Consider the following 57671-nt stretch of genomic DNA (forward strand, 5'->3'; position numbering starts at 1 on the left):
GATGTACTTCATTTTCAAATTCATTTTACATCCCCCTTTGTATCTATCCCTAAAATTTCGACAAAAGTCTCATAAAACCTTGTTCCTTGTAGTAATGAGCAAAAAAAATGAGGCCGATTTCTCGGCCCCCCAGCTTATTGGCATAAAACAGGAGATTTGGTTTGGACATAACCAGTTCGTACTTTTATTATATTTTATTTTTTCTGAATTTTAAATACATTAAACACCTATTTATATTGAGAAAGTTTTTTGCTTGCATAAAATTAAAGATTTTAAGAAATGATACAAATGGAGGTGTATACATATGGAACCAATGCTATGTCCAAGTTGTAAAACGAACCGTACTCGCTTTAATATTCTTGAGCAACAAGTAAAACCAGTCAAAATAAATCCACAAACTGGTCAAGTGGAAGAAGAATACACAAATGAAACGATGAATGCTTTTCATATGGCCTATCAAGGACCTACATACCGTGTCCAATGTGCTGTATGCGGACTTGTTGAAAACCCTGAACAATTTATTAAACCTGCGCAAAATCAGTCTTTCTAATAAAAACATGATTATCCCTTGTAGAAATAGATTTTTCTATAAGGGATTTTTTCGTTTTATACTTTAATAAAAAACGTGTTTCTTCCTTATTATAAGTTACACCCCACATCTTTTTAGTCATCTTTTATTTTTTGATCCTCAATATGAATCTTTTTTCTTCATTTATTATTTTCAGGTTAAATTGCGGCTTTGATATTGTTAATTTTATGCCTTCATATAGATTTTTATTATATAAAAAAGAGTGAGCAAAAATACGATTATATAGAAACAAAAGAAGTTGATTCCCATATTAATTACCTCTTTACAAAATCAACTTCTTTTAAACTCCACTTTTTATTATAATATTTCACTTTTTAATTTCTTGATTTTCCAAGAAAGTCTTATAAAGAAGTACATCCACATACCACCTGTAAGACCGGTCATAACTTTCGCCCACATTGGCACTCTTGATTCCATCGAGCTTAAAAACAGATTATACATTGATGGTAATAAACTTGCTGATATAATAACAAGGAATAACAATAATTCATTTAGTTTTTGTATCCTCGTCTCCTTTTCTGAGTAAATATCAGGCAATTCATTTACTTCTTCTACTTCTTTACAAAAATAATTCCATCTTGTGAAACTTGTTACGCGTTTCCAACCTGACATTTCGTATATTTCGAAATATTCTTGTTGTTGTTCTTTCGAATCTCTATAAACCAATCTAAAATCAGCTTTGTACATTACATCTTTTGGCTCCGTTTTCTGAAACGTATACATTAAATTATATTTTTGTAATGCCCAACCTTGCTGATGCATCTTTCGTAAAAAAGCTTCTTCTTTTTCTAAATTCCATGCCATAAAAAATTTGAATACCCTTTTTGTCTCCATCTTCCATTCACTCCCCTAATATACTATTCCCATTCCTTACAGATCGTTGCAACCTGTTATACTCTAGCTCTAACACTTCTTTACCAAGTGGCGTTAACTCATAGCACTTCTTTCTGTCTGTAGAGGCAACTTCAACAATTAACTTCTCTTTTAGTAATTTCGTCGTATTTCCATATAAAGTACCAGGGCCGAGCTTTACTTCCCCATTTGTCATCTCTTCTACTATTTGCATAATTCCGTAGCCATGCAACGGCTTCACGAGTGACAATAATATGTAATATGTCGCCTCAGTTAACGGAATATATTTTTGCGCCTTCGCATTCATTATAACTACCTCCGATACATCGATATATGATATATCGACTCACGATATATCATATATCGATATTGTATAATTATATTCCAAAATATGCAAGAGTAATTTAATAATTAAATATCCATTTCTTTGAATTAAAAAATCATACCAATTTTCTGAATAATTTGTTAAAATATAGAAATATTAGCTCTTTTATAATGAAAGGAATGGTACATATGATAAATAAATTGAAAGAAAACATCGGATCTGTGTTTGTTGGTAAAGAAAATGTTATTGATCTACTGCTCGTTTCACTTCTTGCTGATGGACATGTACTACTCGAAGACGTGCCTGGTACTGGGAAAACGTTACTGGCGAAAACCATTTCAAAAAGTATTGGTGGTAGTTTTTCTCGCGTTCAATTTACCCCTGATGTACTTCCAAGTGATGTAACAGGTATTGAATACTTCAACCCAAAAACAAGCGAATTCGAATTAAGAATTGGACCAGTTATGACAAACATTTTGCTAGCAGATGAAATTAACCGTGCAATGCCGAGAACGCAGTCGAGTTTGTTAGAAGCGATGGAAGAACGACAAGTGACGCTGGAGAAGCAGTCAACTCCTCTTCCGAAACCGTTCTTTGTTATTGCGACGCAAAACCCAATTGAATCACAAGGGACTTTCCCTCTTCCAGATGCACAGCTTGATCGCTTTTTAATGACGATTTCAATCGGTCATCCAACTCCTAAAGATGAGTTACAAATGATGCGACGTTTTCGGAACGATTTACCATTAGAAAGTGTCACATCTGTCATCTCATTAGAAGATATTTTAGAAGCTCAAAAACGAGTAAAAGAAATATTTGTTTCGGAACCGTTAGAACATTACATTATTAAACTTGCTCATGCTACAAGAAATCATGATTATATCGCTAACGGTGTAAGCCCACGTGCCACATTAGCTTTAGTACGTGCTGTTCAAGCTTTAGCCTTTTTACACGGGAGAGAATATTGCACACCAGAAGATATACAATTGTTAGTTCCTTCTGTTTGGAATCACCGTATCGTCTTATCAATGGAAGGTGCCCTGCGTACGACAAAGAATGATATTATGCAAAGTATTTTAAAAGAAGTTGACGTACCTGTGGAGATTGAACAAGCATGAATGGACAGCGTGTTGTAACTGTGCCTTTATTTTTTCAACTCCATATTATTCAACTAACCGTTCCAATCGCATTACTTTTCACATTCTTTTTCCCGCAACGAATGCTTATGTTTCTCTTTTTCTTCTATTATTTATTTGCGATTTTTATTTATAAATATGTCGCTTTCATAGAGAAGAAGTTTCAAATCATAAATGAGAAACAAACTACACGGATTTTTCCTGAGGAATCTGGACAGTTTTTTATTCATTTAAAAAATGGAGCCAGCATACCAATCGTTAATGGTGTTTGTTACTTTCATTTAAATTCGTCCCTTATACCGCATAAAGAGCAAGGCATTGAACAAATATCAAAAACGTTATTCTCTTTCCCATTTTCACAACTTGCACATTCGGCACAAAAATGGGGGTTAACATTAACCGCCACGAAGCGTGGCGTGTTTCAAATTGAACAATTTGAATGTGTATTAAAAGATCCATTTCATCTATTAACTGTACATTTACCTGTTTTTGATAAATTAAGGACTGAAATTATTGTGTATCCTTCTCCTAAAGAAGTAGCAGGTTTGCAAGAACTTCAGCAACTTTTGAATGGATCTTATCGAACGAATTTTTCTTTTTACAATGATGAAACATCTATTATCGGTGTAAAGCGATATGAGCGTGAGTCTTTCCGCTCTATTCATTGGAAGGCATCTGCTAAAATGCAACAATTACAGGCGAAGCAATATGAACCTGTAAAAAATTATAGTTGGACGATTTGTCTTTCTTTAGCTGCCGATCGTGGATTTGGTTGGAAAGATAATGTAGAAGAACTTATTTCATATGCAACATACATTTTCCAGTATGCAACGAAGCACCACATTCCGTTTGAATTGTTTATTAGTGTATTAGCAGAAGGCGGTGCATTACATGTACCGTTAAATGAAGGACAAACACAATATGCAAAAGCTTTAGAAGAATTAGCCCGTATTTCAGATGATAGTACGTTACTTCCGAAACAAGGATTCCTTCATTATGTAAAGAGAAAAAGAGAACGATCGTCTACAATGATATACATTGGTTTACAAAGAAATGAACTCCCTCTTCTCTCGCAGCCAACGTTTCTCATTACTAGTGAAGGGATGGTGGAACCAGTTGAAAACTTGGCTATATCACATTCATGATTTCATTCTGCTCCTTCTGCTTTCATTATTAACAGAAAGAGATGAACTAATTAGTATTGCAATATTTTTAACAACAGGCTATATTGGAGTATTTCTTATTCATAAATTTATGCAGAAAAAAACAACAGGATTTGTAATACTTTTAGTTCTTCAAATCGTTCTTTTCTCTTTATTTTTACCTTTTTCTCTATTTGGCACAATCATATTACCACTATTTTTCTTTATCGTACATGTGGTCGGACCTGGATATCCAGTTCAAAAATCTTTAGGTGGTATTGTATGGTTTGTCGTTTCAGCTATATTTTATGCACCCTTTCCACCGTTGTGGAAACTATTAATGTTAGCCTTGCATCTTATGATTACATTTTGGTTAACCGGGGCCAATCGCAAACAACAACTATTACGTTTTTCTTCTATCATTACGATTGGCTTAATGAGTATATTAATTGTTCAAGTATTTCCTTTCATTCGACTTATTTTTGGTTTTATAACGGAAGTAGTCGCATTAGGCTTCGGCTATGCTTTAATGCCATTAATTAAAGCAGCGGAATTAAAAGATACTGAAGATGTTTGGGCAAATAAAGGACATCTCTTAAAACCAAAAATTGAAGACGGAAAAAAAATTCCTGATTTTGATCCAATACTCATAAATAGCACTACAATAATAGTCTGTACAGCTATCGCTATTTACGTCGTTTGGAAAATAGTAAAAAAACGAAAACATTTAAGTTTACCAAATATGCCCGCCTTCGAATCTACTATCATTACTGATAAAGAAGGAATGAGCCAAAATCGTTTTAAACGAAATAAACCGCCACATAACGAAATTCGGAAGGAAATTTTTAAGCTAGAGAGTAAGTTAACCCCTCCTTTAAATAGAAAACGGGGAGAAACTGTTGAGGCTTGGCTAGAAAGAATAAACGATGAAGAAGATGTAAATATTCAAAGTGATATTATTATAGATACTTATAATACGGTGCGTTATTCAAATAGTGCAAACACTGTACTTCTACATGAATTTAAGGAAGAGATTCATAAGCTTTATGCATATCAAAAAAGTTTGAAGAAACGAAAGAAATAACGTAACAAAAAGACTCCTATATTCATAGGAGTCTTTTTGTACTTCTACGTTGCTTTTTAAATGGAAGCATTCTTCCCTGCTTCAATTTCTAATGACTCTTCATGCCACCAAAGTGTTTCTTCAGGGTCTTCTTTAGCGATTTGGTGTGCTTCTTTTTTCGTTTCTACTGTAGGATATGAACCTTTTAGCGCACGCCCTGAAGTTGTAACGAATAGTACACTAAATACAACTAATCCAATAATACTTACACCTGCTAAATAAAATGCCGGTGCGAGCGGGTTACCAGTTGCATGAACTAAGTATGAACATACAAGCGGTGTTGTTCCACCGAATATCGATACAGAAATATTAAATGAGATCGAAAGCGCTCGATAACGTACATCAGTGAAAAAGAGTGATGGTAATAATGAAGGTAATGTTCCTTCATATACACTTAAGAAGAAACCTAGTACGAAAATACCTGCAAATATAGCTGCAATATGTCCGTTACCTATTAGTAAAAATGCTGGAATTGCAAATACAGTTAAACCAAGTAAACCAATTTGCACAACGCGTTTATTACCAATTTTATCACTTAATTTACCGAAATATAGTGCTAGTGGAATCATAAGTGCCATCGTAATAGAAATAATTAATAAGCCTGTTGTTTCTTCGACTTTAAGTACTTGAGTTAGATAAGAAGGAATATACGAAAGAATCATATAATTTGTAATATTAAAGAAGGCGACAATTACTGTGCTTAATAAGAAGTCTTTTTTGTGATATTTAATAATATCCATGAATGAAAATTGTTCATTGTCTTCAGATTCCTCTTGTGCTTTTTCCATCTCTTCAAAGATTGGAGATTCATCTAGATGACGGCGTAAGTATAAACCGACCAAACCAATTGGTGCAGCTATTAAGAACGGAATACGCCATCCCCAGCTGAGCATTTGCTCATCTGTTAACAATAACGTCAAAATGGTAACAATTACCGATGCAGCAATGTAACCTGAGAGTGTTCCAATTTCAAGACCACTACCGAGTATACCACGCTTTTTATCTGGAGAAGATTCTGCGATATAAACCATTGCTCCTGAATATTCGCCGCCTGTAGAGAAGCCTTGAATCATTCGGGCAACTAAAAGTAGTATTGGTGCCCATACACCAATTTGTTCATAGGTTGGTAGTAATGCGATGAATAATGTAGAAAGTGCCATTAAAATAATAGTAGTACTTAACACGATTTTTCGGCCGTACTTATCTCCTATTCTACCAAAGAATACACCTCCGATTGGTCGAACGAGGAAGGCTGCTGCAAATGTACCGAATGTAAGTACAAGTTGCAATCCACTATTATCAACACCAGAGAAGAATAATTGACTTAAAATTACCGCTAAATACGCGTATAATCCGAAGTCAAACCACTCCATTGCGTTCCCTATACCAGTAGCAATTACTGCTTTCCTGGCTTGTTTAGGATTAACAATATTAACGTCTTGAGGTTCAAAATTTAAATCATTATTTTGTTGCATATAATAAAACAGCTCCTTATTTAATTTAACTTCTTTAAGCACACCTTCTCTTATTGAATAAAATTAATTCGAAGCACTTAAGGAAAAGCAACGTCTCCTTATCTGTTATTATTATTTCACATAATTAATTATTTGTCCAATTAAATGCTCTTTTTATATAAAATTAAACCCTGTTTAACTTGTTATAGAATGACGTTCAGCTTATATAACACATACCTTTACACTACAAATGAAATTTTAATTTATTTATATCTATACGTTTCTGTAATTGCTTCCTTTAACCTAGAAATTAGTAACTTTTACTAAAGATTTGCATATATTTAAAAAGTGAACTCATTAGCTCGAATTTTGTCTTATTACATTCAAATATAGTATTATTATAGATTTAAAGGAGGGTGTTTTATGTTGGAAATAATACTTTTACTTGCTACTATTTCTTTTCTCTTCATTATTTCTGGATTTTTCATTACCTTAAAACAATATAAAGAAATAAAAAATATAAAGACTATATTAACTACCAAAAAAGAAAATGAGAAAACTACATCCGAAAACTCAATCCCTATGCAATTAGACCTGAGCGTTCTCAATAATTTACTGGCTTCTGGAATAAATAAAGGTACTAATTCAGGTAATGAAAATTCTAAGTCTGAGAAAACTAAATAGTCGTTACGTATTTAATAAAATATATATCTCCTATTTTATCTAATCTTATTAATAACTACCTCTGATTAAAAAGGAGACTACTTATGTGTAAAAATCCGATTTCTATTATTATTCGTATACAGCATAACATAAAAGTTTTACCTGAAATTTTGAAAGCCTGTGAACAACTACACCCTTTAGAAATCATCCTTACTATTAACGGATATATCGATGATTCCATTGATATTGCACAATCTTACAATTGTAAAATTATCACATTAGAAGAACCGTCAGAATTAAATAATTGTTATGTAATTGGTGCCACAAAAGCAAAGGGTAAGTACCTCTTATTTTTAGATGCAAATTACATTATCCAATCTTCCTTACTTACACAATTTCTTCAACCATTACTAGACGAATCAGCTGACATAGTATTAAACAATTTAGATGACTTTTTTTATCAAAAGCAAAAGCCAACTATAGAAATGATTTGGCAGCAGGTTACGAATCATTTTTTTCATCGTCCAGATTTACATGTTAACTCACTATTATTTCCTCCCTATGCAATAACAAAAGAGATTCTTGATGCAATTACTCCAGAAAGTTTATTAAATCCGATATTGGCACAAATGAAAATTATTAAAAATAAATTTCGCATTAGCAATCATTTTAAAATTTCTATACCGCAAATTCCCTCCTTCCCCTCAAAACAACTCATTCGTTATCACCTAGAAGCAATTGAAAATTGGGTAAATATATTACAAAATTCAAGAGGAAACTATACTGATAATAATCGAAGGCGAGATATTATTTTAGAACTTCAAAACGGCGAACAAAGAGCTATACCCAAAATAATTACAGGTAAAAAGTTTTATTCAAATACTTATGGAAATAAACAATTATCCATCATTATCCCTGTTCAAAATGAAGAAAAAACGATAGAATCTATCATTTTTGAGGTGCAGAAATTAAAACCTTTAGAAATCATCATTATTGTTAATGGATCAACAGATAAAACAGAGGAATTGGCGAAGAATTGCGGTGCAACAGTTATTACTTACAAAGAAGCACTCGGCATTGATACCGGACGTGCCGTTGGTGCATATTTTGCAAAAGGTGATATATTATTATTTATTGATGGTGATTTCTTAATTCCTAGTTCTGATTTATTACCATTTGTACAATCTGTTCAAAATGGAACCGATTTAGCTTTAAATAAATTAGAGCACTACTACATGTATCGTGTTCCTTATACTATCGTAACTGCATGTAAGCATGTTGTTAATTTAGCATGTAATCGAAAAGATTTAGGTATGGGCTCCACAACTGCTGTCCCTCATGCTTTTAGTCGAAAATGCATTGATACAATTGGGTTTGATTCTCTTCTTTCACCAACCTTAAGTCAAGTTAAAACAATTTTAGCAGGATTGCATGTACAAAATGTTCATTCTATCGACGTTGACAAGATAAATCGAGTTCGACCAGAAAAACACTTCTCGCAGGAAGGCTACCTTTCATTAGCAACGCAACAAATCATTGGTGATCATATAGAAGCAATTTCTTACCTCATTGAACAAAAAAGAAACACTGAATACTTTTAATTGTATATTCTTACCACCAAATAATATATGAATTCATTTTAAATATATAGCAAAATAAAAAAAGATGGTTGTAACCATCTTTTTTATTTTTACATTAGATCAAAAGAAAAGTAGCAGGCAGGCTTTTCATTTCTGTATCTTTCTTAAGAAGTTTGAAAATAGAGGCTTGTTAATGAAGAGTCAACACTTAAATCATCTTTTAGTGCAATTGAGAAACATGCAACTAATGGTAAAGTAATAACAATTGATCCACTAGGACTAATTACAATAGTAGGACTTGTCCCACATGTGCCTCCACAATCGACTACTGCATCAATTCCACTACCAGGGGTAATTGTAATTTTAAGACACACATCTAAACAAACATTATTCGTAGTACATGCCATAACTCTCCCTCCTTTCTTTTAACAATATATGCAGTTAATTAAATTCGGACACGACTCTCTTACTAAGTCTTATAAATTAGATGTTATTTTATTATTAACTGCATAGAAAATTAACGTTTTATTAAACTATCTAAATCAACTAAAAAACTCAAATCATCCTTTACTGAAATAGAAACACATGCAATAAACGGTATTACATTAAAATTAGATAAACATTCATCATTGCACCTTACGAATATTTCTGCCCCACCATTTGGATTGACTTTAGTTTCTAAAGAAATATGAAAACAACTTTTATTGATGCAAGACAAGATATTCCCTCCTTTCTTATATCTAATATCAATTTATCCAAAAATAAAAATACCGTTACAACTTTATTTACTCTTTACCTTCCATACTTAAAATAAAAAAGATAAAAGCTTCTTCATATATATAAAGAAGCCTTTACCTTTTAGTTACTTGTTCATTTACTATCAGTCAGTGAAACATGCTCTTCACTTGTACCTGAGCTAAAAATAATAAAAATTTTTGATTTTAGTTTCATTGCAATACTAAATATTGTCAAGTTGCATAAATGAAATGTTTAAGTTACTCATTCAATAGACAAATTTACCTTTTAAAATAAATCTTTAAAATCCTTATTCTTCAATAAATATGAAAGTCCTTCTAAATGATCCCCAGTAATTCTCAATACAGCTGGTGGATGTCCTATCGTCGCAAAATGCTCTTGTGGCCGAATACGATTTGGTTTCATTACATCTACAAAATGGACACATTCGACTTTATACCCTTCTAATATTGCCTTTACTTGTGCAACACACGCTGTGTGAAGAGTGTCCCAGCCAATTCCCTCTAAACATTTTCTACTAATAGCATGGGGAACAGCAATTGTAGATCCTACCCCTAAATCTTTACGGTTACAAGCAATATTCAACATATATTTATATAAACTTACAATATATAGAGGAAATCTAAGATTTAAATTTAAATCATTTAAAACCATATCAACACCATCCGCAACAGCTTGCGTTAACGGATGAAGATCTTTTGCTGGAATAGCAAAATCAGCATCAATAAAGAGAAGTATATCTCCTGTCGCTTCTTGTGCACCGATTGCCCGACCTATATCATGCCCTAATCTTTCTTCATAAACAATTACTGTTGCCCCTGATTGCTTAGCAATTGCTTCTGTTTGATCTGTTGACCCATTAATGACAACAATTATTTCTTTCGGTTCAATTTTTCTTGCCTCAAGAATAACTTCTTTAATCGTTGATTCTTCATTTTGTGCTGGTATAATAATTGATAACTGTTTTCCATTATAAATAGAGGAATTCATTCCCCATCCTTTATGGAAACGTGAATAATTCTTTTGGTTTTTTAACTGCTCTATAATTTCTCTTTTTCTTCCTCCATCTGTATAATTACCTCTATCATCTTTTCGTTGTAACCAACTCTCCAAAGCTTTTATATTTTCTTTAATCTCATATACTTCTAATTTAGTTAATCCATTTTTATAGAAAGAGGTTTTGTTTGCAGGCATATTATTCAAGGAGGTGTTAGTGATGGCTGACGAGGATTGTAGTCGCCACCCTTTCTCAATAAGAGTTACTTGGGACAGAATAGGATTCTGCAAGATATCATATCCAATGTCTTCAATTGCTTTTTTAGTAATAGCATATGGCATAGATAACATCGAATCATATTTTAAATCCATACGCCCCAATACATCGTTTACTATTTTTCTATACACCATAGCAATGCTTGGCCATTCTACTCTCATCTTTTCAAAACAAAACGAGTCTATATTATTTAAAATTACATCCTGTTCCTTTTTTAGTAGCGGTTCTATAAATCGTTCTAATTCTACCGAAAAAATAACATCTTCTCCATTTAAAAATAAGACTACATCACCATTGGCGACTTTTGCCCCATGAACTGGTGCTTTCCATTTACTTTTCTCCTCAATCACAACAACGTTATTTTCAACAAATGTTGGTATAGATTGTATCGCACTCATTCTATCATCAGCTACAATAATAATTTCTAGTGGTTTTATATGCTGCACTTTATTTAAAATTTGATTCAATTTTGATTTTTCTTCTCCTAAAACTATAACAACTGATAGGTCCACTTCTTTTTGTTCTTCTTTTACAGTCTGATTAGGTTTTACTTTTTTTATATATTCAATTGTTTCACTCTTCCCTACAGCTGCATGCCCTGCTTTTTTATCAAAATATAAGTCAATTATAATTTGATTTACTTCCGTGTCTTTATCAAGTTGCTCTAATTCGGAAATAAATGGTAGCAAATGATTTTGCACATCAAATTCACACGCGAAATTTTGCAAAAAATAAATATTCGGTACATATTTAATGTGATTAAAAAATTTCACAACATTAATTCTTTCGCCAAATTTCTCTTCAACTTCTTCTCTTGATAAATTTGGATAAGACAAATCGAAAACTAGATTTATTGGTACAGGTATCCATTTTAATAAATTTGTTTGAGGATTATTAATGAAAGCTGTGGAGCCCTTAACGAATCCAGCTAAAATTAAAGACATAAATCCTCCCCCAGAGCTGCCATAAAACAACACATTTTTCGAATCAACTTTTAACTTTACAAATACTATTTCTAAAATATTTGCTATATCTTGTAAATAAAATCTATTTAACTCTCCCTGTCCCCAACCTAAAGATAATTTTCCAAGATATAACGTAGGGTCATTATAATATATAACAGTATCTTCAAATTCATCCATCCAAGAATGTCGATGAAAAATAGGTGGACCAATTGGCTGTTCTTGAAACCCACCTGCTCCGGATCCAAAAACAATAGTGTTAGAAGCATCGGGCTTAATACGAATTAAAAATTCATACGTTACTTTATCCCAATCAACCTTGAGTATAAATGGTTCTGTAATTTGAAAATCCATTTGCCATAATTGTTCATATGAAATGTTAATTATTTTATACTGGTCTAACAGTTTAATCACCCTTTCCATCCATTTCAAGTTGTTCTATCAAGTAAGAGAGAGCTTCAACGTGATCACCAATGATTCTTAATACTGCCGGAGGATGCCCATTGTGACTTACATTCTCCATTAAACGAATTCTATTCGGTTTTACAACATCAACGTAATGTACACATTCTACTCTATACCCTTGTAATATTGCTTTTACTTGTGCAAGACTAGGGCATAGTAAGCTTTCCCAGCCTATTGCATCTAAACATGATCTACTCATAGCATGTGGAATTGCTACTAATGAGCCATTGCTTAATTCTGGACGATTATATGCTAAATTAAGCATATATTTTACGACGTCTACAACATAAAACGGAGGGTGTAACATCGGATTCAAATCATTTAATGCTATGTCTACACCAGCTGAAACTGCTTTTGTAAAATGATGCAAATTACTTCCTGAAACACTAAAATCACCATCAATAAATAAAAGAATATCTCCTGTAGCTTCAAGCGCTCCAATAGCACGTCCAACATTATGACCAAGTCGTTCGTTATATTCAATAATAGTAACACCAAGTCTTTTAGCAATATTAGCCGTTTGATCTGTCGAACCATTTACAACGACGATGATTTCTAGTGGTTCTATTTTTCTCGCCTCAAGTATTACTTGTTCTATAGTCTCTTCTTCATTTTGTACTGGTATAATGACAGAAAGTTGCTTCCCATCATAAATTGAAGAATGCATTCCCCACCCTTGATGATAGGAAGGGTATCGCTTACATTCACCTAGTTTTTGAACAATATCTCTTCTTTTTCCTGCATCAGTAAACCCTACTCTTCTTCCTTTTTTCTCTATCCATTTAGCTATACCGCGTAAATATCTTTCTACTTTCTCTTTTTCATTTTTGGATAACTCTTTTTTTATTAAATATCCTCCTTCCTCTATAGTCTCATCTTTAGATAACGTATTGATTGCATATTGATCGTTAATCCGCCACCCTTGATTCACAATCTTCATATGAGATAGAACGATATCTTCCATATAATTAAAGCCGATATTTTCCACTACTTCTTTCGTAAGCGCATATGGTAACGAAAGTATTGAATTGCTTTTTAAATCTGGTCGACTTAAAATTTCATTTAACATTTTTCTCCATACAATATCCATATTTGGACATTTACCTATTTCTATCAATTTATCTATTTTATTTAAAACTACATCGGCTTGATTTGTAACAATTGGCTCAATAAATCTCTGCATTTCATTTGTGGATAACGAAAAATTGCCATCTAAAAATAATAAAACTTCTCCTTTTGCTGCCTTTATACAAGCTCCATATCCATCATAATGCTTATTATATTTGTCCATAAAAACAATATGACATTTATGTTTCTTTGCTATTTCATACAAATTACTTCTATCGTTAGGAACGAAAATTATAATTTCAAGAGGATTTAGCTTCCATATAGATTGAATTGACTCTTCTAATATTTGCTCTCTTTCACTGTACAAAATAATAACCGTTAACGATTTCATTACACGCCCCCTTTACACATCATGTGACATAAAATATTAAGTATTACCATTTCCTATGAATTTGCTACTTTATTAACATATTCAAAAGTGAATTATACTGTGTGAAAACAAACGTCTATTTTTAAAAATATAATTCTGCACTTACCTCCTTTCTCTTATCCTTGTTTGTTACAACTCTCACCATAAAAAACAAAAAAAGTCCTAATTTCTTTAGGACTTTTTTAAATAAATTTATCAATATTATTAATTTTATATACTACCTTTTTCCATGTTATACCGCGATCTTTTGTAGTAAATATTTCTTTTTTATTACACGCCCAACCTTTACGCCGATTAAAAAAATGCAAACAAAATACATTTTTTAACAATGGATTACTTGATACTTTAATCCATTTTGCTCCTTTTTTTATTATTTGATACACACTTCCATTTTCACTATTTATAACCCAGCCATAATAGGAACTAAAAAACGAAACAGCCACTTTACTAGTATTTATTGTTTTATTTGAAATATGCCACGAATTCCCCTTATCAAATGAGTAATTCATTAAAAATACATCATCATTCTTTTTAGTTGGTATTACTAATAAGTTATTTTTATAGATTGCTTTATAAGCCATAGCAGTCCCATTGTTAATTCCTTCAATACTTGGAATATCTTTTGTAGGATGCCAACTTTCCCCACCATTTATTGTTTTAAATACCGTTGATGTTTCATAATGTTTTTGTAATGAAATAAACCCAATTAGATCGTTTATAAATGTTATCCCTGAAATACTATCACTAATACTTATATTTTTTATTACTTTCCAAACTTTCCCTTTCGTTTTCAAATAGTATAAATTATGTTCAAATTTATTTGATGCAAGCTTTCTAGATAATACAATCCATATACTATCCATATTCGTAGCATGCAATTGTACTTGAACATCAGTCGATTTCTCCCAATCTTCTTCAACCGGTAAAATAAACTCACTCCACCTTTCTCCTCTATTAACTGTATAAAATATAGCTGGCAATAAATCGTCATTCTTTTTTGTTAAACCATATGCCCAAGAGCTTCGAGCGTTTATTGGATACCCAAATAATACAATTGAATTAAGAGGATTGACAATATCCCATTCTACTCCTCTATTTTGAGTATATAAGATAGCCTGCTTTTTATTTGTATATTGAATACTAGCCCAACCATATTTATCCGTTCTCATTTGTAAAGAAGTAAATTGAATATCATTATTTTCCAATATATCACCTCATTCTTATTATTTATATATTCGTATGCTATTATTTTCAAAACGTTCTATCATTAGTTATTTAAACCACCCGCTTTATCTACTATCTTTATACTTACTTTCCCTTTTCTTCACCACTCAAATATAACGAAATTCCTTCTATTTTTCCGTTATCATATAAAAACGACTGTATTTTACAAAATTCAACTATAAAAAATGCACCCCAATTGTAAACTATCCCCAACAATTAGAGTGCACTTTATATAAAATATAGCTTTAATTTTTAAGCACTTACTACAGCAGCAACTTTATCTAAACAAATAATAAACTGATTCATAAATGCGTCAATTTCCTCTTTCGTAATAATATACGGCGGAAGTAATCGAATAATATTCCCTTTTGTTACATCGACTAACATTCCTTTATTCATTAGCTCAACCTGTAATTTCTTCACATTTTCATTCGTATCATTCAGACTAATTCCAAACATCATGCCAGCATGACGCACTTCCTGTATATAATAAGAATTTTCTTTCTGAATGTCTTGCAGTTTGCCATTCAAATATAGTGACGTTTCATAAGCTTCTTGCATTAACCCATCATCAAGTAATGTATTTAATACCGTTAAACCTAAAGCTGTTCCCATTGATGAATGAGCAAACGTTGTCCCGTGATCTCCTGGTGAAAATACATCACATAACTTTTCACCTACAATAATCCCTCCTAGCGGTATCCCGCCTCCTGCTCCTTTACCAATTTGAATAATGTCCGGTGTGATATTAAGATTTTGATAAGCAAATAGTTTTCCCGTTCGACCCATACCACTTTGAACTTCATCAACGACAAGAAGTACATTATATTTTTCACATAAATTTTGAACACCATGCAAATATTTACTTGATAAAGGATAAATTCCCCCACTGCCTAAAACAGGCTCTAGCATAATCGCAATTGGTTTTTCTTTAATAATGGTCTCCTCTAATTGGTCTATATTCTCACGCTCTACTTCGTATACAGGAATAGATGTTTTAGGGAAATTTTGATATACCTTTTCTTGTCTCGTAAAATGTAGTGCCCCTAACGTCCTCCCGTGAAAACTATCTTTTAACACAACTACTCCGTCACGCTCTTCATTCGCAATAGATCTATATTTATCAATTAATTTTAATGTCGTTTCTGTCGCTTCCGTACCAGAGTTTGTAAAAAAGACTTTTCCGCTTTTTAAAGTACACTCTACTAATTTCTTTGCATACTCAATTGCAACTGGGTTTAAGAAATGAAACGGTAAATGCAACGATTTCACAACTTGCTCCATTGTCGTTTGTACAATTTTAGGATGATTGTATCCTAGTACATTTACTCCTACGCCAGAAAATAAATCTAAATACTCTTTACCATCTACATCATATAGTTTACATCCTTCTCCTCTTTCCATTGCAACCTCTGTCCGACAATATGTAGACATCATATATTCTTTATCTAATTGAAACCAATCCGACATGTTAAATTCCTCCTAGTTATTTTTCCTTTTTTAACGTTTATTCTCTATATAATCGTTTATAAATTAAGTTTTAAGATTGAAATTTTAATAGTGGTTTTCTTCCACATTTTTTATTAAAACGTGTGCTTTCTCTTCCCGATATTCATTTTTCCATAATTTCTTCTATTTCAACAGGTCCACTACATATGTGTTTTTTTCATCTAGCGGTATGTTACTGCTTTGAACTTTGTATGTCATACATAATCGAGACTATAAAATCATATTTAGTAACAATCGACGAAAAAATTTGGAGGCTATATCGATGAATGAAAAATATGATAAACATAGGAAAGAATTATTAGAAGAAGACTTTAATAAACATCGAGAACTTACTGAACCAGCTAAATTTCACTCTCAAACAGTTGGTTCACGTGGACCTGTACTAGAGCAAGATAGTGTACTGCATGAGTCATTACAACAATTTATTCATGAAAAAATTTTAGAAAGACCTGTTCATGTAAAAGGATTTGGTGCGTTCGGTTATTTTCAAACGATATATTCGATGTCTGAACATACTAAATTAAGTTTTTTACAAAATTCTAATGAGAAAGTTCCTGTTATGGTTCGATTTTCGTTAGCTGTTAGTACGAAAGGAACACCGGATACTGCTAGAAATGTACGCGGTTTTTCCACAAAATTTTATTCAAAAGAAGGCATTTTTGACCTTTTATGTAATCACATTCCTGTTTTTTCTGTCCGTGATCCAATGCGTTTCCCTGAAACGATTCAAGCATTATTGCCTTCACCTAAAAATAACTTAATAGACCCTAATAGATTTTGGAGTTTTGTCGCTAAAGCACCTGAATCTATTCATTTTGTTGTCCGTTTATACTCTAATAATGGTACGGCCAAAAGTCTTCGCCACATTCCAGGACATAGTGTTAATACATATGTATGGAGAAATGCGGAAGGTAATCGAAAGTATGTAAAGTATCATTGGTACCCGTTTGAAGGTGTACAGTACATTACTAGTAAAGAAGCAATTAAACTAGCTGCCGAAAATCCTGATTATAGCGGGAAAGATTTATATGATGCAATTGAAAATGGTAAACCAGTGGAGTATGGTTTATACGTCCAGCTCATGGATCCGAAAGATGAAGCGCATCTTTCTTATGATCCTTTAGATGACACAAAAGTATGGGATGAACAGACGTATCCTCTCATACCAGTCGGGAAAATGGTATTAAATAAAAATCCTGAAAATTTTATGGAACAAGTAGAAAAAGTCGCCTTCTCTCCTTCTAATTTGCTAGAAGGCGCTGAGTTATCAGATGATAAAATGCTGCAAGGGCGCGCTAACATTTACAGTGATTCACAAAGAAGAAGAATTGGTCCCGAATTTCGCAAATTAACGATTAACCAGCAGCAAGATTGGACACCTGCTAATCAAATTACAACCGGTGAAGGAAGGTACGTTGAAGGTAAACTTGAAAGAACTTCTATAACGAAACAGGATGACTTTACGCAGGCTGGTGAATTTTATACGAAGTTACAGCCAATAGAAAAAGAACATCTCGCTGAAAACTTAGCTAGTGATTTGAAAGTTATATCCGATGATATTAGGGAGATCGTTTTGGGGTATTTCAATCAAGTATCAACTGATTTGAAAACAAGCATTGAGACAAAAATGAAAGAGCATTAAGAAGATTAAAACATGCTTTACGAATGAGAATTCAAATCTATATTAATTATTTTCTTGTCAAAATCCAATGAGGTTATTTAATTTGAAAATATAAAGCCAACATATCCCTGTTCTATAATTAGAACAGGGATATGTTGGCTTAGTTTAATGTTTAACATTACATACTTTATTTCGCTAAAAAATGCGATAAGTAGCCTTTCAAAACAAACTATAGTAAACTATTTTACTTGTACCGTATAATTCCCTGTTCCACCACCATACTTATATACACTTAAGTAATATTTCCCTGGCTTTGCATTATAATTTCCAAGCAATTTGTTTCCATCACGTTTTGTTGCATAAGCTACATAATTATTTAAATCTGATTCAGAATATAATACCCAGTTCAGTCCAAGATTTTGTTCGTTCGTAACAGAAATTTGTAAATCTTTTTGATCCTTTACATCAATAACAAATTTATCCCCCTGATCTTGATCGCTCAAGGTTCCTCTTAACAAAATATTCAAAGATAGTGGGTTTGCTGTTTCAAATGAATTATTTGGTTCTTTTTCTACAGCCGTACCTTCTTCCGTATTCACTCCGCTAAACACAACATCATATTCAAATTGCCCAGCATTATTTACACGGTAATTTACGTCAATGTTTTATATCCAGTCCACTCTTTTCCTGAAAGACGTTTCAACATATCATTTGTTGCTTCATTCATCACTTTCCAGTCCTCAACTTCTCCTTTAGCCACACTTCCTGTATATGTTCCCTGTAGTGTAAATGTATTAAAGAATTGTGATTTATTCTTTGTTACTTTCACATCTTTTAATTTCGCTTCATTCGTAATATCTGAAGTAACGTCCGAAAGCGATTTTGGATCATGTTGAGTTAAATATTCATCTGATACTTGTGGAATCGTATACTTATCGCGATTATCAATAAGCATTTGCATATAAGATTGATATTCTTCATTTAACTTATTATCTTTGCTTAATGTAGCACGGTATGCATCGTAACTTGAAACATCATTTGCGCGAATTAAATCATGTACTTTATCGAACATTTCTGGGCGCTTATTATACATATATGATTGCAGCGCAAACGAATAATTATAAAAATCCCACGTTCCATATTTCGCATTTAACGTTTGTGATGCTGTATAACGTTTTGCAGGATCATTAGATAGCCCGCCAATTATACTTTTTCGCGGTACTACACTATCTAATCGAGTTGCACCTGCAAAGAACTCTGCATTCCCTTCTTCAAACCATGTTAAACGTTCATTTTGATACATTTCCCCTTGGCCCCATAATCCCTGAACTTCGTACCTTCCCTGTAAGTAGTGCGTAAATTCATGGCGGAACAATTCTTCCAGACTATAAATACTTTGCTCTGGTGTACGTTCATATGTAAAGAAAGTTCCTGTCCCTTCAATATAAATCCCACCATTATTCGTTTCATATCCGTACAGTTGACGATTAAATTGATACTCATCTGGGCTATTATAAATAACCATCGTTAACACATCATCAGCATGTCCACTTTCAAGTGGTTTATCGCTACCAACTGTACGATAAAATTGAGAACGCACCTCTTTTGCCGCCCAGTATAGACGTTTAATTTTCTCTTCGCTAACTTTATCCCCAGCTTTAAAGACAATTGCTCCATCATCAAACGTATACGTTTTCGGTAAATATTTCTTTTTACCTTCTTCTCGAATTTGATCTAAATTTACAGTTTTTCCATTCGCATCTATTCCTCCATAATTTGTAGTAATTTGTTCTGCCGCAACAAAGTATTGCTCTCCTAAATATGGGTAAATTCGCATTGCATCTGTAACAACTTGTTGTCCTTTTGTCGGCGTGCTATGAAGCTTGCCCAATCGGCCAGCATAATAAATTCCATTATTAATTAACCATCCGTTTTTATTTGTTACTGTACCAAGTAGTGCAAAACGATTTACTTCATTAATAAAGTTATCGATATTCCGAAACCACATCGTATCTTTTGGCTCTTTTCCAGTCGTGTACATATCCGTCTGAATATCAAAGTCAATTCCCTTCATCAACTCATATATAGCGTCTCCTTTTGTTCGGTCTTCAATGAAAGTTGCAAGATTATCGTTATATTGTTTAAAAATTTCACCTGCATATAAAACCGTTTCAACATCTGCTGATGCATTTCCAATTAATTTTCCATATGATGCAATTATTTTATTTTGTTCTGATGTACCAAGTTTGAAATTTGGATTTTTTGCAATTGTTTTTAAAGCTGGTAAACACTTATCATGGTAGCTACGCTCATTTAGTTTGCTTAATTCATCATGGTAAAAACCTAAATAAAATGCTGCACGTAGAGCTTCTACTAATGTTTCAATCCCTTTTGAATCATCTTTCGTATAAGCTTGTCCTTGTTCTGCTAGTTTATTAATAATTGCTTGCATTCGGCTATCATCTTGATAGAATTTAAGACTATCACTATTAAACTGAAATAATTCCGGAATTTGATACCATTTAATTGTCACAAGAAGATCAGTTAATTGTTTATTATTTAATTGATTTAACTCAGCCATTGAATACTTTTTTTCTTCAGCTAACGGTTTAATATTATCGGTTGGTGCTAGTGGACGCTGTGATAAATCCGCTAATTTTAACCGTTTTGTAAAAGATGCATTTTCTTGTACTTTTGAAGGGTGCGCCAATTCATCAACAGATTTCTGTATTCCTACCGGCTCCATTTGTAATACGTTCTTCACATTTTGCTCTTTTGTCTCTGCTTGAATTTGCAAACCATTACATGTTATTGTCACTAATCCAACACCAAGAATCCACTTAGAAATTTTCGAATATTTAACCATCCCATTGCCCCCTAATAATTTAAAAGAAAATTCAGAATTTTGAAATCAAAAAACCACTTATTTGTATGTATTTACAGTTCCGCTATAAATACAACTATGATTAATAATGCAATAGTAGCTTGTTTTATACTATTACGAGTACAGATTCCTTACATACAATCTCCCTTCCTTACATGTAATACAAGCAAAAACCGTGCCAATCATATTTCTTATGAATAGCCAACATTCTTTTATAAATACTGTAGAATAAAATATACATAGGTGGTTCGGCAATGTATAAATCATTTGACACAAAATCTAATGTTTATGAAGAACAAATTCATTGAATATTATAAGTTCATTAGCCAGTAAATAATCCCCAATTATTAAATCTCTCAAAAAAAGGTAAACAAACATATTCCATAAAGCTAATATGTTCGTTTACCTTTTTCTATTTCACATCAACAGCAAAATATCGTTGAATAAAAACAGTATGAATAAGTATTTTGTTATTCATTTCTCTTTTTCATATAATCTTTTTCACATTGCAACAGCTTGAATTTCACTTTTTTCCCTTTCTTCTTTTTCGTTTTTATAACGAGCCATTCCCCTTTTTCAACGTCTAGTTTTAGGCGTTTCATTACATTGATATTATCTTTTTCTTTATAAAGTAAAAATGCTTCTTGCGCCCTCACAAATAAGCTGGGCTGTTCGCTAAATCCACCACTATCATAAATTTTAGTTAGCGAATTATAATAAGAATCATTTTCCTTTCCGCCATACATCAAATGAGCAGCCTCCAGATCTCTTTTACTTACTTCCCAAAAACTATGTTCATCAATATTTAAATTAAATGTGGATTTAATGTCCTGTATTATATTCTTCACATGCTTTTCATCTCTAACTTTTCTTTCTTCGAGACAATGCGAAGATAATTCTGGTGCATCTGATTGGGAATGTACAACGTGTTGTATCGATACACACAGAATAAATACGCTTAAAATGTAAAATATTTTTTTCATATTTACATATCACCTCAAATGATTTAGATACTATATCATTTGAGGCTTACAATATTCTTATGCTAATAATGAGAAAGATCCTATAAAATTTTTATAGGATCTTTCCTTTTAATATTGCTTTATCAAATTCACGGGCGGGGCAACTACCTTACTACTTTTCACATCATATAATCCTATAGGTGTTACTCGTATAAAAGGCAAGTGCGTCGCAGAAAAGAATAAAATTGTAAATGCTGGATCATCATACGCGTAGCCACGCTCTTGTAGTAATTTCACCATCTGTTTCTCTTCCTGTATTAATTCACTCATTTTTAAATTAGACATAATCCCGAGCAATGGTAATGCTATTTCGTGTAACACTTCATTGTTTTCTGCTACGACCATTCCACCACCGAGCTCTTTTACTCTACGAAAAGCTGTAAGCATATCTTCTTTACTTTTTCCAATGAGAATCATATCACCTGTGCCGGAATAAGAACTAGCAAGACCACTTAATTCTTTCGCAAAACCTTTTACAACTGTATTTACTCGCCAAGTACCATCACGAGCAATCATCATGAGGAAGCATTCATCATGATCTGTGGATAATTCATCACAGTCTATATTGATTTCACTAGTATATGGTTTTGTAATAACGTTATTTAATAAGTGTATCCCCGTTTTATTAGAGAAAATCATATCCTCTTTTTCTATTGACCAATCTAATGATAATGAAGTTACTTTATATTTACTCCAGTCTATATGTAATGCTTCATGCGTATTTACACCGTCACGCTTCACCCATTTCCCCTTTGCAAGGACACTAATTGGTACTGGGTTTTCTTTACTTTCTAAAATATTGATATTAGCAATTCTACCTGTCGCAATCGAACCATGTACATGTTCCATATTATAATAGCGAGCAATATTATAACTTGCCATATGGTATGCATCTATTACTGGCACTCCTTGTTTTATCGCGGTAGAAATCATTACGTTTGTCATTCCATTTTCATAAAACGAAGGATGTGAGCCGTCTGTTGTAAAAAAGAATCTATCAAACTGCTTTACGCCTAGTTCCAACAATTCTTTCAGTAAAACTTCTAAATCTGGGCGGATTGAAGAATTTCTTAGGGAAACAGTGTAACCTTGCATAAGACGAGTGAAAACTTCCTGCCCTGTCATCGCTTCATGATCACAATCTGTACCTAACAGTTTTAACTTCGCTAAAGTCGTTTCAGATGCACCCGGAAAATGTCCTTCTACTTTCTTTTGCAATCGCTTCGTTTCCTGCACCCAAGTTAACATTTCATCATCGCCATGTAATAGTTTTGGCCATGCTGTTAGCTCGCCGCCTTGAAGAACCGCTTCATGCTGCAGCCACTCTATTATTTCTTCACGATTAAACAAAGATTCTCCGTTTTGCAATTCAGTCTGTCCATCAAAACGGCACCACCAATACATACTTGCTGGAATCTTATTGAATTCATCTAATAAACGAAATGCTTCTTCACGCTTTAATGTGAAAAATAAAGTTAAATTATCATTAATAAAAGTTGTTGTCCCAAACTGCATCGCATGATTCGCTAGCGTCTCTGGGTTATACAACTGATACGGATGTGCATGTGGTTCTATGTAACCGGGTACGACATACTTTCCTTCGCAATCAACAACTTCACACTCCGTTAATTGCTCTGGCAGCTGCTCCCCTACGTATACAATTCGATCATTATATATCCAAATATTCGCTGTCATCCACTCGCGCATATAAGAATTTAAATATGTTGCATTCTTTAAAAATATGTGTGTGCTTCTCTTACCATCTAGTACTTCAACATGTTCTCGTAATTGTTTATTACTCCATTTATAATGATTTTTCCCCATTGTATTCAACTCCAAATCAACTCATAATTATTTTGATTAAAACGAGTAATATTTAACTAACTAAAGTATTTTCCATTCATAACTCCCCTATTGGTGCCCCTATACCCTTCATTATATGTAAAAATTTAAAAAATAACAATTTTCAGAACTATATACATACCTCTTTTATCCAAAATAAAAAGAATGTCATGTAACTGACATCCTTTTTTATTTTGTCGTAAGCATTAAGATTGATTTTCACTTTGGAATACACTTGATGTCATATCATAAATGCAACTACTGTCCATAGTTGCGAACTTAAAAAAGCACCTCTTTTAAATACAACTATAACAAAATTCTATTCATTTTCTTTTCATCTATTTATTAAATTCAATTTGCATCATTTTATTTAACTGTGGAACAATATCGACCCCACCTATTGAGTTAAGACTGATAGCTAATGTATGTTTGCCTCCAATTACTCCCCCAGCAAAAGTTGCAAATCCAGGAATTCCTCCTCCATGCCCCCAAACTGAAACACCGTTTGGAAGTTTAGTCTCATAGATTCCAAGACCGTATGCGTCACCAACCCCTTTGCCTTCTATAGGAACTGTAGTAAGCATTTCTTTTAGCTCGCGTTCCTTCAGTAACTTACCACCAAGTAAAGATGAAAAGAACTTATTTAAGTCATCCGCATTAGAAATCATATCTCCAGCTGCATTAGCTAAACTCGGATTATAATACGTAATATCTTTGAACTCGCCTGTCCCTTCCATTTTCACATATCCACGAGCATGATTCTTTCCTGGGATGACGGGTGAATTTCCTGGTAAAAACGTATTTGATAGATCCAAAGGTTCAATAATTCGCTTTTCGATTTCTTCCGCATAACTATTTCCAGTTATTTTTTCAATAAGCATTCCTAGTATTACGTATCCTGTGTTTGAATACAACCAATCTTTACCCGGCGAGAAATCTGGAGGCAGCGAAAGGCCTATTTTCACTATTTCTTCTGCTGTATACGTTTTTTTCGAATTCATTATGTCCGCGTCTTTTGACTTTAAGTATTCAGCGATACCACTCGTATGATTCAAAAGTTGTCGTATCGTAATTTGATTACCATCATACCCATTTCCTTGCACGAGACCTGGTAGCCACTTTTCAATTGGATCGTTAAGTTGTAAGCGATTTTCTCCTACTAATTGAAGCACAGTCGTCGCAGTAAACGTCTTCGTCACACTACCAATCCGAAAGCGATAATTCGAATTCACCGGTTTCTTTGTACTTAAGTCCGCCACGCCAGCAGTAAAACTACTAGTTTTTCCGTTGTTAGACGCCTTAGCTAATATTCCTACAGCACCAAGCTGTACTGTTTCCTGCATTACTTGTTTCCAGCCATTACGATTCTTTTGATCATGTACTTGTGACGAACTAGAAATATTTTGAGCTGACTCTGCAGTCACAGTAAAACCAGGTGTGAATAGAACAGTACCCGCTAATAAAACTGCAAAACTTGCTAACTTAATTGAATTACATTTTTTCATAAGGCTTTCTCTCCTCCATTAATATCGGATTGATTCAAGCTATACGTTCATCCTATATGATAAATCTCTCTTTTTTCTTATCCATTCCTTACGAAATACTTACGTTTAAATTTAAATATGGTAAACTGAGGAAGAGTTATGCATGCAAATAAAAAGAGAACATGTTTTCATTTTTTATGTAAACATGTTCTCTTAAACATTTAAAATTCTATATCAACTTTTCATCCTATTCTTTACACAACTAATTTATATTCCTTTTTACCAGCCCGCACTAGCATTCATACCATTTCCAATAATAGAAAGTAATAGCGGCCATAATACTGGTCCTAGTGTAAGAAATATATTTAGAAGTATGAGCATTCTATATCCAACGGTGAAATTGTGATTTTTACGATTAACAAATACTAAACTGATTAATGATATTATAGTTGTTAAAAATAATACTAACATTAGCAACCAATACCACACCATTAAACTAAGACTCCACGGTGTTAATAGCTCATGTATGATACAAAATGAGATTCCTAATACAGCAAAACTAAAACTAGTCACCGATGTTTTTATAAGCCATTTATTTATTTTTTTATCGTATGTATTTTTACAATATAAATCTATTAAAGTATATAAAGATAAATATGCCATTAATACACCTATCCAAGACAATAACCAGTCTCCGTCTCCTTTGAATAATACGTACAGTAACCAACACATACCTACTGCTGAAAAAACAAAGGAAATAAGTATGCTTTTTAATACCGATTTCATTACATTTTCACACCCTTAAAAAATCAAAAATTAATTATAATTTATAAAAATTAAGTATAGGTTAACATGTAATGAAGTATAAGTAAATAAAGTTAATTTTGTTTACCTATTTGAAGACGGTTTCATATAAGAAAATAATTCATGTTAATCAAATTTAAGTATAAAAATAGAAAAGGTGGATATTTATGTATCCACCTTCCCGTCTCCCTCTACCCACTTCATTATTTCTTCCACATCTAAATCCGTATACGTCTTTTCACCATAACGAACAGACTCATATAACGAGATAATATCCCTTGTTCTACAAATTCTTTTTAACCATTGTTGTATCGTTTCATAGGACCTTCTCTGTTCATGAAATGGTAATGTTCTTTCCCATTCAACTAACGTTTTTCTTATCTTATCTGTCGGTAACGGCCGTTCTAACTGATGAATGACTTTTTCATTCTTTATGCTTCTTACCGCAGTTTGCTTTGTGATCGATTCTTTCTCCTGTACTATTTCTGTTCTCGTCAATTTGTTCCTAATATACTTGCAGATGGCATATATAATTAATATTGCGATTATCACATAAAAAACTATAGTAATCCATACATTTGAAAGAACAGAAAGCACGTCACTCCATAGACTTTCTCTTTCGAAAGGTTGAAATTTTTTACCCGTTTTCGTTCTTATACCCGTATCTTTTACTTCTTCATATTCATCTTCATCTATTTTGGAATCATCAAAATTTTCACCTATACTAGTAAAGTCATAATTTCTTTCCGATATTGTCTTAGTCTTACTGAAAAAACGCTCTTTTACTATGTCTTGTACATACACAATACCTTGTGATAACGTTATCGCACTAATCGCAAAGAAAAGTATGATTAAAGTTCTCACACTCCATAACTTCACTTTCATATGTCGCTTTTTATTCACCATGACATAAGCCCCTTCTTATTCTTTCATTACAATCCATTTATTCGTTCTACTGTATTTCTTTGGTGAAGTACCAATAATTAAAGGAACCGCATCCAGTTCCTTTCGACGAAAGCCTGCTGTGTAAAAGTAAGAAGAAGATATAGGCGTATCTTGGTCTGATATCGAGGCAAGTATCCTTAATACATTTTGCAAATGTTTCCGATTATCCCCATTTTTTATATGTAGCAAACCGTTATCTTTTACACTATTGATCCATACTTCAAACGAACAGTTTTGCATAAGAAGTTGTTTGCATATACCTGCTGTTAATTCAATTAGTTCCTCTATATCATTTCGCAAAGAAACACCACTTTTATTTTGCAAGTTGAGATAAATCGCGTATTTATCACATTGTGTTCGCTCATACTTTTTCGCAATTATTGTCCCTGTTTTCGCTGTTGCACTCCAGTGGATGGAACGAAAATCTTCATTTTCATAAGACTTTACTCCCATTACTTTCGTTTCATCATATAAGGGTGAAGACATCGCTTTTCGAAATCCTCGTGACCATTCTTGTAATTCAGGAACTTGTATTTTCGGAACAGCTGGTAAGACTAAATAAGAGGGCGTATCAACTTGTTTATATGTTATATGGTTCGTTATAAATCCAAAGAGATCAGTAATAACAATTTCAACTTCTTCCCATTTCGCGATGCCTCTTTTTAACGCTACAGCTTGCAAATCAAATGAAACTGACTCCCTTCCTTTTAAATTAAAATTCATATAATAATTTGAACCTGTACTATGATTTTTGTTTATTTCATCATGATTCCAAGTTAGCTTATTTTCACATTTAAATCGAAATACGATATTAAGAATAGGAAATATCGACTTGTTTGAAATTTTCATTTTGCACATATTCGTTTCACCTATAAAAACATTCGAATTCCCTTGACTGTATTCCCATTCAACACGAGATACTTTACGTATATATACATGCATAGCACCTATTAAAATTACATATAAAAATACGAGAGATAAAAACAGTAGATTACTTGAAAATACACTTAAAATAACGGCTACAACTGACATAACCCCCATTACGAAAGGCTCCGCTAAAGGTGTATACACAAGCTGTTGATTCATCGTACATTCTCCACTGGCACACTAATCGTATGAAGAATTTCTTTCATAATTTGTTCTTTCGTCGTTTTCATCTCTCCCTCAATCGTTAACGTTAAACGATGAGCACAAACTGATGCAGTGAGCGTCTTAATATCATCTGGCGTACAGTAATCTCTTTCATTTAATATTGCCCGTGCTTGAATCGCTCTCATAAATGCCAACGTTCCCCGAGGGCTTACACCAATTTCAATTAACTCATGGTTACGAGTTGCTTCAATAATTTCAAGAAGATAATCTTGCACATCATTCCCTACTAACACTTCTCTTGCACGCTTTTGCATCGTAATAATTTCTTCACTTGAAATAATAGAGTGTAATGTTTCTAACGGATCATTCATTTGAAACCGATTCATCATTTCCTTTTCAGCTTCTCTCGTAGGATAACCTTGGCGAATCGTAAGTAAAAATCGGTCTAATTGAGCATCTGGTAAAGGAAATGTGCCCGCTGATTCGAGTGGATTTTGCGTTGCTATAACTAAAAAAGGTTCTGGTAATGAATGTGTCTGTTTCGCAATTGTAACCGTACGCTCTTCCATAACCTCAAGTAACGAAGATTGTGTTCTCGGTACAGCTCGATTAATTTCATCCACTAATACGATATTTGCAAAAATGGGTCCTAACCTTGTTTTAAAATCCGATTCCTTCACATCAAAGTATTCAAGGCCAATAACATCCCCAGGCAAAGTATCCGCTGTAAATTGTATTCTTTGAAATTTAGCGTCCACACTTTTAGCCAAACTTTTCGCTAATGTTGTTTTTCCTGTCCCAGGTACATCCTCTAATAAAATGTGTCCCCTTGCTATTAGAGCAATGGCTGCTAGTTCTATCGATTCGTCTTTTCCTATAATAACCTTCGAAATATTATTAGTAATTTTCTTTAATGTACTCATATAGTATCTACCACCTTTTAATTTTCTAAAAATTAAGAATATACTTTTCCAAATTATAACATGTAATTCAAATATGAAATAGAGCAAAAAGAAAACTTATATTTTTTCTTCACTGCACGCAAAAAAGCACCTATTGTCGTATATTGACAATGAGGCGCTTAACTCAATCCAACAGCCTTCTTTCCCTCTAATTTTTAGTAACAATACATCCTTTTTTCTCCCACGCATGCATTGTTTTCAATTAACTAGTAAAATGCATTCTAATATTACATATAATAAAAACCATTTCGATTTGTTCGTTATAGAACTTCCTCTACATCGACACTCTCAATCTTCACTTCATACATATTTGGGATGTTTGCTTCTTTTGGTACCCATGCATAATAATTTTGATCATTCTCTAACATAAATTGAATTAACTTTGTTTCTGATCCATTCCAGAAATTTTTAAGATTATCAATGTAGTCTTCTAAATCTTCTTTATAGTCCAGTTGTAATATATAATCTCTTACCGTTAGGGCAAACACAATTAAACTTCCTAATAGATTTTTTTGCTCATTTTCTTCTTCATACTCTTGTGGTAAGAACCACACTTGACCTATTCCTATCGTTTTTTTGTATTTTTCATAAAAACTACTATCATCCATATTCTCATAGTCATGTATTAATTCATTGACCAATGAATGCCATCTTGGCGGAATAATATTTTCCAATGTAGGATTATGTTCAATTCCTTCTACTATATCCTCGATTTCTTCTGTCTCATCTTCATAGTGATATTCACTTAGGTCTATATGCTTAAATTTCATTTCATTTTTATAATGTGCCAAATCATATGGATAATGATTATTATCTTTTAAACTTGTATCATCAAGTCCGAGTATCTTTACTATTGCAGCTGTCTCAAAGCTCCAATACCCCACATATCCAGGTTCTTTATGTGCATTTTTCCATTCATAATCATAATGGCCTTTAAACCATTCTTTCTCCATGTACGTTTGCAATCTTTTAGACGCTTCTTTTTTATCTGTTTGTGCAAGTTCTATAATCTCTCTCGTTTTTGCATATGGATTTTCTTTATAATATCTATTCGTCATTTTTGTGTATCCGATATCACTAGCGCATAAGAGGAAATCGATTACTGCGTCGTTCATATTTTTTGTATCAACTATCTTTTTTAATCTTTCTATATTCTTTTTATCCGTTTCTAACAAAATTCCTAAGGAAATCATCCAAATCAGACTTAAATATCCAATTTCCCTACTTCCTGTATTCTCTAAATCATAAATTGCATTATGAAACTCTTTTTCTATTACACTAACATCTTCCCCTAAAGAATACTTTGCCCTAATATCCTCCATCTCATATCTAAAATTGGCTAGATATGTCCCTTCTATAATACTCTTATTATCTTTAGAATATCTTTGAATTCCATTTTTAGTATCTTCTTCTAAACTTTTAATATCTTCTCTATTTTCCTCTATAAACTCTTTATGATATTCAATTCCTTCTCTACACTTTTCTTCTATACATAAATAATCTCTCATACCATTCAATTCCTCCTCGCTTCTAAATTATGGCCATTCTCCAACGATGTTACCCTTTGCATCTATCTTAAATGTTTTAACCTTTCCGCTACTATCGACTTTTGATAATACTCTTTCTACCTTATCTCTCTCCAACGCTTTTGTAATCTTATCTGCTAATTTGTTATCTCCATCAACAGCTTTCAATATTCTACTTTTTTCAGTATTCACACCTGTCAACCAACCATCTGACATTTGTGGTCCATCTTTAGTTTTTCCTAATTGTGAACTACCAAACTTTGCTTCATCAATAACATATTTAATATTTGAATTTGGATTTGCATTTTCGTATAATCCATCAATTCCTTTTACTATTTTATCATTTATACCTGTTGGTGCACTTTTTCCGACTGGCTTTAAATCAAATCCAGCTTCTTTTAAACTTTGATTATTCAATAAATTGTCACTAGATTTTATTTCACCATAATTACCTTTTTGCTTATTGGTAGCTGTTTTTGCATCAAAATTGTCTACATTTGTATTTTTGTTACTGCTAGGTTTACCGTTAGCCGTACCCTAAGTATCATTCTTAACCTCTTTAAATTAATCAATTTCTTCCTAAAGCTTTGAAATCTTACTTTGAGTATAGGCTTTCGTCTCTTTATGACTTAGGGTGATTGCCTCTTCAAATATTAACTACTATAATTACAAGTAAATTAAAACAAACTTAAAAAGAATGAATTCTTTACTATACAGAATTCATTCCTCGCTAGTTGCTTAAAATATTTATCTAACTCTTTAGGTTCAATTCACATTCAATATCCCCTAAACATACATTAAATTTAAATTCCTAAGAATGATGGAAAGCTAGCATACCTTGTAAGCTTATGCTGAATACCACTCTTCCGTAGAAAAATTATCAGCATTTGAATTTCCTTCTAACTCCCATTCACTAATAAAATTAATTATTTCTCCTAAAATTAGATTTATATCATGATTTTTTATAATCAAACCTCTATGATTATCCCAAGTAAAATCAATTTCGATATTTATATTCAACCCCTCCTCACATTTACTTAAAAAGTCATTCATTACTAAGGTAAAACATAAATTCACAAAATTATCAGAAACCCAAATTACGGATGAATCATCATTAACCTTCTCTATTCTAAATCTTAAATTATTGTATGTAATCCACTTTATATTACCTTGTATTTTTTCTTCTTTCATAATTATTTTCCTCCCATACTATGACATCCATTGCTGGATTTGTTTTTAAACTGCCATATATCACATTTTCCCATGAACCATACTTTTTATAAAGTTGTTCAGGTGTAGGTCCTTCTGCCTTGCCATATTCAAGAATATTTCTTTCATTGCATTCAATCCATGTTTTTTCACAAAATCGGCATTGAGATTTCTTATTAGATATCCTAAGTACACTCATACTCTCATCCGTCTCTTTTTCTTGTAACCAATTTCGTACCACTGATGAATACCCTTTACAGGTGTAAAAACATAGAAAAAAACCTTGATTGGTATATATGCCAATCAAGGTCTCATTTTAAATGCCACCTATTATTTACACATTTTTCTTTCCCATACTCTTTTTCCGTCAGTTAAAAACACTGCACTTGGCGGATCATCATAGAGAGAAATTTCAACCAACGAACCTTTCTCTTGTATTAACCAATTATATAAACTACCTTCGTCCCTAGTAGGACGAGATAAAATATCATTCACTCGAAATACAACGGCATAATATTCGGTATAATTCACATCATCGTCATCTAACCCATTGTCTGTTTCAAAAAGTGTGTCTGGTTCACCAATAATTTTCAATCCACTTTCCCACTCTATTATCAAGTCTCTATCTTTATACTCTTTTAACGTTTTTATTAAAGGATCATATTTCATGTATATCCCCCTCTTATTACTTCTTTAGTGGTTCTGAAGGCACTATATGTGCTCCGTCTTTTCCATAATGAATCATTCCTCTAGTAGTTTCAAGGTATTCACCAGTATCACGATCATAGTATTTTCCAATTGTTTTACCAAAGTCTACTCTTTCTTTTTTACCGTTTGGTAGTAGTTGACCTTTCCCGGCGAACTTATTAAGCAATTCTTGTGCTATTTTATTATCTCCATAGAAAATGCTCTTATTTTTTCCATTTGCTAATTCTTGTTTATAGTTCGGTGTATCGGGAATATGCTTTTCTTGAGCTCCTGCTTTCACTTTTATTGGATAACCATTTACTTCACGGTATGGGCCTTTAGGTACAGAATCTTTTCCATAAGAAGGTATTCGATTACTCGCACCCTTACCTCCACCAGAAGACTGGATTTTTTGAAGAGTATCCTTAGTATTTTGAATCGATTTATTCCAAACAAATCCACCATGTACAAAAAGACTAGCCCCAGCAGCTGTTGCTGCTATATCTAATGGAATAACAATTGGTGATGCTAACCCACCAGTTCCTACTTCTGCGACGATAGTTAAGAAATTAGATCCGCCTATGAGCGAAATAGCTTCAAACATTTCTACAATGGACCCGGCTATTTAATAATATTGCCCTATTTTTTTATGTTTTCTGACATTGAAAAACAAACTATATACCTGCAATTGAAGCCTATGTGCATATTCTGTTAGCTTTAATTCATAAAAATAATTTCGATAAATTTATAGCTTACCTTTCAATTAAAAAAGCACTTATTGTCTCAAATAGACAACCAAGTGCTTTAAGTTCATATGTTTTTAAGTAGCATAAATTTGTGAATTTTTTCCCATTCCAAGTCTTTAATATTCGTCGTACAGTAAAATGTCATCTCGCCTAAGCTCGTACCTCGTTTTCTATTCTATCATTGCACATAACACTCTATGATGGTACAACCATCATGATCTATGAATTTCAAGAAAGTATCATTATATCCCATGGTTCTATACTTAAGCACACCAACTATTCCTTTAATTTAAGGATTTTCTATATAACTTTCTGCAATATCAATATCATTTGTCATTTCTAATTCTGGAAATTTTCCATCTAATTTTCTTAAGCAATTAATTAGTTCTTTACTTTGTATAATTTCTACTATATCTTCCAAAACTTCACTTATCCAATATAACTCTTCTTTACTACAGTTCTCTAAATATCTTATAGTATTTTCCTCATTTTCTGAGAGAACTTCTATTATTTCATTCCAACTTTTTTGTATCCCATAGTCATCATTCAAATTTAATTTTTTTCTTTCATTTAATATAACTTCCATTTTATTTGCTATATCCATATTAATCCTCCAAACTCTATCTACGGTTGTTTAGTCGCATCTGGAAAAATAGTCCCTATCTCTCCATTTGTTTTTATAACTCCAACCCTAACACCGTTTTCGTATACTTTATTTATATTATAATCTACATTATTTTTTTCCAAAAATTCAATATTACTTTGTCCATGTCCTCCACCCTTCATTTTTGAAATATCTCCTGTTTTATGATGTGTTGTAAAGTCACCTACATTTGAATGTTTAATGCTACTTTCGAGTATATTAACCTTGTTAGCCCGACTATTTCCATTACTGAATCCACCTTCTTTAGACTTCGCAAACTTATAATAAGCTTCTATTAATTCGCCTTGAGGTATTTTGGTTACAATAGTTCCACCAACACTAGAGAGTGCATAGGAAGCCTCTCTCTTAAATGATTGTAACATTTCAAGCGTAGGCTTCAATTCTTTTGCTAGTGTTACTGCATTAGCAATTGTACTTACTCCACTTGATGCTTTTGCTCCTTTTGCGATAATCCCAGGCATTAAAAACTTCTTCATATCATGAAAGAGAGTTGTGGAAGCACTTCATCATTCGAAACTTTTGTTTTGATATTTTTGGATATATAATTCATCTTACTAAATATTGTAATCTCAAAATAAAAAGTACTTATTTCTTTTTATCAGCAATCAATTGCTTTAAGTTCATACGAGTTAATTATCTTTCAGTAAAGTTAAACCTTCATTTTCTAATTTATTCAAAGTTACTAAAAAAACCCCAAGGCATATACCTTAAGGCTCATAAATCAAGAAAATATTCCCTCTATTTTTTTGTCATAATTTTTTACTTTATCATTAATTTCTATTAGCAAAGTATCCTCATCCGTTGCAGGTTCATAACCAATTATTACGTTTGGAATATCATACTCTTTTTTCAAATTAACTAGATAATGCACTAACTTTTTTAACCTTAACTTATTATCATTCCTCTCATCCTTTAATATTTCATTTTCAGGAAAGTTAAATACAATATCACCATCCTGTTCATCAAATGAAAATACTATTACTACATTTTTTAATGAAATACCTAGTTGTAATTCTTCTAAACATACATTTCCTGTGCCTTTCGGTGTTAAAATCTCTTCCATTTTTTTCACTTGAGAAAAATCCAAATCTTTTTCTAAAATATTATCATAAAAATGTGATGATTTAATTTTTAATATATTTAATTTAAGTTCGTCGTAAATTAACTTATCAATACTTCTCTTATTAAAATCTCTTAATATAATCTCTAAATTTTCCACTTACAATCCCCCTCTTTCACTGATCAATAAACCCTTTAAAAGTTCCATCAAGGTTCAATCGAACTCCACGTCCATCTGGTAGTTTTTTCTCCAAAAACTCTATTCCTTTAGGACTTTTAATTTTTATAAATCCTCCTGGTCCATCCATTATTTCTTTAAGGTGTTTCAATGCAGTTTGGTTTATTTGGTCAGGGCCACCTTTAACTTCCCCCCAAATATCTGGATTTCTTCCTGCATGTTTTTGTAAAGCATGACCTACAACAGTTTCTCCACCCTTTTTAGGAGAAGTTGCAGTATTTATTATAGTTTCATTATTAACTTTAACAAAATCACCTGTACCCTTACCTCCACCAGAAGACTGGATTTTTTGAAGAGTATCCTTAGCATTTTGAATCGATTTATTCCAAACAAATCCACCATGCGCAAAAAGACTAGCCCCAGCAGCTGTTGCTGCTATATCTAATGGAATAACAATTGGTGATGCTAACCCACCAGTTCCTACTTCTGCGACGATAGTTAAGAAATTAGATCCGCCTATGAGCGAAATAGCTTCAAACATTTCTACAATGGACCCGGCTATTTAATAATATTGCCCTGTTTTTCTAATGTTTTTTGACATTGAAAAACATACTATATAGCATCAATTAAAGCCTATGTGCCTGTGAAATGCAAGGTACGAAAGTGCATTCGCTCAAATAATAATTTTCAATTGAAATCAACAAAAGAGACCTCAAATGTGAAGTCTCTCTTGTTGATTATTTTCCATAAGTAACTCGCCATTTATTTGTTTATTTTAAGACAGATAACGTGGTTCATTCAAATATATATCTTAAAGAAAAAATTTTTCCTGCCGTCATAATCTAGTAGAATAGATTCAATTAATTCTTATTAATTGCGATAAACTCACTAGGAATCTCATCTGCTAACCAAACTTTTTCATTTCCTAAATAAAATTTAACGCCTTCTTCTCTAGCTTTTTCAGTATTAACTTCTAAAATAATAGGATGCTTATCTTTTCTTTGTTCAAAGCCTTCAGAAGCAAAATCATGAATAAGTTGAACTTTACTTCCTTTGCCGATTTCAAAACATGCAGTATCATCATTATCAACTCTTTTAGCAAAAGGAATCAGCTTACGATTAGGATATCTTTTCTTCATACCAGAGTATATGTTAGTAGCCTGTTCTGATTCCTTTAAAAACCATATATCAAAATTAACTAGATCTAATTTGACTAATAAGGTAACAGTTTAAATGCCACCTATTATTTACACATTTTTCTTTCCCATACTCTTTTTCCGTCAGTTAAAAACACTGCACTTGGCGGATCATCATAGAGAGAAATTTCAACCAATGAACTTTTTTCTTGTTTTAACCAATTATATACAGTACCTTCGTTTGTATTAGGTCGAGATAAAATATTATTTACTCTAAATACAGCTGCATCATATTCTGTATAATTTATATCATCCTCATCTAGTCCATTGTCTGTTTCAAAAACTGTATCTAGTTCTCCAATAATCCTCAATCCACTTTTCCATTCTAGTATCATGTCACTATGTTCATAATTTATTAATGTTCCAATTAAAGAATCGTACCCCATTTGCATCCTCTTTTCTTATGATTTTTATGGTCTTGATGGTACTATATGAGCGCCATCTTTTCCATAATGGATCAACCCTTTAGTAGTCTCATAGTATTCACCAGTATTGCGGTCATAATATTTTCCTATTGGCTCACAAAAGTCTACTCTTTCTCTACCGTTTTTTAATAGTTCACCTTTCCCGGCGAACTTATCAAGCAATTCTTGCGCTATTTTATTATCGCCATAGAAAATGCTCTTATTTTTTCCATTTGCTAATTCTTGTTTATAGTTCGGTGTATCAGGAATATGCTTTTCTTGAGCTCCTGCTTTCACTTTTATTGGATAACCATTTACTTCACGGTATGGGCCTTTAGGTACAGAATCTTTTCCATAAGAAGGTATTCGATTACTCGCACCCTTACCTCCACCAGAAGACTGGATTTTTTGAAGAGTATCCTTAGTATTTTGAATCGATTTATTCCAAACAAATCCACCATGTACAAAAAGACTTGCCCCAGTAGCTGTTGCTGCTATATCTAATGGAATAACAATTTGTGACGCTCCCCCCCCAGTTCCTACTTCTGCTACGATAATCCAGTCGTTGAAAACTTCTTCATATCATGAAAGAGAATTGTGGAAGCACTTCATCATTTGAAACTTTTGTTTTGGTATTTTTGGATATATAATTCACCAAATATTGTAATTCCGAAATAAAAAGCACTTGTTGCTTTTAGTCGGCAATCAAGTGCTTTAAGTTCATCTGCTTATTAAGTAGGATCATTTGAGGGGATTTTCAATTAACTTTACAATATCTTTAAAACTTAGGAATTCATTAGTTTCATGTTTATTCCATTTATTTATATTCTTAGCTCACTAATAGCTATCTCGCCTAGTTATTGTTCTTATATTCAAAAGAATTATCTCTCTTCTTTGCACAAATATAAGTATTGGCCAAACTCAGGGAATGTATCCCAATTTCTAGATACATCATCTTTTGTCTCTCGCTCTTCTACTTCTCCAGTTTTAGAATCTTTTTGCTCCATAGCAATATGACCATTTTCTTGATACCCCAAAATCATACTTTTTAACTGTGTATCCCCGTCATATTCCCAATACATTATTGTCCTTAGGAATAGTCTATTATCTTCTTTAACAATAAAATCGTAGTGTAAATATTTACGAAGAAAATCATCCAAAAAACTTACCGATACCCATTTCTCAGTGACATTTACTAAATACTTTGGCTGCTCTCCATCACTAAGAACAGCAGTATAAGAATGACGATTTTCATGAAGTGTCTTGGCTGCATTCTCATCAATAATATTCCAAGGCTTCTTTTTTATATTAGACCACTTATCACAATAATAAATTTCCATTAATTATACACCTTCCCATTAATATCACGAATAATAATCCCTTTCTCATTCGCCTCTTCAATAATTTTTTGTGGAACTGGCTTTGTTTGTACAGGGATTTCCAAAATTAACTCTCCATCTAGTCGACCACCTTTTAAAGCATTAGGATTAAATTTACCTGAAGAAATTTCTGAACCGGAAGAATACTTTTTAGTAAACTCACTTAGATAACTTAATGCCGTCTTTTCTTTTACTTCAGCCAATTGGGTAAATTTCCTCGAGACAATTTCTTCACCCGGAATATAAGAATCTACAACATATTTCTTCCCATTGATTTCCTTTGCCTCTAACTCTACTTCATTATAAGGATATCGAGGACGATTTTCCTTATTAAATCTATTCCCTGCTTCCCATTGCTTTTTCACAAAGTCCGGTATTGATTTCTTTTTAGATAGTGTTTCACCCGTACCCTTACCACCATCTTTAGACTTCGCAAACTTATAATAAGCTTCTATTAATTCGCCTTGAGGTATTTTGGTTACGATAGTTCCACCAACACTAGAGAGTGCATAGGAAGCCTCTCTCTTAAATGATTGTAACATTTCAAGCGTAGGCTTCAATTCTTTTGCTAGTTTTACCGCATTAGCAAATGTACTTACTCCACTTGATGCTTTTGCTTCTTTTGTGATATGGCCTACTTTATTTATTGCCCTATCGCCTAATATTGTGGTAGCTATTTGTGTTAATCCATAGGTAGTCAATTCTGTACGACTCTCTGCATCTCCCTCTATCATATCTCGTTTTATTTTATTTGAAAATGCATGCCACATATTTTTTGCAGTTTCATCCAAATGGAAAAGTGCATAGGTTACATTAATAAAAGTTCCTATGTCCATATTACTTAAAGCTATTGCGGACTCGATTTCATCACCAATAGCTTTCCCCGATCCTCTTTGAATAGCTTCCCACATCTTTTTCGCTGTTTCAAACGTGCCAACTATACTGTCTGTCGCATCGTCCCAAGCATTTCTAACCGGAGATTTCTTCTCAATTATGTTATTTGTTTCTATATCTTTAATTGACTGATCATTTTTTCGAGCTGTTTCTTCTATAATCCCCTGAATCGAACTCACCCAATCCATATTCAACCCTTGTGTACTAAACGTACCACTCACAGGACTAAATCCTTTCCCGCTTTGCACTTCAGAGAGTCCGGCTGTGATGCTAGCTGCTAATTGGAGGGCGGTGCTGTAGTTGTTGCTGGATGAATGATTGAATTCATATAAATGCTCTAGTTTTTCTTCCAGTTTTTTTCTCATTGCTCTTAATACCGTTACAATTGCGTCTACTCCAGGCATCGGTGTAAGTACTTCGATTGCTTCTATACTTGCAATCGATTGATTAATTTCCTGTATTTGTTGTCTTATTTCATGTTCGATCACATCTGTTGAAGCAACTTTTGCTTGGAACTCATTTGGGAATGCTTCGTTTTGGCGAATTAATTCTTCACATAAGCATATGATTCCTTGCGCTAATGGCCGAAATGTTTGGACAAGGTAGGCTTTTGCACTACTGTATGTTTGTCCTTGTAATACTGTATCTATCGCAAATGCATCAATAGATTGAATGGCTTGTTCCATACTTTGAATCGTAGCATTACATATAGCGTTCATACTTTAAGTTTGACTTTGTACTTCTCCCAAATACATGTTTAAACTCATGCATTGACCTCCCTTTGTAGTTGCTGCTGTTCATAGGAAAGGTCGTTTTCTTTCTCACTGAGATGCCGTTTTTCTTTAAGCAACGTCTCTTTTTCGTTCTCTAATTCGAATGTAAGTTTTCTTTCATACTGCCTGATCTCTTGCCGCATATTCGTGAACAGGTGAAATACTTCTTTGTCACCATACCAAGTTTCTAGTATTCGGTTAAATAAACGATTGCTTCTATTTTTCCATTCATGAAAACTAGCCTCATCTCGTTCTTGATTTTGCAACGCAATTCGGTTTTCATTTTGCTCTTCAAATATACTTCGTAATTTTTGATTACATTGACTGATTCTCATTTCAATTTCTTGACTCATCTTTTCTCCCTACCTTTTCCCCTTTACGTAGGCCGTTACATTATTGAAAAGTCTTTTGAAGTCCGGTATCCATTTTCTCAAATTCATTTGCTACGGAATGGATATTATCAATTGTTTGTTGAAAAGCAGTACAAAATTGTTTCGTGATCTGTAAATTTTGTTGATTTGCTTCTTGTGCCTTGAAGTTCACAGATAGTGTAGTACGCGTTGCCTTATTTATAGAGCGACTAGTAGCACTTTTCATTCTATCTGAAGCATTTCTCATTTTCGTTGCAAGTTGCGTTGCCGTATGCAAATTACTTTGAAATTCTCCCATTACTTGCTCCTCTCTACCTTTTATTTACAAGAAAATTATACCACGGAAAAATATCCCAATAAACCGAATATTCGAATTTAACATACAATTCAGCACTGTTACTGAGGATACGAGCAACGCTTATCTATCAACATAACTGAGTCCAAAATGGATTCTACTTATACAAAAAAGATGACTTCAGCCATATGCTAAAGTCATCTTTTTCTACCTTATTATTTTACTAACTCTCCATTATAAGCTTTTATATCAAGAGGAGCAGTTAAAAATTGTGCTGCTTTACTAACGAAAGATGTGAAGTGTTCACTCGTATTATGGCTCGCAACTGCTGCTTCATCTTTCCATACTTCTACCATCGTATAAACACTTTCTTTTTCTGTATCTTTATATAAGTCATAAGATACATTGCCACTTTCTTCTCTTGAACCATGAATGAGTGGCTGAATTTCTTCTAAAAATGCTTGTTGTTTTGCTGGGTCTACTTGAAATATTGCGTGAATAATAATCATGGTGCTTCCCCTCTCATCTTTCACTTATTGAAGTTCTTTTATAAAATTATTTCCACTCTGCAACTTTTTCAATTGGAAGACGTACTGATTGGTAACCACTGTCTGCAGCTTTCCCGATTGAAATTAACATAACTGGTACGTAGCTTTCTTTATCTAGTCCAAATGCTTCTGCGATTTGATCTTTCTCAAATCCACCAATTGGACAAGTGTCATAACCGTGCGCACGAGCTGCTAGCATAAATTGCATTGCTACAAGACCACCGTCAATTAATACCGTATCTTTCATTACTTCTGGTGTAACCATAGAGAAGTAAGCTGAAAGTTTTTTCATTTGATCTTCTTTTACTTCTGCTGGCATAAGTCCACGCTCTACTGCTGTACCGTAAATTTCTTCTGCGTTATCAAAGTTGTTTAAATCACCAAATAAAGCAATCATTGCTGAAGACGTTTCTACTTGAGATTGATTGAATTTCGCAAGTGGCGCAAGTGTTGCTTTCGCTTCGTCACTTTCAATCACTACGAATCTCCATGGTTGCATGTTTACTGAAGATGGTGCAAGTGTTGCTTCTGTAAGAATTTCTGTCATTTCTTCTTTGCTAATTTTCACTGAAGGGTCGTACTTACGAATTGAACGACGTCCTGTTAAAATTTCGTTAAAATCATTTGTTTTTACTGAGTTAGTCATAGTTGTATTCTCCCTTTTTTATAATTCTTTTATATTTTCTTGAATGTGATTTAACATATTTAAAAGATTATCGCGTTCTTCCTCACTTAATCCTTTAAATGCAGATGCTGCAAAACGTTCTTTTTCCTCTTGAAATGCTTGAATTTTATTTCGTCCCTCTTCAGTAAGAGAAACTAACGTAATTCTGTTATCATCTGGATTTTTACGTCTTACAATCATTTCATTGGCCTCAAGCTGCTTTAAATGCCTTGTTATCGCAGCATTATCAATATTCACTTCTTGTTGAAGTGCTTTTTGACTAATTTCACCTACTTCATATAACTGAAGTATAAGCTCTAATCGAGACTGGCTCATACCCGTACACCCTTCAAATTTCGAACTTACTTCTTTATTTAGAAAGTGTAATTTATATAAAATAATCGCTTCTTTTGAGCATGAACTTGTCAAATTAACCCTCCTTTACAATCAAAATAAAAACATTTGATGTATCAATAGTTGATATGTCAATTAATATAATCTATATCGATTTAGAATGCAAGCATTTTGTTTTCATTTTATTTTTTCCAAATTAAGGCGCTTTGTAGCGTTACAAATAATGTTAATTGCACTATAATAATACTAATTTAAAGAACTGGAGAGTGATTGATAATGCGGCAATATACAAATAGAAATGAGGAATTGAAAATGGAAAATGAAATGAGGATATTCACAAATGACAACAATAAATATAGGGATTGTCGCGCACGTAGACGCTGGCAAGACGAGTTTGACTGAGCGTATTCTTTATGAAACGAATGTGATTAAAGAAATTGGCCGAGTAGATAGTGGTAATACACAAACTGACTCAATGGAATTAGAAAGACAACGCGGAATTACGATTAAAGCATCTGTCGTTTCTTTCTTTATTGATGCTGTAAAAGTAAATGTCATTGATACACCTGGACACGCTGATTTTATCGCTGAAGTGGAGCGATCATTCCGCGTTCTAGACGGTGCGATTTTAGTTATCTCTGCCGTTGAAGGTGTGCAAGCACAAACAAAAATTTTAATGCGAACATTACAGAAACTAAACATACCGACTATTTTATTCGTTAATAAAATTGATCGTAGTGGCGCAAACACTGAAAAAGTTATGAAACAAATAAAAGAGGTTCTTTCAAATGAAGCATTCCCCTTCTACTCTGTTCTAAACGAAGGAACGAAAGAAGCCCGGATCATTGAATACAAATCATATGACGATTGTATGGAACTGTTAGCACCATTTAATGAATCGTTACTTGAATCATATGTAAATAACGAAATAATACCGGACGCACTATTAAGAGAAAAACTAGAACAGCAAATACAGCAAGCAAATGTGTATCCAATCTTTTTCGGTTCAGCAATGACAGGTATAGGAGTAACTGAAATACTTGAAAAACTTCCGGCCCTAATGCCAGCTCTTACATCGGCACAAGAGGAACCATTATCTGGTGTTGTTTTTAAAATTGAACGTGAACCTTCCGGAGAAAAGGTTGCGTATATAAGAGTTTTTTCAGGTAGCTTACATGTTAGAAAATATGTTGATATACAGCGCGATGAGTCTCTACCACATAAAGAAAAGATTAAAAAAATGTGTATGTTTCATAGCGGAAATGCTGTTCAATCTACTATCGTTCCTAGCGGAGAATTTTGCAAAGTGTGGGGACTGAATGATATAAAAATTGGTGATATTATCGGTGAACGGACCGATTATATAAAAGATATTCACTTTGCCGAACCACAAATGGAAGCAGCCATCAATGCAGTACCAAAAGAACGAATTCATGATTTATACGTTGCACTTATGGAACTATGTGAAGAAGATCCGCTCATTAAAGTGTGGAAAGATGATATTCATAATGAACTTTATATTCGCCTTTTCGGTGAAGTACAAAAAGAGGTTATCGAAACAACACTTTATGAGAAATATAATTTGCAGGTTACTTTTTCAAGTACGCGAGTTGTATGTATGGAGAAACCAATTGGCATTGGGAATTCCGTTGAAGTCATGGGTGAAAAAGCGAATCCTTTTTACGCAACAGTTGGATTCAAAGTCGAACGTGGTGAACTTAATTCTGGCATAATATATAAATTAGGCGTTGAACTTGGCTCACTACCTTTAGCATTTCATAAAGCAATTGAAGATACAGTATTTCAAACGTTAAAACAAGGTTTATACGGATGGGAAGTTACGGACATTTCTGTCACGTTAACACATACTGGTTATGCTAGTCCTGTTACAACAGCGAGTGATTTTAGAAACTTAACACCACTCGTACTAATGGATGCCTTAAAGAAAGCTGAAACATATGTATATGAACCAGTAAACGAGTTTGAATTAACTGTACCGAAGCAAGCAATTAGTACCGCAATGTATAAACTTGCTACTATTCCAGCAACTTTTGCAGAGCCTATATTATATAATGATTCTTACCAATTAACAGGATCATTACCTGTTGCGAAAACAGAGAATTTTAAACGCATGCTTCATTCATTTACAGAAGGAGAAGGCATATTTACAACGAAGCCAGCTGGTTTCACAAAGCTTATGGCTCCCTTCCCTACTCGAAAACGTGTTGATTATAATCCGCTGAATCGTAAGGATTATTTACTTCATGTTTTGAAGGCTTATTAAAGTAAAAGAGGTGCAATTCGCACCTCTTTTGCATGTATTAATAGGTTAGTTTGTCCTAACAACTTCTTTAAGTTTTCCTATTATTTTCGCTATAGCCTCAATTGAATTTTCCGTTTCATATCCCCCAACATTTACAGAATGATTTGCATTTTTGACAACTTCAATCTGTAAATTTGTTTTATGTAGCTGATCAACTTGATCTGCATTGTATTGATGATCTTTATCCCCCATAACTAAAAACCCTTCGTGATTACTATGCAAGATAGAATCAAAAATCGTATCAAACGTCAGTAACGGTGTCAGTAATATCATTTTCGACTGTAAAAACTCTTCTCTCTTCATTAAATCATTCGCAATTGGAATTGTTCCGAGTGACTTCCCTAAAAATACAGTATCGTTGTATTGCTCAGCTTTTAATACTTCCTTCATTACAGGATTCATATCATCCATCATTATTTTTGTTACTTCTTCCATTGGTTTATTCATTACTTGTTCGTCGTAAGAATAATGAATATGTACAACATCAATTTTATGTTCAAGCATAAGCATCGTCGCGTAATAAAATAACGGCTTATCATAATTGTATCCTGAACCTGAAAACATAAAGCAAACCGTACTAGAACCTTTTTCGATATGTGTGTAATAAATTACTTTGTCATTTATATGTATCTCTTTTTTAATCCCCTTCATCCTTTTCTCCTCCGAATACATTTAATCTTGTAAAATGATATGTTCTGTATGAACTGCTATATTCTTTACTTTCTCTTTTATAAATGCAGGCTGTAAATTATATGCATGTAACTCTTCTACCGGCACCCACTTAAACAAATATGTTCTATCCTCTTCTTCCAAAATATATTGATCCGCTCCATTTGCAGGTAATTCATGTAGCTCTACTTCATAATAAAAACTAATCTCATGAAACTTTTGCTCAGAAAGTGTAAAGAAATTTTCTACTGACCATATTAATCTCTTCCCTTTAATAGGAGCAGCTAGTTCTTCTGCAAGTTCCCGTTGTAACGCATCCTCACTGTTTTCTAACATTTTCACTCTTCCGCCCGGTACGTACCAAAAATCTTCACCGTCACCTTGCAGAATAAGTATTTTATTATCCTGTTTACAAATTGCTCCAACGCGGTAATTAAAACATGTTTCCTCAACTTTAAACGTAAGATCCATCCGTAACGCCCCCTTATATAAATATCGAATTATTACAAAACAATTATGTAATTACTGTACAAATAAGGTTACTAAATTTATCCACTCCATTCAATGGTTTTTGAATTTTCTAAACTATTATTTTTCATCATTACAAGTGTATATACATATGTTACAATCATATTGCACACTAGAAAACATTATGGGGGTACGGATGGAAACGTTATTAATCCAGCAAACTGAGAAATCAAATAAGTTTTGGAAAATCGTTGTGAAAGAAAAAGACTACGTTGTGTTTTACGGAAAAATTGGCACAGCTGGTAGTGTAAAAGCGAAAGAGTTTGAAACAGAAGAAGAATGTATGAAAGAAGCTACTAAACTAGTTGCTTCCAAACGTAAAAAAGGATATATAGACCCTATTCAAGGGGAAGATTACATAAAAGAAAAGACGATAACCGAAGAAGAATTTTGGGAACTACTCGCTCGTGCAAAAACGAAAGGTGAGGACCAAGAAGAACAAATAGAATGGCTTACTTCTCACCTTGCTAAACGTACAGTACATGAAATTGTTGCTTTTGATACGCATATGCATCGTATTTTAAAAGATTCCTATACCTCCCGTTTATGGGCAGCCGCTTATATTATTATGGGGGGCTGTTCAGATGATCCTTTTGATTACTTCCGTGGATGGTTATTATATCAAGGAAAAGAGACATACGAAGCTTGTATTGAAGATCCAGAACGATTAATTCCTGTATTAGAAAATTTGAGTGAGTATGACGTTCCAGAAATAGAAGAACTTTCTTTATATTTCGGTTTCACTGTATATGCAGAAAAAACTGGTGACGAAGATGATACTTACTTTACACTTTACCATGTCTTATCTAATGAAGAATTCGACGATGTTGATTTTGAATTTGACTGGGATGAAGACGATGAAGAAGGTTTAAAAAAGATGTTTCCTAAGCTATGGGAGATGTATGGGGAAGAACCGATTGAGTGGTAGATTCATATTAGGACTCTGTTTAACCAATAAACAGAGTCCTTTTTTCATAAGATTCCTATTTAAGCTCTCTTTATTTCATACCACTTATCCAATAACATCTTTTCTCTTTCCCTTGAAATACCTGCTTTTAATTCCCATTCGTCCACACTCTTCATCCACTTATACACATCTGTAACTGTATGTTCTAACCTTCTAAAAGTAAGTCCTTCTTTAACAGCACTTTCAATACTAATTGAAAATCCACCTTTCCACGGCTTCGTTTCCCCTTCTAATGGAAAAGTTTCCGGAATCCATAAAGGCATCTCTGTCCAAGGCTGCACATTATGTTCACTCATAAACGATTCGTCTACCCAAACAAATTCAGCATCACTATTCGTAACCTTTTTACACGTATTTAATAGCTCTTCCATCGTCAATTCATCATTCGGACCTGTTACATTGAATATACCTGCTTTATTGTTTTCTGCCATGTTGAGTCCAAAGTATGCAACATCTTTTATATCAACTATCTGCACTGGACGGTCTTTTCTTCCTGGAACTAACACTTCTCCTCCCTTTGCTATACGCCCAATCCAGTATGGAAGTCGATCCGTATAATCAAACATTCCCGAAAGAAGTCCCGCTCTTACGTGTAAAACACGCCCCGGCCAATACTTCTCTGCTTCTTTTTCGCATAATACTTTCAGTGCGCCATAATGCTCATAAGGAGATATTTCACCATTCTCTACACCCTTTATTTGCTCTTCCGTTGGTTCAGGTTGTAATATATAGTCTTCTTTTATGTCATGCGGAATCCAATCTTTATATACGGAAAGGCTTGAGATGAATATATAATGTTTTATATTATCTTTTAAGACATCTCCAATATTCCGAATGTGATGTGGAGAAAACCCACATGTATCCACGACAACATCCCATTTTCGATTTTCTAAACTTGATACATCGTTATTTCTGTCACCGATTAATTGCTCTACTTCAGGAAAAATTTCTTTGTTCGTTCCGCGATTAAATATTGTAACTTCATGCCCTCTTTTTAAAGCCTCTTCTACTAATGCTCTTCCTAAAAAACGTGTACCACCTAGAATTAGAATTTTCATGGTTCTCCCCCATTCATCATTAAAAACCCTTTCTTTTGTTAAACGAATTTCTATCATAAAAAGTTACGGGGGATTTGTTATTTTACTTTAATCCTACAAATAAAAAGAATCCATTTTGAAAAATTAATCAATACGGATTCTTACATTAGATATAATTATTGAATTACTAACTCCGCACAACTTCCCCATCAACTAACTCAATAATTCTATTACACTTATTTGCTACCTCAATATCATGCGTTACAATAATAATCGTTCGTCCTTCTTCATTCAGTTGTAATAATAGATCCATAATTTCTTCTCCTGTTTTTCTATCTAAATTCCCTGTCGGTTCATCAGCCAAAATTATTTCTGGTTCGCCTACTAATGCTCTAGCAATTGCGACTCTCTGCTGTTGTCCACCTGATAGCTCGTCCGGTGTTTTATGCATATGTTCTTTTAACCCTACTTTTTCTAAATAGAACTTCGCCTTATTTTCTCTTTCCCGTTGCTTTAGCTTTCTATATGTGAGTGGTAGCACTACATTATCCAGTACAGTATGTTCTTTTAACAATGCAAAATATTGAAATATAAATCCAATCATTTCATTTCTTGTTTTATGAACTTTACTTGCTCTAATTTCAGTTAATGTTTTTTCATTTAACGTATATTCACCCTCATTTGGCAAATCAATTAACCCTATAACATTTAATAGCGTACTTTTCCCCGATCCTGATCGACCCATTATCGCTATAATTTCGCCCTTATCTATCGTTAAGTTTATACCGTTTAATGCGAACGTATTGTGATTCTTGTTACTATACACCTTCTTAATGTCTTTCAATTCAATTAAACTCATTATTCCATCCCACCTATTAATGTTTTCGGATCAAGCTTTCTAATAAATAAAAAGACAATTACATTTGAGACAACGATGATCAATAATAAGAATAGAAATACTAAAAATAATATAGGCATATCCAATTTAAAGTCTAATGCCGATACTGCTTTAAAATCCTTCGACATTTGCAATAGAGTCCCATATCTCCATGAAAAGTAAGCTATTGACATTCCTAAGCCAACTATTGCTACAATAATGTTTTCTATAACAATTTGAATAAACATTCCAAATTTACTTTCGCCAAAAACTATTTTTATACCAAATTCCCTCTTTCTCATCAAGATAGAAATAATAGTCGTTACTACAATTCCGACGATTGAGAATAAAATAAATAAGATTCCGACTATCAGTTGAGGTATTTCAGAATAGCTGTTAAGAGTAACATCTATATTTATTTCATCACCTAAATTTTTCAAATAAAACGTACCGCCGTTTCCTTTAAGTTGAATTGATTTTTCTAGTTTCTTTACATCTGCATCTTTTCGTAAATGTAAAACTGTACTTTGATGCAGTCTTAAAAACATTCCTTCATAATTTTCATATCTATTAGATGACATAGGCATTATCATTGCGTAATCCAACTTCAAATAAACGTTCGTTGTATTATTATCTACGATAAATTTATTCTCTGGTAAAAAGCCTATAATTGTATATTGATTATTAATTGTATCCCCAACTTGAAAATATTTCTTAAAGTAAGAACCCATTAATACTTTTGTTTTTTCTTCACTATTTTTTGGAAAATCTTCATGCAAGAAACCCTCTTCAGGTTTTAAAGGTAAACCTAACAATTTATAGTAATTTTCATCTACAACAATTGTTTGAACAGTAGGTCTTTCATCGTGAAACGTTTTATGTTTCAAATCAGCAATCATACTATTTTGAAGTTGCCTATTACTTGATTCTATTTCAATTAAACTCTCCTCGTATGTACCATACGAAATCACATCTTTATTTTGATGAATTGTTTTATAAACCTCTTGAATTTGCTCTTTATTAAATTGATTGCTTTGTAACCTATCTGTCGTCCTTTCAAAAGTAACTAAATATGTTTTATCCACATTTAATGCTGAGCTGGATTTATCGTTTAGATGGTGTAAATTATAAAATACATTAATTGAACTCGCTATAGTTGCTAATCCAAATGTAATCTGTATTAGAAGAAGTACGGAAAATAGAAATCTCTTTTTTAATGCTAGGAACGCACTTTTTATTCTCATCATTTTTACTCCTTTAATGCTTTAGCAGGTTCACTTTTAAGCACATATACAAATGGTATTACAGAGAGAATGAAAGCTATAGTAAGTGAAAAAAATACACACATTACAATATGAGTAGACTGTAAACTAATATTATAGCTTGTAAACTCTATAATACTTTCACTCAAAATGCTAAAAATCCATTGTATGCATATTGCACAGGCTGATGCAGTGATTGCACATAAAAATAATTGACTAAATATAAAAATAAAAAGATTTACATTACTTGCTCCCAAAGCTTTCCTTAACGACAAACTTTTTTTCTTCGTATAAATCCAATAATAACTTACTATTATACTGGTAATGAAAGCTATACATAAAAGCCTATATGGAAAACTGAGTAACTCTTCTACGGCTTCACTTGAGTTTTTTTCCTTCTCATAGTTCTCTTTTTCACTAATTACTTTGGCATTTATATCTTTATTGTTCTGTTTCATATGCTGTATGAAAGTTTCTATTTCCTTGATAGGGTTTTCGTTAGAACGAACAATCATTCGGAATGTATTATCTTTTTGTATCATCTGTTTCACTTCATCTGGCATGTCATTTAGAGAGACGTAAATTTTAATATTATACTCATATCCAGTATTTTCTCCAGCTACGCCTTTAACTGTATATTCCTTATTAAATAATTTTATTGTTTCCATATCCTTATAAATTTTCTTCCCCACTATTACACTATTTTTTTCATCTTGTCCCATCTGAGAACCTTTTAGTAAAGGTGGAGACCAATTTTTATTAAGGAGACCATTCATTATTACGTGGCCGATATCCGGAATAGTAATACGAATATCATTTGTAATAACGCTAGCGTTTTTAAAATCAGATTCTACTAACGTCTGAAATTGTTCGAAATTGATTTCCCCCATATTAGTAAGTCGAACAGAATAGTAATAATTAAAATAACCATTCTTACTATCATAAAATTTCTCATCATAATAATCTCGCGTCGATATTGCAATCAGGATTGGCCATATTGTCAATACAAATCCAATAAATAACATAATGAATATTGTTTTGTTCACCACTATTTCTTTTAATACTAGATTCATATATCCTCCTCATTTTAAAAACCGTGAAAATGGTATTTATCCTTTTTCACGGTTTTTGTTGATTTTTATTTAATTACCATTTCCTTAGAAGTGTACGCACTATCCCCTACCATTATCCATTCATGACCCGAATAACCTCTGGTCACCGGTCCTTTGGATGCAACGCTAACGTTTATACGATCTGAAGTTTTAGCATCATACAATGCTAACTCTTTAGAAGTCCCATCATCAAAGCTAGCTCTTACAGTCATCTTGTAAAAATGAGGTTCGTTCTTTTTCGCAGTATAGGCAGTTGCCTTAGCTTTTGCTCCGCTTCCTGTCCACGTTGCATTATTATCCCAACTAATCGAAGCAAATGAAACGGAAGAAACCATACCTAATAAAGAAGCAGTTAATCCTATAACAGCTAAAGTTTTTTGAAGTAGGCTTTTCATATATTCTTAATCTCCCTTTTTAAAATATTCACTTAAATATTTAAGTATTTTTAGGCCTTGTCCTCATTATACATAAAAAAAATAACCATATATCGATAAAGTCTAATATTTACATTTATTCACGCAATTCTTACATTCCCCTGAAATTTCCGTCATAAAACAAAAAGATGGTATGAAGCTCCAATTCACACCATCTTTTTACTAAAATTATTTATTTAACCGTATACAAGGAAGAATATATTCCACAATCAATTCCCATCTATCCCGTGCATTCGGCATAATTTCAGAAGCAATTACTACAACCAAATCCTGCATCGGAATACAACAAATCATATTCCCACCATCACCCATTGCACAATACGAATAGACACCCTCTTCTTCTCGTAACCACCATAAGTAACCATATTGATTTTGGTTCATTTCTGTCGATTCTTTTATCCATGATTTTGATAGTATTTGTTTTCCATTATGAGTACCTTCATTCAAATACAGCTGTCCAAACTTAGCCATATCTTTAACTGTTAACGTTAGTCCCCAGCCGCCTGTCGAAATACCATTTGGATCATGAACCCATCCTTTTACATCTTTTCCGAATAAGTCATCAAATCCAAACGCTTTCATATTGTAGTTTGGAATTTCTCTCATACCGAGTGGCTGAAATAGCTGTTCATTCGCGAATTCACGCGCACTTTTTCCTGTTACGCTCGTAATAATTGCTGATAGTACATGCGTTCCTGCAGATGAATATTTAAAAGATCCAATTTCTCCGCCGTTTCCTATCCTATTTAACGTATACTTTACCCAATCTCGTTGCATACATAGTTCTTCTAACGGCTCCTGCCAGTCTACGAAAGGATGTGGAGCTGTCATTGTCAACAGATGTCGTACTGTTATTTCAGATGAATTAACGTTATATTCCGGGAAAAATTCTATTACTTTTTGATCAACACTTTTTATATAGCCCTTATCTATACATATCCCAATTAACGCAGAGATTATCGTTTTTGTAACTGACGCTACATGAAACGCATTATCTGGACTGTAACCATTATAATAATTTTCAAAAACAACATTACCTTTCTGCACTACTAACATGCCATTCATATTTTTGTATTCTTCTTTTATAATCAGATCTAACTTTTCAGCAATTTTCATTATTCTTTCCCCTTTAACCTATAATTAAAAAGGTTCGATAGGTACATATATATCAACTATATGTTTATGCTTTGGATGCTGCTTTGGGTCATTTCTATATACTTCAAAAGGATACGAATCTCTCGGTTTATATCCGCTATTTGGAAGCCACTCACCATATATAAAGTCCCATGCTCCTTTATATTCATCTTGGCATATTTCAAAATGTCCTACTGCATACTTTCCAGAAGGTATTACCATTATTCCAACGTCGTTCGTTTCTACTGTGGATTCATCTGAAATTGTTACACATAAACTTGTTCTTAAATGATATTCCTCAGTAAATTCATGATGATCGTGGTAAATGGTTAATACTTTCGTATCATCAAATACATGATAGTTTTGCTTAGCTGCGTAATGAAATAGTTTTTCTATCATTTCTGGAAAAGCTATAGTTAACTCCTCATATGTACCGATATGTCTTATGTATGCGACGTTTATATCGTCCGCTGTTACAATTTCAACATTTCCTCGAACCTTCTTACATTCATTGTATTGAGAAATTCCCCTTACGTCTTTGCAATTCTTGCTATTGTCGTTTCGATATTGAGATGGACTTACGCCGTAATAATTCTTAAATGTTCGGGAGAAAACTGCTGAATCTGTGAATCCGAAGTGATACGCAATATCTGTAATCGTCATATCTGTCCGATATGTAAGTAGATGTGTTGCCCTTTCTAACTTCAATCGGTTTACATACCGTGATAATGACTCGTTTACTATCCCCTTAAAAATCCGATGAAAATGAAACTTTGAAAATCCTGCTACATCCGCTAACTCTTCAATTGAAAGTGAATCATTTATGTTTGATTCTATATAATCTTGCACTTTATAAATGCGTCGTAAGTATTCATTTCTACTTTGTTTACTCTCCATACTTTTAGCTCCTCACAACAAAAAGGCTAACTTTTCGCTAGCCTACTTTTACACATGTTTCAAAAATAAAACTCTACTACCGCCGTTCCCATCATAATTTGTATGTACCGATACACCCTCTATCTCATCATCCCCAGCCTCAATTCGAAAACCGATTTCTTGATGAAACTGTATCGATTTTTTATTAACTGGTGACGTAATTGCTTTTACAACTTTACGATTATTTGCACGTGCGACATCAAAGAAATACGAATACAATGTCGATGCAATTCCTCTTCTTCTATACTTCGGATTTACCCCGATAAAATGAACGTACGCTTCCTCTTTATGCGTTTGCGAAAAGAATCCGCATAAGAAACCTAACGTTTCGCCATCTTCTTCAATGATGAAACTCGTTTCTTGAAAGTGAACGAAAAACAATTTTGGCAACATAGCAGCCATGTCTCTCCCGCCCCACCAATCATTTAAAACAGAATGAATCTTTACATAATCTTCCCCTTGGATGTTTCTTACTCGCATACGTTTCTCCCTCTCACTCACTTCATTTTTTCATAAATTTTAATGACTGTTTCTACTAAAAGGATAAATACCCATATCCCGCAAAATACAAGAACTGACTGAAATATAGAACCTAACATAACAATACTTATTAAACCTAATTCTGGGCCTGAAATGGACATTTCATCAAATCCTATATTATGTATAAATGGACCGGTTGAAAAAGCCATTAAAATAGATGCTATTAAATAAATCACACTCATTATTTTTAATATTTTTATAGAAAGATATGAAGTTTGTTTTTCTTCCACTTGTGATAATTCGATTTCCCCACTCGCAATTCCTTTTTGCAAACAGTCTTCACATAGAAATTCTTCCTTAATTTTTTTGCCACCGTGCAATGTACCTGTTATTTCTTTACACCTTGAACATTTTCGATTTATCATGTTGTTACCACTCCAATCTATTAAGATTATACTTATATAATTCTACATTTACCTTAATATCCCTTTTATGTATTTTATAGAGAAAGGTCGTGTTTTATGATTTCAAAACTCACGTTTGGCTTGAAAAAACCTACCGTTCATTATGAATTAAGACCTAGTTGTTATGCGATTATTTTTCAATCATCTTCTTCAAAGATTGCTGTTATCCAAAAAGGAGAACGCTACTTTTTACCCGGCGGTGGTATGGAAGGTACCGAAACAAAAGATGAATGCTTACATCGTGAACTACTAGAGGAATTAGGATGGGCAATTGAAATTAACCAGTATATCGGTAATGCGATGCGATATTTTTATGCAGAAAAAGAAGATACATATTATTTAAACGATGGATTTTTTTATATTGCGAACATGGTGCAGACACAAACTGAAAACTGTGAGGAAGATCATGTTTTGCGGTGGATGTCTCCTTTACTTGCTGTAGAGCTTCTCATTCATGATCATCAAAAATGGGCTGTTGAACAAGCGCTTTTATTACAAAAACCAAAAGGATCTCCTTCTATATGAAAGAGATCATTTTTACTGTTAGCTTACCTTTTTCAAATTGAGAGCTGGCTTTTTGATTCCACCTTTTTTTACAACATATAGACCCACAAAGATAATAAGTCCGCCAACCAGTTGCATCATATTGATTTGCTCCCCTATTGTTACTGCCGCAAAAATAACTGCGAACAATGGTACAAGATACATATAAACCATTACTTTCGTTGAGCCTATTTTACTAATACCGACATACCACATTGCAAGTCCGAAGATTGTCGCGAAGACGATTGAATATGCTAGAGACCCCCAGCTTGGCATGTCTACTGGCCACGTTAATGTATTTACGTTGAATAAACAATATACAACGAGAGGTACAATTCCAATTAAAGTTGACCAAGATGTGACTCTCATTGCGGAATATTTTGTTATAAGAGGTTGCGCTAATATTGGATACCATCCCCACGCAATCGCTGCGACTAATCCAATTATGTTTCCGAGCCACGCATATTCGTAAGTAGTTCCTCCTGTATGTCCTGTTAATAAAACGAATGCTGCACCAATAAACGCTACTATTGAACCAATTTGTACTTTCATCGAAAAACGTTCTTGTTTGTGCAATACTGCTAATATCCCTGTAAAAATAGGTGACATCGCAATTAATAATGAGGCGTTCGTTGCTGAAGTATATTTCACAGATAGCATAAACATCGTTTGATACATTGTCGTACCAACGATACCGACTGCTACTAATCGTAACCAATCTTTTCTTTCAATGCGTAATGAGCGTTCCATTAAAAATGTAATAAGTAATAATACCGGTGATGCTACTAAAAATCGTAAACTATTAAATTGAATGGATGACATATATGCCACGCCATACTTTCCAATTGTATAATTCGCTCCCCATACTAATGCTACTGATACTAGGAGCCATTCCATTTGCCATCGTTTCATCCGAATCTCCCCTTCCCTATTTAGCATAGTAAAATTGGCTGGATATAACACCGTCCAATTGGCTGTTTTTTTACCCAGCCAATTTGTTATACTGAATGTATATAAGAGTTACGGAGGCGTTTTTATGGAATGGAAGCTAGATAGCGACAGTAAAATCCCTATTTATCAGCAAGTTGTTGACTTTATTGAAAAACGTATTACATATGGAGAACTTCCTCCAGGTAGCTTCCTCCCTTCCGAACGGAAATTAGCTACACAGTTAAATGTAAACCGCAGTACAGTAACGACTGCTTATAATGAACTTCGTGCTATGGGAATTGTAGAAAGTACGACTGGTAAAGGAACACGCGTGAGTACACATATGTGGGGTGTTTCTCCAACATTAACGCCGAACTGGAGAAATTTCGTAGAAGGTGGTACGTTCTTACCAAACTTACCGTTACTTCGCCATATTCGGGCAGAAGTACAACAAAATGAAAATATTATTGATTTTGCAAACGGAGAGCTTGGTTGTAATCTTTATCCCCACGATCAACTACAAACAATTTTACGAGAACAACCGTTAACGCATGCATTAAGTTACGATCATCCGCAAGGCTATCTCCCGCTCAGACAAGCGGTCGTAAAATATATGAAGGAATATTTAAAAGTTGAAGCGACTGAACAATCCATTATGATTACATCTGGCGCACAGCAAGCACTTCACCTTATCGTACAATGTTTATTAAATCCAGGTGATGCTGTCGCTTTCGAAAGTCCATCACACTGTTATTCCTTACCGTTATTCCAATCAGCAGGTATTCGTATTTTCCCATTACCTGTCGATGAACACGGTATTAATCCGGATGATGTGCAAGAGCTATATAGAAAGCATCGTATTAAAATGATTTTTTTAAATCCAAACTTCCAAAATCCTACGGGCACAATGCTGCATCCAAACCGTAGAAAAAAACTATTATCACTTTGTGCAGACTTACGAATTGCGATTGTGGAAGATGATCCGTCTAGTTTACTTACATTAGAAAAGAAACAACCTTGCCCTACGTTGAAATCGATTGATGAAAATGGAACTGTCATTTACGTGCATTCTTTATCAAAGATGATTGCACCGGGATTACGAGTCGGCTGGCTTGTCGCCCCGCAATCGGTAGTAGAAAGGTTATCTGACGCACGACATCAAATGGAATTAGGGATGAGCATTTTCCCGCAGTGGCTTATGCAGCAGTTTTTTGAAACTGTACCATTTCAGTCTCATATCGTACCGTTACGAAAACAACTAGCAGAAAAAAGAGACGTTATCGTTCGCGCTCTAAACGAGCAACTTCACGATAAAATCTCTTTTTCAAACCCGACCGGTGGTATTTACATATGGGGAAAATTAAAAGAACCGATAAACGAAAAACAACTCATTATGCAAAGCTTAAAACAAGAAATCGCCTTTATGCCCGGTAGTATTTTCGGCGCGAAAGATGGTTATATTCGTTTATCTTATGGAAAAGTGAATATTGATCAAATTGAGGAAGGGATTTCTCGTTTACGTGAGGCTATTTTGGTTTGTGAAAAGTAACTTTAGATACAAACCCTCGTTTGACAAAACCTAAATCTACCATTATCATCAACACGAACCTAGTTATAGGAGTGATACCAATGAAAATCTATGTTGATGCAGATGCTTGCCCTGTAAAAGATGTAATTATTTTTGAAGCAACGAAGGCAGAAATTCCTGTTACCCTCGTTACAAGCTTTTCTCATTATTCTAATGCAGAGCAGCCAAAAGGTGTGGAAACAATTTATGTTGATTCTGGAGCAGATGCTGCGGATTACCGAATTATGCAGTTA

Annotated in this window: 57 protein-coding genes and 5 pseudogenes (2 of these 62 only partly in view); 12 read left to right on the forward strand and 50 right to left on the reverse strand. The window is 33.3% G+C overall.

Annotated features, from left to right (window positions below; translation table 11 throughout):
* A protein-coding gene (locus BLT20_RS12055; protein WP_001049849.1) for a glyoxalase/bleomycin resistance/dioxygenase family protein crosses the window boundary here: on the reverse strand, positions 1 to 24 show its 5' portion. 360 nt of this gene lie to the left of the window's left edge; 24 of the gene's 384 nt are visible here — the first part of the coding sequence; the start codon lies at positions 22 to 24; the stop codon falls past the left edge of the window.
* 280 nt (positions 25 to 304) lie between these two features.
* On the opposite strand from BLT20_RS12055, the gene BLT20_RS12060 reads away from it, so the two are divergent.
* Positions 305 to 550: a hypothetical protein gene (locus tag BLT20_RS12060; RefSeq protein ID WP_000433602.1), complete on the forward strand. Its 246-nt coding sequence runs from the start codon at positions 305 to 307 to the stop codon at positions 548 to 550.
* Positions 551 to 886: 336 nt separating this feature from the next.
* Here BLT20_RS12060 and BLT20_RS12065 read toward each other — a convergent pair whose 3' ends face one another.
* Both BLT20_RS12065 and BLT20_RS12070 read right to left on the reverse strand, forming a co-directional pair.
* Positions 887 to 1423, reverse strand: a complete 537-nt coding sequence (locus tag BLT20_RS12065; protein WP_000448675.1) for a DUF2812 domain-containing protein — start codon at positions 1421 to 1423, stop codon at positions 887 to 889.
* Between the two features lie 7 nt (positions 1424 to 1430).
* A complete protein-coding gene (locus BLT20_RS12070; RefSeq protein ID WP_073339219.1) occupies positions 1431 to 1748 on the reverse strand; it encodes a PadR family transcriptional regulator in 318 nt (105 codons plus the stop codon).
* A gap of 206 nt (positions 1749 to 1954) precedes the next feature.
* Between BLT20_RS12070 and BLT20_RS12075 the strand changes: the two genes are divergently transcribed.
* Genes BLT20_RS12075 through BLT20_RS12085 form a run of 3 tightly spaced genes read left to right on the forward strand, consistent with a single transcriptional unit; the run spans position 1955 to position 5128 of the window.
* A complete protein-coding gene (locus BLT20_RS12075; protein WP_000608783.1) occupies positions 1955 to 2884 on the forward strand; it encodes an AAA family ATPase in 930 nt (309 codons plus the stop codon).
* Positions 2881 to 4047, forward strand: coding sequence for a DUF58 domain-containing protein (locus BLT20_RS12080; RefSeq protein ID WP_001014395.1), 1167 nt, complete (start codon positions 2881 to 2883; stop codon positions 4045 to 4047). The genes BLT20_RS12075 and BLT20_RS12080 overlap by 4 nt, the downstream gene beginning before the upstream one ends.
* Positions 4019 to 5128, forward strand: a complete 1110-nt coding sequence (locus BLT20_RS12085; protein WP_000860489.1) for a DUF4018 domain-containing protein — start codon at positions 4019 to 4021, stop codon at positions 5126 to 5128. The genes BLT20_RS12080 and BLT20_RS12085 overlap by 29 nt, the downstream gene beginning before the upstream one ends.
* A gap of 56 nt (positions 5129 to 5184) precedes the next feature.
* Here the strand turns inward: BLT20_RS12085 and BLT20_RS12090 are convergent, their stop codons facing one another.
* Positions 5185 to 6642, reverse strand: coding sequence for an MFS transporter (locus BLT20_RS12090; protein ID WP_001186926.1), 1458 nt, complete (start codon positions 6640 to 6642; stop codon positions 5185 to 5187).
* Between the two features lie 402 nt (positions 6643 to 7044).
* Between BLT20_RS12090 and BLT20_RS12095 the strand changes: the two genes are divergently transcribed.
* On the forward strand, positions 7045 to 7305 hold the full coding sequence (locus tag BLT20_RS12095; RefSeq protein WP_000889737.1) for a hypothetical protein: 261 nt from the start codon (positions 7045 to 7047) through the stop codon (positions 7303 to 7305).
* Between the two features lie 83 nt (positions 7306 to 7388).
* Entirely contained in the window at positions 7389 to 8885 is a 1497-nt protein-coding gene (locus BLT20_RS12100; RefSeq protein ID WP_000335242.1) for a glycosyltransferase, read from the forward strand.
* A 143-nt stretch (positions 8886 to 9028) separates the two neighbouring features.
* On the opposite strand, the gene BLT20_RS12105 is transcribed toward BLT20_RS12100, so the two are convergent.
* From BLT20_RS12105 to BLT20_RS12130, 6 genes are all read right to left on the reverse strand, one after another.
* A complete protein-coding gene (locus tag BLT20_RS12105) occupies positions 9029 to 9271 on the reverse strand; it encodes a hypothetical protein (protein WP_000752474.1) in 243 nt (80 codons plus the stop codon).
* A gap of 110 nt (positions 9272 to 9381) precedes the next feature.
* Positions 9382 to 9582, reverse strand: a complete 201-nt coding sequence (locus BLT20_RS12110; protein WP_001277646.1) for a hypothetical protein — start codon at positions 9580 to 9582, stop codon at positions 9382 to 9384.
* A 305-nt stretch (positions 9583 to 9887) separates the two neighbouring features.
* Positions 9888 to 12209, reverse strand: a complete 2322-nt coding sequence (locus tag BLT20_RS12115; RefSeq protein WP_002025986.1) for a glycosyltransferase — start codon at positions 12207 to 12209, stop codon at positions 9888 to 9890.
* A gap of 52 nt (positions 12210 to 12261) precedes the next feature.
* Entirely contained in the window at positions 12262 to 13779 is a 1518-nt protein-coding gene (locus BLT20_RS12120; RefSeq protein WP_000839298.1) for a glycosyltransferase family 2 protein, read from the reverse strand.
* 221 nt (positions 13780 to 14000) lie between these two features.
* Positions 14001 to 15023 carry a hypothetical protein gene (locus tag BLT20_RS12125; protein WP_000429607.1) on the reverse strand — a complete coding sequence of 341 codons (1023 nt, stop codon included), beginning with the start codon at positions 15021 to 15023 and terminating at the stop codon, positions 14001 to 14003.
* A gap of 271 nt (positions 15024 to 15294) precedes the next feature.
* Positions 15295 to 16512 carry an aspartate aminotransferase family protein gene (locus tag BLT20_RS12130; protein ID WP_001286478.1) on the reverse strand — a complete coding sequence of 406 codons (1218 nt, stop codon included), beginning with the start codon at positions 16510 to 16512 and terminating at the stop codon, positions 15295 to 15297.
* Between the two features lie 301 nt (positions 16513 to 16813).
* Here BLT20_RS12130 and BLT20_RS12135 point away from each other — a divergent pair, with 301 nt between their 5' ends.
* Entirely contained in the window at positions 16814 to 18193 is a 1380-nt protein-coding gene (locus BLT20_RS12135; RefSeq protein ID WP_001003611.1) for a catalase, read from the forward strand.
* A 218-nt stretch (positions 18194 to 18411) separates the two neighbouring features.
* Here the strand turns inward: BLT20_RS12135 and colA are convergent.
* From colA to BLT20_RS12290, 28 genes and pseudogenes are all read right to left on the reverse strand, one after another.
* Positions 18412 to 21038, reverse strand: a pseudogene (gene colA / locus BLT20_RS12140) (collagenase ColA).
* Between the two features lie 488 nt (positions 21039 to 21526).
* Entirely contained in the window at positions 21527 to 22039 is a 513-nt protein-coding gene (locus BLT20_RS12145) for a hypothetical protein (RefSeq protein ID WP_000719380.1), read from the reverse strand.
* Positions 22040 to 22147: 108 nt separating this feature from the next.
* Positions 22148 to 23902 carry an adenine deaminase gene (locus BLT20_RS12150; protein ID WP_000517623.1) on the reverse strand — a complete coding sequence of 585 codons (1755 nt, stop codon included), beginning with the start codon at positions 23900 to 23902 and terminating at the stop codon, positions 22148 to 22150.
* 356 nt (positions 23903 to 24258) lie between these two features.
* A complete protein-coding gene (locus BLT20_RS12155) occupies positions 24259 to 25425 on the reverse strand; it encodes a serine hydrolase domain-containing protein (protein WP_000710639.1) in 1167 nt (388 codons plus the stop codon).
* Positions 25426 to 25683: 258 nt separating this feature from the next.
* Complete coding sequence (locus BLT20_RS12160; RefSeq protein ID WP_000843838.1) at positions 25684 to 26190, reverse strand: DUF3902 family protein; 507 nt, start codon at positions 26188 to 26190, stop codon at positions 25684 to 25686.
* Between the two features lie 183 nt (positions 26191 to 26373).
* A complete protein-coding gene (locus tag BLT20_RS30185; RefSeq protein ID WP_000247495.1) occupies positions 26374 to 27114 on the reverse strand; it encodes a hypothetical protein in 741 nt (246 codons plus the stop codon).
* Between the two features lie 15 nt (positions 27115 to 27129).
* A complete protein-coding gene (locus tag BLT20_RS12175) occupies positions 27130 to 28239 on the reverse strand; it encodes a DUF58 domain-containing protein (RefSeq protein WP_001075940.1) in 1110 nt (369 codons plus the stop codon).
* Positions 28236 to 29168: an AAA family ATPase gene (locus tag BLT20_RS12180; protein WP_000105663.1), complete on the reverse strand. Its 933-nt coding sequence runs from the start codon at positions 29166 to 29168 to the stop codon at positions 28236 to 28238. The genes BLT20_RS12175 and BLT20_RS12180 overlap by 4 nt, the downstream gene beginning before the upstream one ends.
* Before the next feature lie 299 nt (positions 29169 to 29467).
* Positions 29468 to 30715, reverse strand: coding sequence for a PoNi-like cognate immunity protein (locus BLT20_RS12185; RefSeq protein WP_001205864.1), 1248 nt, complete (start codon positions 30713 to 30715; stop codon positions 29468 to 29470).
* A 27-nt stretch (positions 30716 to 30742) separates the two neighbouring features.
* A pseudogene (locus BLT20_RS12190) lies at positions 30743 to 31261 on the reverse strand (cytoplasmic protein); the annotation flags it as partial.
* A gap of 318 nt (positions 31262 to 31579) precedes the next feature.
* Positions 31580 to 31924, reverse strand: a complete 345-nt coding sequence (locus BLT20_RS12195) for a hypothetical protein (RefSeq protein WP_000656838.1) — start codon at positions 31922 to 31924, stop codon at positions 31580 to 31582.
* A complete protein-coding gene (locus tag BLT20_RS12200; RefSeq protein WP_232297016.1) occupies positions 31899 to 32249 on the reverse strand; it encodes a hypothetical protein in 351 nt (116 codons plus the stop codon). Before BLT20_RS12200 ends, BLT20_RS12195 begins: the two co-directional genes overlap by 26 nt.
* Before the next feature lie 23 nt (positions 32250 to 32272).
* Complete coding sequence (locus BLT20_RS12205; RefSeq protein WP_090782820.1) at positions 32273 to 32611, reverse strand: hypothetical protein; 339 nt, start codon at positions 32609 to 32611, stop codon at positions 32273 to 32275.
* 16 nt (positions 32612 to 32627) lie between these two features.
* Positions 32628 to 33254, reverse strand: a pseudogene (locus BLT20_RS30190) (polymorphic toxin type 50 domain-containing protein); the annotation flags it as partial.
* Between the two features lie 410 nt (positions 33255 to 33664).
* The gene (locus tag BLT20_RS12220; RefSeq protein ID WP_000350220.1) at positions 33665 to 33979 is read right to left on the reverse strand and encodes a hypothetical protein; all 315 of its coding nucleotides are present in this window, start codon (positions 33977 to 33979) and stop codon (positions 33665 to 33667) included.
* A gap of 20 nt (positions 33980 to 33999) precedes the next feature.
* Positions 34000 to 34494, reverse strand: a pseudogene (locus tag BLT20_RS12225) (hypothetical protein); the annotation flags it as partial.
* 266 nt (positions 34495 to 34760) lie between these two features.
* Complete coding sequence (locus BLT20_RS12230) at positions 34761 to 35258, reverse strand: hypothetical protein (RefSeq protein ID WP_000429178.1); 498 nt, start codon at positions 35256 to 35258, stop codon at positions 34761 to 34763.
* 16 nt (positions 35259 to 35274) lie between these two features.
* Positions 35275 to 35838 (reverse strand): annotated as a pseudogene (locus BLT20_RS12235) (hypothetical protein); the annotation flags it as partial.
* 298 nt (positions 35839 to 36136) lie between these two features.
* Positions 36137 to 36415, reverse strand: coding sequence for an RNA 2'-phosphotransferase family protein (locus BLT20_RS12240; RefSeq protein ID WP_000747779.1), 279 nt, complete (start codon positions 36413 to 36415; stop codon positions 36137 to 36139).
* A gap of 104 nt (positions 36416 to 36519) precedes the next feature.
* The gene (locus tag BLT20_RS12245) at positions 36520 to 36858 is read right to left on the reverse strand and encodes a hypothetical protein (RefSeq protein ID WP_000540189.1); all 339 of its coding nucleotides are present in this window, start codon (positions 36856 to 36858) and stop codon (positions 36520 to 36522) included.
* Between the two features lie 24 nt (positions 36859 to 36882).
* Positions 36883 to 37173 (reverse strand): polymorphic toxin type 50 domain-containing protein, encoded by a 291-nt coding sequence (locus tag BLT20_RS31035; RefSeq protein ID WP_000643414.1) that lies wholly within the window; start codon positions 37171 to 37173, stop codon positions 36883 to 36885.
* Between the two features lie 584 nt (positions 37174 to 37757).
* On the reverse strand, positions 37758 to 38216 hold the full coding sequence (locus BLT20_RS12260; protein ID WP_000409336.1) for a hypothetical protein: 459 nt from the start codon (positions 38214 to 38216) through the stop codon (positions 37758 to 37760).
* Positions 38216 to 39868 carry a T7SS effector LXG polymorphic toxin gene (locus BLT20_RS12265; protein WP_000991248.1) on the reverse strand — a complete coding sequence of 551 codons (1653 nt, stop codon included), beginning with the start codon at positions 39866 to 39868 and terminating at the stop codon, positions 38216 to 38218. The genes BLT20_RS12260 and BLT20_RS12265 overlap by 1 nt, the downstream gene beginning before the upstream one ends.
* Before the next feature lie 44 nt (positions 39869 to 39912).
* Positions 39913 to 40275 carry a DUF3958 family protein gene (locus tag BLT20_RS12270; protein WP_000076583.1) on the reverse strand — a complete coding sequence of 121 codons (363 nt, stop codon included), beginning with the start codon at positions 40273 to 40275 and terminating at the stop codon, positions 39913 to 39915.
* A gap of 40 nt (positions 40276 to 40315) precedes the next feature.
* On the reverse strand, positions 40316 to 40591 hold the full coding sequence (locus BLT20_RS12275) for a TIGR04197 family type VII secretion effector (RefSeq protein WP_000503635.1): 276 nt from the start codon (positions 40589 to 40591) through the stop codon (positions 40316 to 40318).
* Positions 40592 to 40803: 212 nt separating this feature from the next.
* On the reverse strand, positions 40804 to 41097 hold the full coding sequence (locus BLT20_RS12280) for a putative quinol monooxygenase (RefSeq protein WP_000583804.1): 294 nt from the start codon (positions 41095 to 41097) through the stop codon (positions 40804 to 40806).
* A gap of 46 nt (positions 41098 to 41143) precedes the next feature.
* Positions 41144 to 41782, reverse strand: a complete 639-nt coding sequence (locus tag BLT20_RS12285; RefSeq protein ID WP_000185393.1) for a nitroreductase family protein — start codon at positions 41780 to 41782, stop codon at positions 41144 to 41146.
* Between the two features lie 18 nt (positions 41783 to 41800).
* The gene (locus tag BLT20_RS12290) at positions 41801 to 42229 is read right to left on the reverse strand and encodes a MarR family winged helix-turn-helix transcriptional regulator (protein ID WP_000204172.1); all 429 of its coding nucleotides are present in this window, start codon (positions 42227 to 42229) and stop codon (positions 41801 to 41803) included.
* A 265-nt stretch (positions 42230 to 42494) separates the two neighbouring features.
* Between BLT20_RS12290 and BLT20_RS12300 the strand changes: the two genes are divergently transcribed.
* Positions 42495 to 44438: an elongation factor G gene (locus BLT20_RS12300; RefSeq protein ID WP_000207795.1), complete on the forward strand. Its 1944-nt coding sequence runs from the start codon at positions 42495 to 42497 to the stop codon at positions 44436 to 44438.
* A 45-nt stretch (positions 44439 to 44483) separates the two neighbouring features.
* Here BLT20_RS12300 and BLT20_RS12305 read toward each other — a convergent pair whose 3' ends face one another.
* The gene (locus tag BLT20_RS12305; RefSeq protein ID WP_000676203.1) at positions 44484 to 45128 is read right to left on the reverse strand and encodes an alpha/beta family hydrolase; all 645 of its coding nucleotides are present in this window, start codon (positions 45126 to 45128) and stop codon (positions 44484 to 44486) included.
* Positions 45129 to 45149: 21 nt separating this feature from the next.
* The gene (locus tag BLT20_RS12310; protein WP_000366244.1) at positions 45150 to 45617 is read right to left on the reverse strand and encodes an NUDIX hydrolase; all 468 of its coding nucleotides are present in this window, start codon (positions 45615 to 45617) and stop codon (positions 45150 to 45152) included.
* 193 nt (positions 45618 to 45810) lie between these two features.
* Between BLT20_RS12310 and BLT20_RS12315 the strand changes: the two genes are divergently transcribed.
* A complete protein-coding gene (locus BLT20_RS12315) occupies positions 45811 to 46602 on the forward strand; it encodes a DUF4240 domain-containing protein (protein WP_000449122.1) in 792 nt (263 codons plus the stop codon).
* 59 nt (positions 46603 to 46661) lie between these two features.
* Here BLT20_RS12315 and BLT20_RS12320 read toward each other — a convergent pair whose 3' ends face one another.
* The 9 genes from BLT20_RS12320 to BLT20_RS12360 form a co-directional block, all read right to left on the reverse strand.
* Complete coding sequence (locus tag BLT20_RS12320) at positions 46662 to 47699, reverse strand: SDR family oxidoreductase (protein WP_000697749.1); 1038 nt, start codon at positions 47697 to 47699, stop codon at positions 46662 to 46664.
* A 166-nt stretch (positions 47700 to 47865) separates the two neighbouring features.
* Complete coding sequence (locus BLT20_RS12325) at positions 47866 to 48537, reverse strand: ABC transporter ATP-binding protein (RefSeq protein WP_000052372.1); 672 nt, start codon at positions 48535 to 48537, stop codon at positions 47866 to 47868.
* A complete protein-coding gene (locus tag BLT20_RS12330; RefSeq protein ID WP_033684507.1) occupies positions 48537 to 49802 on the reverse strand; it encodes an ABC transporter permease in 1266 nt (421 codons plus the stop codon). Before BLT20_RS12330 ends, BLT20_RS12325 begins: the two co-directional genes overlap by 1 nt.
* A 2-nt stretch (positions 49803 to 49804) precedes the next feature.
* Positions 49805 to 50890: an FtsX-like permease family protein gene (locus BLT20_RS12335; RefSeq protein WP_001055050.1), complete on the reverse strand. Its 1086-nt coding sequence runs from the start codon at positions 50888 to 50890 to the stop codon at positions 49805 to 49807.
* A 65-nt stretch (positions 50891 to 50955) separates the two neighbouring features.
* On the reverse strand, positions 50956 to 51324 hold the full coding sequence (locus BLT20_RS12340; protein WP_000838688.1) for a hypothetical protein: 369 nt from the start codon (positions 51322 to 51324) through the stop codon (positions 50956 to 50958).
* 207 nt (positions 51325 to 51531) lie between these two features.
* Positions 51532 to 52479: a serine hydrolase domain-containing protein gene (locus BLT20_RS12345; RefSeq protein WP_000683948.1), complete on the reverse strand. Its 948-nt coding sequence runs from the start codon at positions 52477 to 52479 to the stop codon at positions 51532 to 51534.
* A gap of 24 nt (positions 52480 to 52503) precedes the next feature.
* Positions 52504 to 53394: an AraC family transcriptional regulator gene (locus BLT20_RS12350; RefSeq protein ID WP_000444282.1), complete on the reverse strand. Its 891-nt coding sequence runs from the start codon at positions 53392 to 53394 to the stop codon at positions 52504 to 52506.
* Positions 53395 to 53442: 48 nt separating this feature from the next.
* Positions 53443 to 53913: a GNAT family N-acetyltransferase gene (locus BLT20_RS12355; RefSeq protein ID WP_001266047.1), complete on the reverse strand. Its 471-nt coding sequence runs from the start codon at positions 53911 to 53913 to the stop codon at positions 53443 to 53445.
* Positions 53914 to 53930: 17 nt separating this feature from the next.
* A complete protein-coding gene (locus tag BLT20_RS12360; protein ID WP_000610491.1) occupies positions 53931 to 54338 on the reverse strand; it encodes a DUF3980 domain-containing protein in 408 nt (135 codons plus the stop codon).
* Between the two features lie 96 nt (positions 54339 to 54434).
* Here BLT20_RS12360 and BLT20_RS12365 point away from each other — a divergent pair, with 96 nt between their 5' ends.
* The gene (locus BLT20_RS12365; RefSeq protein WP_000623995.1) at positions 54435 to 54902 is read left to right on the forward strand and encodes an NUDIX hydrolase; all 468 of its coding nucleotides are present in this window, start codon (positions 54435 to 54437) and stop codon (positions 54900 to 54902) included.
* 18 nt (positions 54903 to 54920) lie between these two features.
* Here BLT20_RS12365 and BLT20_RS12370 read toward each other — a convergent pair whose 3' ends face one another.
* Positions 54921 to 55832: a DMT family transporter gene (locus BLT20_RS12370; protein ID WP_000832972.1), complete on the reverse strand. Its 912-nt coding sequence runs from the start codon at positions 55830 to 55832 to the stop codon at positions 54921 to 54923.
* Positions 55833 to 55956: 124 nt separating this feature from the next.
* Between BLT20_RS12370 and BLT20_RS12375 the strand changes: the two genes are divergently transcribed.
* Positions 55957 to 57399, forward strand: coding sequence for a MocR-like pyridoxine biosynthesis transcription factor PdxR (locus BLT20_RS12375; RefSeq protein WP_000454925.1), 1443 nt, complete (start codon positions 55957 to 55959; stop codon positions 57397 to 57399).
* A gap of 80 nt (positions 57400 to 57479) precedes the next feature.
* Positions 57480 to 57671 carry the beginning of a YaiI/YqxD family protein gene (locus BLT20_RS12380; RefSeq protein ID WP_000708751.1) on the forward strand. 249 nt of this gene lie beyond the right edge of the window, so the window shows 192 of its 441 coding nt (coding positions 1-192); the start codon lies at positions 57480 to 57482; its stop codon lies beyond the right edge, outside the window.

It is taken from the genome of Bacillus sp. cl96 (assembly GCF_900100505.1).
In the GTDB taxonomy this organism is placed as follows: domain Bacteria; phylum Bacillota; class Bacilli; order Bacillales; family Bacillaceae_G; genus Bacillus_A; species Bacillus_A cereus.

Excerpts from the sequence above, each read along its gene's own strand:
- BLT20_RS12105 (WP_000752474.1), bottom strand. The coding sequence starts at position 9,271 with ATGGCATGTACTACGAATAATGTTTGTTTAGATGTGTGTCTTAAAATT.
- BLT20_RS12315 (WP_000449122.1), top strand. The coding sequence starts at position 45,811 with ATGGAAACGTTATTAATCCAGCAAACTGAGAAATCAAATAAGTTTTGG.
- BLT20_RS12060 (WP_000433602.1), top strand. The coding sequence starts at position 305 with ATGGAACCAATGCTATGTCCAAGTTGTAAAACGAACCGTACTCGCTTT.
- BLT20_RS12340 (WP_000838688.1), bottom strand. The coding sequence starts at position 51,324 with ATGAAAAGCCTACTTCAAAAAACTTTAGCTGTTATAGGATTAACTGCT.
- BLT20_RS12175 (WP_001075940.1), bottom strand. The coding sequence starts at position 28,239 with ATGAATCAACAGCTTGTGTATACACCTTTAGCGGAGCCTTTCGTAATG.
- BLT20_RS12360 (WP_000610491.1), bottom strand. The coding sequence starts at position 54,338 with ATGATAAATCGAAAATGTTCAAGGTGTAAAGAAATAACAGGTACATTG.
- BLT20_RS12180 (WP_000105663.1), bottom strand. The coding sequence starts at position 29,168 with ATGAGTACATTAAAGAAAATTACTAATAATATTTCGAAGGTTATTATA.
- BLT20_RS12240 (WP_000747779.1), bottom strand. The coding sequence starts at position 36,415 with ATGAAGAAAAGATATCCTAATCGTAAGCTGATTCCTTTTGCTAAAAGA.
- BLT20_RS12265 (WP_000991248.1), bottom strand. The coding sequence starts at position 39,868 with ATGAACGCTATATGTAATGCTACGATTCAAAGTATGGAACAAGCCATT.
- BLT20_RS12345 (WP_000683948.1), bottom strand. The coding sequence starts at position 52,479 with ATGAAAATTGCTGAAAAGTTAGATCTGATTATAAAAGAAGAATACAAA.
- BLT20_RS30185 (WP_000247495.1), bottom strand. The coding sequence starts at position 27,114 with ATGGTGAATAAAAAGCGACATATGAAAGTGAAGTTATGGAGTGTGAGA.
- BLT20_RS12355 (WP_001266047.1), bottom strand. The coding sequence starts at position 53,913 with ATGCGAGTAAGAAACATCCAAGGGGAAGATTATGTAAAGATTCATTCT.
- BLT20_RS12090 (WP_001186926.1), bottom strand. The coding sequence starts at position 6,642 with ATGCAACAAAATAATGATTTAAATTTTGAACCTCAAGACGTTAATATT.
- BLT20_RS12285 (WP_000185393.1), bottom strand. The coding sequence starts at position 41,782 with ATGACTAACTCAGTAAAAACAAATGATTTTAACGAAATTTTAACAGGA.
- BLT20_RS12095 (WP_000889737.1), top strand. The coding sequence starts at position 7,045 with ATGTTGGAAATAATACTTTTACTTGCTACTATTTCTTTTCTCTTCATT.
- BLT20_RS12145 (WP_000719380.1), bottom strand. The coding sequence starts at position 22,039 with ATGAAAAAAATATTTTACATTTTAAGCGTATTTATTCTGTGTGTATCG.
- BLT20_RS12185 (WP_001205864.1), bottom strand. The coding sequence starts at position 30,715 with ATGAGAGATTATTTATGTATAGAAGAAAAGTGTAGAGAAGGAATTGAA.
- BLT20_RS12130 (WP_001286478.1), bottom strand. The coding sequence starts at position 16,512 with ATGTCGGATTGGTTTCAATTAGATAAAGAATATATGATGTCTACATAT.
- BLT20_RS12100 (WP_000335242.1), top strand. The coding sequence starts at position 7,389 with ATGTGTAAAAATCCGATTTCTATTATTATTCGTATACAGCATAACATA.
- BLT20_RS12280 (WP_000583804.1), bottom strand. The coding sequence starts at position 41,097 with ATGATTATTATTCACGCAATATTTCAAGTAGACCCAGCAAAACAACAA.
- BLT20_RS12325 (WP_000052372.1), bottom strand. The coding sequence starts at position 48,537 with ATGAGTTTAATTGAATTGAAAGACATTAAGAAGGTGTATAGTAACAAG.
- BLT20_RS12220 (WP_000350220.1), bottom strand. The coding sequence starts at position 33,979 with ATGGATATAGCAAATAAAATGGAAGTTATATTAAATGAAAGAAAAAAA.
- BLT20_RS12065 (WP_000448675.1), bottom strand. The coding sequence starts at position 1,423 with ATGGAGACAAAAAGGGTATTCAAATTTTTTATGGCATGGAATTTAGAA.
- BLT20_RS12275 (WP_000503635.1), bottom strand. The coding sequence starts at position 40,591 with ATGGGAGAATTTCAAAGTAATTTGCATACGGCAACGCAACTTGCAACG.
- BLT20_RS12195 (WP_000656838.1), bottom strand. The coding sequence starts at position 31,924 with ATGAAAGAAGAAAAAATACAAGGTAATATAAAGTGGATTACATACAAT.
- BLT20_RS12160 (WP_000843838.1), bottom strand. The coding sequence starts at position 26,190 with ATGAAATCGGTATTAAAAAGCATACTTATTTCCTTTGTTTTTTCAGCA.
- BLT20_RS12080 (WP_001014395.1), top strand. The coding sequence starts at position 2,881 with ATGAATGGACAGCGTGTTGTAACTGTGCCTTTATTTTTTCAACTCCAT.
- BLT20_RS12150 (WP_000517623.1), bottom strand. The coding sequence starts at position 23,902 with ATGGGGAAAAATCATTATAAATGGAGTAATAAACAATTACGAGAACAT.
- BLT20_RS12330 (WP_033684507.1), bottom strand. The coding sequence starts at position 49,802 with ATGATGAGAATAAAAAGTGCGTTCCTAGCATTAAAAAAGAGATTTCTA.
- BLT20_RS12115 (WP_002025986.1), bottom strand. The coding sequence starts at position 12,209 with ATGGATTTTCAAATTACAGAACCATTTATACTCAAGGTTGATTGGGAT.
- BLT20_RS12070 (WP_073339219.1), bottom strand. The coding sequence starts at position 1,748 with ATGAATGCGAAGGCGCAAAAATATATTCCGTTAACTGAGGCGACATAT.
- BLT20_RS12270 (WP_000076583.1), bottom strand. The coding sequence starts at position 40,275 with ATGAGTCAAGAAATTGAAATGAGAATCAGTCAATGTAATCAAAAATTA.
- BLT20_RS12350 (WP_000444282.1), bottom strand. The coding sequence starts at position 53,394 with ATGGAGAGTAAACAAAGTAGAAATGAATACTTACGACGCATTTATAAA.
- BLT20_RS12370 (WP_000832972.1), bottom strand. The coding sequence starts at position 55,832 with ATGAAACGATGGCAAATGGAATGGCTCCTAGTATCAGTAGCATTAGTA.
- BLT20_RS12335 (WP_001055050.1), bottom strand. The coding sequence starts at position 50,890 with ATGAATCTAGTATTAAAAGAAATAGTGGTGAACAAAACAATATTCATT.
- BLT20_RS12375 (WP_000454925.1), top strand. The coding sequence starts at position 55,957 with ATGGAATGGAAGCTAGATAGCGACAGTAAAATCCCTATTTATCAGCAA.
- BLT20_RS12075 (WP_000608783.1), top strand. The coding sequence starts at position 1,955 with ATGATAAATAAATTGAAAGAAAACATCGGATCTGTGTTTGTTGGTAAA.
- BLT20_RS12300 (WP_000207795.1), top strand. The coding sequence starts at position 42,495 with ATGACAACAATAAATATAGGGATTGTCGCGCACGTAGACGCTGGCAAG.
- BLT20_RS12120 (WP_000839298.1), bottom strand. The coding sequence starts at position 13,779 with ATGAAATCGTTAACGGTTATTATTTTGTACAGTGAAAGAGAGCAAATA.
- BLT20_RS12155 (WP_000710639.1), bottom strand. The coding sequence starts at position 25,425 with ATGAAAAAATGTAATTCAATTAAGTTAGCAAGTTTTGCAGTTTTATTA.
- BLT20_RS12260 (WP_000409336.1), bottom strand. The coding sequence starts at position 38,216 with ATGGAAATTTATTATTGTGATAAGTGGTCTAATATAAAAAAGAAGCCT.
- BLT20_RS12135 (WP_001003611.1), top strand. The coding sequence starts at position 16,814 with ATGAATGAAAAATATGATAAACATAGGAAAGAATTATTAGAAGAAGAC.
- BLT20_RS12305 (WP_000676203.1), bottom strand. The coding sequence starts at position 45,128 with ATGAAGGGGATTAAAAAAGAGATACATATAAATGACAAAGTAATTTAT.
- BLT20_RS12205 (WP_090782820.1), bottom strand. The coding sequence starts at position 32,611 with ATGAAATATGATCCTTTAATAAAAACGTTAAAAGAGTATAAAGATAGA.
- BLT20_RS12310 (WP_000366244.1), bottom strand. The coding sequence starts at position 45,617 with ATGGATCTTACGTTTAAAGTTGAGGAAACATGTTTTAATTACCGCGTT.
- BLT20_RS12320 (WP_000697749.1), bottom strand. The coding sequence starts at position 47,699 with ATGAAAATTCTAATTCTAGGTGGTACACGTTTTTTAGGAAGAGCATTA.
- BLT20_RS12245 (WP_000540189.1), bottom strand. The coding sequence starts at position 36,858 with ATGGGGTACGATTCTTTAATTGGAACATTAATAAATTATGAACATAGT.
- BLT20_RS12365 (WP_000623995.1), top strand. The coding sequence starts at position 54,435 with ATGATTTCAAAACTCACGTTTGGCTTGAAAAAACCTACCGTTCATTAT.